Annotated in this window: 54 protein-coding genes (2 of these 54 only partly in view); 21 read left to right on the forward strand and 33 right to left on the reverse strand. The window is 73.5% G+C overall.

Annotated elements, in window-relative coordinates; translation table 11 throughout:
- Positions 1-934 carry the 5' portion of an ROK family transcriptional regulator gene (locus tag FXF68_RS21325; protein WP_148761861.1) on the reverse strand. 293 nt of this gene lie to the left of the window's left edge, so 934 of the gene's 1,227 nt are visible here — the first part of the coding sequence; the start codon lies at positions 932-934; its stop codon lies off the left edge, out of view.
- A gap of 251 nt (positions 935-1,185) precedes the next feature.
- On the opposite strand from FXF68_RS21325, the gene FXF68_RS21330 reads away from it, so the two are divergent.
- The 7 genes from FXF68_RS21330 to FXF68_RS21360 all read left to right on the forward strand — a co-directional run bounded on the left by FXF68_RS21330 (position 1,186) and on the right by FXF68_RS21360 (position 8,427).
- Positions 1,186-2,457: an extracellular solute-binding protein gene (locus tag FXF68_RS21330; protein WP_148761863.1), complete on the forward strand. Its 1,272-nt coding sequence runs from the start codon at positions 1,186-1,188 to the stop codon at positions 2,455-2,457.
- 22 nt (positions 2,458-2,479) lie between these two features.
- Complete coding sequence (locus FXF68_RS21335; RefSeq protein WP_148761864.1) at positions 2,480-3,451, forward strand: carbohydrate ABC transporter permease; 972 nt, start codon at positions 2,480-2,482, stop codon at positions 3,449-3,451.
- Positions 3,448-4,356, forward strand: coding sequence for a carbohydrate ABC transporter permease (locus FXF68_RS21340; protein WP_148761866.1), 909 nt, complete (start codon positions 3,448-3,450; stop codon positions 4,354-4,356). Before FXF68_RS21335 ends, FXF68_RS21340 begins: the two co-directional genes overlap by 4 nt.
- Entirely contained in the window at positions 4,353-5,819 is a 1,467-nt protein-coding gene (locus FXF68_RS21345) for a glycoside hydrolase family 3 protein (protein WP_246178843.1), read from the forward strand. Before FXF68_RS21340 ends, FXF68_RS21345 begins: the two co-directional genes overlap by 4 nt.
- 278 nt (positions 5,820-6,097) lie before the next feature.
- Complete coding sequence (locus FXF68_RS21350; protein ID WP_148352755.1) at positions 6,098-6,562, forward strand: RrF2 family transcriptional regulator; 465 nt, start codon at positions 6,098-6,100, stop codon at positions 6,560-6,562.
- A gap of 6 nt (positions 6,563-6,568) precedes the next feature.
- Positions 6,569-7,360: a DNA-formamidopyrimidine glycosylase family protein gene (locus FXF68_RS21355; RefSeq protein WP_148761871.1), complete on the forward strand. Its 792-nt coding sequence runs from the start codon at positions 6,569-6,571 to the stop codon at positions 7,358-7,360.
- A gap of 182 nt (positions 7,361-7,542) precedes the next feature.
- Positions 7,543-8,427: a LysR family transcriptional regulator gene (locus FXF68_RS21360; protein WP_148761873.1), complete on the forward strand. Its 885-nt coding sequence runs from the start codon at positions 7,543-7,545 to the stop codon at positions 8,425-8,427.
- Positions 8,428-8,519: 92 nt separating this feature from the next.
- Here the strand turns inward: FXF68_RS21360 and FXF68_RS21365 are convergent, their stop codons facing one another.
- The 10 genes from FXF68_RS21365 to FXF68_RS21410 form a co-directional block, all read right to left on the reverse strand.
- Positions 8,520-8,987: a Dps family protein gene (locus tag FXF68_RS21365; RefSeq protein ID WP_148761875.1), complete on the reverse strand. Its 468-nt coding sequence runs from the start codon at positions 8,985-8,987 to the stop codon at positions 8,520-8,522.
- A 180-nt stretch (positions 8,988-9,167) separates the two neighbouring features.
- A complete protein-coding gene (locus tag FXF68_RS21370) occupies positions 9,168-9,521 on the reverse strand; it encodes a helix-turn-helix domain-containing protein (RefSeq protein WP_067884328.1) in 354 nt (117 codons plus the stop codon).
- Positions 9,522-9,632: 111 nt separating this feature from the next.
- Positions 9,633-10,928, reverse strand: coding sequence for a CinA family nicotinamide mononucleotide deamidase-related protein (locus tag FXF68_RS21375; RefSeq protein WP_148761877.1), 1,296 nt, complete (start codon positions 10,926-10,928; stop codon positions 9,633-9,635).
- Positions 10,929-11,397: 469 nt separating this feature from the next.
- Positions 11,398-11,988: a CDP-alcohol phosphatidyltransferase family protein gene (locus tag FXF68_RS21380; protein ID WP_148761879.1), complete on the reverse strand. Its 591-nt coding sequence runs from the start codon at positions 11,986-11,988 to the stop codon at positions 11,398-11,400.
- The gene (rimO, locus tag FXF68_RS21385) at positions 11,985-13,406 is read right to left on the reverse strand and encodes a 30S ribosomal protein S12 methylthiotransferase RimO (RefSeq protein ID WP_148761881.1); all 1,422 of its coding nucleotides are present in this window, start codon (positions 13,404-13,406) and stop codon (positions 11,985-11,987) included. Before rimO ends, FXF68_RS21380 begins: the two co-directional genes overlap by 4 nt.
- A gap of 76 nt (positions 13,407-13,482) precedes the next feature.
- The gene (locus tag FXF68_RS21390) at positions 13,483-14,232 is read right to left on the reverse strand and encodes a helix-turn-helix domain-containing protein (protein ID WP_148761883.1); all 750 of its coding nucleotides are present in this window, start codon (positions 14,230-14,232) and stop codon (positions 13,483-13,485) included.
- A gap of 229 nt (positions 14,233-14,461) precedes the next feature.
- Complete coding sequence (locus FXF68_RS21395) at positions 14,462-17,155, reverse strand: DNA translocase FtsK (protein ID WP_148761885.1); 2,694 nt, start codon at positions 17,153-17,155, stop codon at positions 14,462-14,464.
- Positions 17,156-17,268: 113 nt separating this feature from the next.
- Positions 17,269-18,954: a ribonuclease J gene (locus FXF68_RS21400; RefSeq protein WP_148761887.1), complete on the reverse strand. Its 1,686-nt coding sequence runs from the start codon at positions 18,952-18,954 to the stop codon at positions 17,269-17,271.
- A 73-nt stretch (positions 18,955-19,027) separates the two neighbouring features.
- Positions 19,028-19,966 carry a 4-hydroxy-tetrahydrodipicolinate synthase gene (gene dapA, locus FXF68_RS21405; protein WP_148761889.1) on the reverse strand — a complete coding sequence of 313 codons (939 nt, stop codon included), beginning with the start codon at positions 19,964-19,966 and terminating at the stop codon, positions 19,028-19,030.
- A 230-nt stretch (positions 19,967-20,196) separates the two neighbouring features.
- Positions 20,197-21,240: a glycoside hydrolase family 18 protein gene (locus tag FXF68_RS21410; protein WP_246178844.1), complete on the reverse strand. Its 1,044-nt coding sequence runs from the start codon at positions 21,238-21,240 to the stop codon at positions 20,197-20,199.
- A 284-nt stretch (positions 21,241-21,524) separates the two neighbouring features.
- On the opposite strand from FXF68_RS21410, the gene FXF68_RS21415 reads away from it, so the two are divergent.
- Entirely contained in the window at positions 21,525-21,710 is a 186-nt protein-coding gene (locus tag FXF68_RS21415; RefSeq protein ID WP_148761891.1) for a hypothetical protein, read from the forward strand.
- Positions 21,711-21,718: 8 nt separating this feature from the next.
- Here the strand turns inward: FXF68_RS21415 and FXF68_RS21420 are convergent, their stop codons facing one another.
- On the reverse strand, positions 21,719-22,735 hold the full coding sequence (locus tag FXF68_RS21420; protein ID WP_148761893.1) for a DMT family transporter: 1,017 nt from the start codon (positions 22,733-22,735) through the stop codon (positions 21,719-21,721).
- Here FXF68_RS21420 and FXF68_RS21425 point away from each other — a divergent pair.
- Entirely contained in the window at positions 22,734-24,125 is a 1,392-nt protein-coding gene (locus tag FXF68_RS21425) for an aminotransferase-like domain-containing protein (protein WP_148761895.1), read from the forward strand. The genes FXF68_RS21420 and FXF68_RS21425 overlap by 2 nt on opposite strands.
- Positions 24,126-24,134: 9 nt before the next feature.
- On the opposite strand, the gene FXF68_RS21430 is transcribed toward FXF68_RS21425, so the two are convergent.
- On the reverse strand, positions 24,135-24,497 hold the full coding sequence (locus FXF68_RS21430; RefSeq protein ID WP_148761897.1) for a VOC family protein: 363 nt from the start codon (positions 24,495-24,497) through the stop codon (positions 24,135-24,137).
- 125 nt (positions 24,498-24,622) lie between these two features.
- Between FXF68_RS21430 and FXF68_RS21435 the strand changes: the two genes are divergently transcribed.
- Genes FXF68_RS21435 through FXF68_RS21450 form a run of 4 tightly spaced genes read left to right on the forward strand, consistent with a single transcriptional unit; the run spans position 24,623 to position 28,373 of the window.
- Entirely contained in the window at positions 24,623-25,174 is a 552-nt protein-coding gene (locus tag FXF68_RS21435; RefSeq protein ID WP_148761899.1) for a CGNR zinc finger domain-containing protein, read from the forward strand.
- Between the two features lie 35 nt (positions 25,175-25,209).
- On the forward strand, positions 25,210-25,767 hold the full coding sequence (locus tag FXF68_RS21440; protein ID WP_148761901.1) for a GNAT family N-acetyltransferase: 558 nt from the start codon (positions 25,210-25,212) through the stop codon (positions 25,765-25,767).
- A gap of 49 nt (positions 25,768-25,816) precedes the next feature.
- Positions 25,817-27,472, forward strand: a complete 1,656-nt coding sequence (locus tag FXF68_RS21445; protein ID WP_246178845.1) for an MFS transporter — start codon at positions 25,817-25,819, stop codon at positions 27,470-27,472.
- A gap of 34 nt (positions 27,473-27,506) precedes the next feature.
- Positions 27,507-28,373 carry a 1,4-dihydroxy-2-naphthoate polyprenyltransferase gene (locus FXF68_RS21450; RefSeq protein WP_148761903.1) on the forward strand — a complete coding sequence of 289 codons (867 nt, stop codon included), beginning with the start codon at positions 27,507-27,509 and terminating at the stop codon, positions 28,371-28,373.
- On the opposite strand, the gene FXF68_RS21455 is transcribed toward FXF68_RS21450, so the two are convergent.
- Positions 28,337-29,362, reverse strand: coding sequence for a hypothetical protein (locus FXF68_RS21455; protein ID WP_148761905.1), 1,026 nt, complete (start codon positions 29,360-29,362; stop codon positions 28,337-28,339). The genes FXF68_RS21450 and FXF68_RS21455 overlap by 37 nt on opposite strands.
- Before the next feature lie 133 nt (positions 29,363-29,495).
- A complete protein-coding gene (locus FXF68_RS21460; protein ID WP_148761907.1) occupies positions 29,496-30,188 on the reverse strand; it encodes a uracil-DNA glycosylase in 693 nt (230 codons plus the stop codon).
- 180 nt (positions 30,189-30,368) lie between these two features.
- On the opposite strand from FXF68_RS21460, the gene modA reads away from it, so the two are divergent.
- A complete protein-coding gene (modA, locus tag FXF68_RS21465; RefSeq protein WP_148761909.1) occupies positions 30,369-31,157 on the forward strand; it encodes a molybdate ABC transporter substrate-binding protein in 789 nt (262 codons plus the stop codon).
- 69 nt (positions 31,158-31,226) lie between these two features.
- Complete coding sequence (locus FXF68_RS21470) at positions 31,227-32,102, forward strand: sigma-70 family RNA polymerase sigma factor (RefSeq protein WP_148761911.1); 876 nt, start codon at positions 31,227-31,229, stop codon at positions 32,100-32,102.
- Positions 32,103-32,122: 20 nt separating this feature from the next.
- Here the strand turns inward: FXF68_RS21470 and dapB are convergent, their stop codons facing one another.
- The 15 genes from dapB to rimP form a co-directional block, all read right to left on the reverse strand.
- Positions 32,123-32,863 (reverse strand): 4-hydroxy-tetrahydrodipicolinate reductase, encoded by a 741-nt coding sequence (dapB, locus tag FXF68_RS21475; protein ID WP_148761913.1) that lies wholly within the window; start codon positions 32,861-32,863, stop codon positions 32,123-32,125.
- Positions 32,864-32,902: 39 nt separating this feature from the next.
- Positions 32,903-33,526 (reverse strand): FMN-dependent NADH-azoreductase, encoded by a 624-nt coding sequence (locus tag FXF68_RS21480; protein ID WP_148761915.1) that lies wholly within the window; start codon positions 33,524-33,526, stop codon positions 32,903-32,905.
- An 85-nt stretch (positions 33,527-33,611) separates the two neighbouring features.
- Positions 33,612-34,931, reverse strand: a complete 1,320-nt coding sequence (locus FXF68_RS21485) for a M16 family metallopeptidase (protein WP_148761917.1) — start codon at positions 34,929-34,931, stop codon at positions 33,612-33,614.
- A gap of 80 nt (positions 34,932-35,011) precedes the next feature.
- The gene (locus FXF68_RS21490; RefSeq protein ID WP_148762398.1) at positions 35,012-37,342 is read right to left on the reverse strand and encodes a polyribonucleotide nucleotidyltransferase; all 2,331 of its coding nucleotides are present in this window, start codon (positions 37,340-37,342) and stop codon (positions 35,012-35,014) included.
- A gap of 345 nt (positions 37,343-37,687) precedes the next feature.
- Positions 37,688-37,957 (reverse strand): 30S ribosomal protein S15, encoded by a 270-nt coding sequence (gene rpsO / locus FXF68_RS21495; protein ID WP_067884254.1) that lies wholly within the window; start codon positions 37,955-37,957, stop codon positions 37,688-37,690.
- Positions 37,958-38,238: 281 nt separating this feature from the next.
- Positions 38,239-39,183 (reverse strand): bifunctional riboflavin kinase/FAD synthetase, encoded by a 945-nt coding sequence (locus FXF68_RS21500; RefSeq protein WP_148762400.1) that lies wholly within the window; start codon positions 39,181-39,183, stop codon positions 38,239-38,241.
- 112 nt (positions 39,184-39,295) lie between these two features.
- Complete coding sequence (trhA, locus tag FXF68_RS21505; RefSeq protein WP_148761919.1) at positions 39,296-39,961, reverse strand: PAQR family membrane homeostasis protein TrhA; 666 nt, start codon at positions 39,959-39,961, stop codon at positions 39,296-39,298.
- Positions 39,962-40,089: 128 nt separating this feature from the next.
- Complete coding sequence (gene truB, locus FXF68_RS21510) at positions 40,090-40,959, reverse strand: tRNA pseudouridine(55) synthase TruB (protein ID WP_148761921.1); 870 nt, start codon at positions 40,957-40,959, stop codon at positions 40,090-40,092.
- A 90-nt stretch (positions 40,960-41,049) separates the two neighbouring features.
- Positions 41,050-42,255 (reverse strand): DHH family phosphoesterase, encoded by a 1,206-nt coding sequence (locus FXF68_RS21515; RefSeq protein ID WP_342787155.1) that lies wholly within the window; start codon positions 42,253-42,255, stop codon positions 41,050-41,052.
- The gene (rbfA, locus tag FXF68_RS21520) at positions 42,252-42,791 is read right to left on the reverse strand and encodes a 30S ribosome-binding factor RbfA (RefSeq protein WP_148761923.1); all 540 of its coding nucleotides are present in this window, start codon (positions 42,789-42,791) and stop codon (positions 42,252-42,254) included. Before rbfA ends, FXF68_RS21515 begins: the two co-directional genes overlap by 4 nt.
- A gap of 83 nt (positions 42,792-42,874) precedes the next feature.
- Positions 42,875-43,186 (reverse strand): DUF503 domain-containing protein, encoded by a 312-nt coding sequence (locus tag FXF68_RS21525; protein WP_246178846.1) that lies wholly within the window; start codon positions 43,184-43,186, stop codon positions 42,875-42,877.
- A gap of 281 nt (positions 43,187-43,467) precedes the next feature.
- Positions 43,468-46,533: a translation initiation factor IF-2 gene (gene infB, locus FXF68_RS21530; RefSeq protein ID WP_148761925.1), complete on the reverse strand. Its 3,066-nt coding sequence runs from the start codon at positions 46,531-46,533 to the stop codon at positions 43,468-43,470.
- Positions 46,534-46,642: 109 nt separating this feature from the next.
- On the reverse strand, positions 46,643-46,930 hold the full coding sequence (locus FXF68_RS21535) for a YlxR family protein (protein WP_281292224.1): 288 nt from the start codon (positions 46,928-46,930) through the stop codon (positions 46,643-46,645).
- 42 nt (positions 46,931-46,972) lie between these two features.
- On the reverse strand, positions 46,973-48,022 hold the full coding sequence (gene nusA, locus FXF68_RS21540) for a transcription termination factor NusA (RefSeq protein ID WP_148762408.1): 1,050 nt from the start codon (positions 48,020-48,022) through the stop codon (positions 46,973-46,975).
- A gap of 25 nt (positions 48,023-48,047) precedes the next feature.
- Positions 48,048-48,734 carry a ribosome maturation factor RimP gene (gene rimP, locus FXF68_RS21545; protein ID WP_148761927.1) on the reverse strand — a complete coding sequence of 229 codons (687 nt, stop codon included), beginning with the start codon at positions 48,732-48,734 and terminating at the stop codon, positions 48,048-48,050.
- Positions 48,735-49,081: 347 nt separating this feature from the next.
- On the opposite strand from rimP, the gene FXF68_RS43970 reads away from it, so the two are divergent.
- From FXF68_RS43970 to FXF68_RS21565, 3 genes are all read left to right on the forward strand, one after another.
- The gene (locus tag FXF68_RS43970) at positions 49,082-50,062 is read left to right on the forward strand and encodes a ferritin-like domain-containing protein (protein WP_246178848.1); all 981 of its coding nucleotides are present in this window, start codon (positions 49,082-49,084) and stop codon (positions 50,060-50,062) included.
- A gap of 155 nt (positions 50,063-50,217) precedes the next feature.
- On the forward strand, positions 50,218-50,535 hold the full coding sequence (locus FXF68_RS21560) for a hypothetical protein (RefSeq protein ID WP_148761929.1): 318 nt from the start codon (positions 50,218-50,220) through the stop codon (positions 50,533-50,535).
- Between the two features lie 115 nt (positions 50,536-50,650).
- Positions 50,651-51,712: a TRM11 family SAM-dependent methyltransferase gene (locus FXF68_RS21565; RefSeq protein ID WP_148761931.1), complete on the forward strand. Its 1,062-nt coding sequence runs from the start codon at positions 50,651-50,653 to the stop codon at positions 51,710-51,712.
- A gap of 16 nt (positions 51,713-51,728) precedes the next feature.
- Here FXF68_RS21565 and FXF68_RS21570 read toward each other — a convergent pair whose 3' ends face one another.
- Positions 51,729-52,430: an HAD family hydrolase gene (locus FXF68_RS21570; RefSeq protein ID WP_148761933.1), complete on the reverse strand. Its 702-nt coding sequence runs from the start codon at positions 52,428-52,430 to the stop codon at positions 51,729-51,731.
- Between the two features lie 173 nt (positions 52,431-52,603).
- On the opposite strand from FXF68_RS21570, the gene FXF68_RS21575 reads away from it, so the two are divergent.
- From FXF68_RS21575 to FXF68_RS21585, 3 genes are all read left to right on the forward strand, one after another.
- Complete coding sequence (locus FXF68_RS21575; RefSeq protein ID WP_148761935.1) at positions 52,604-52,873, forward strand: hypothetical protein; 270 nt, start codon at positions 52,604-52,606, stop codon at positions 52,871-52,873.
- 179 nt (positions 52,874-53,052) lie between these two features.
- On the forward strand, positions 53,053-54,435 hold the full coding sequence (locus FXF68_RS21580) for a lysylphosphatidylglycerol synthase transmembrane domain-containing protein (RefSeq protein ID WP_148761937.1): 1,383 nt from the start codon (positions 53,053-53,055) through the stop codon (positions 54,433-54,435).
- Positions 54,436-54,715: 280 nt separating this feature from the next.
- Positions 54,716-55,237 (forward strand): flavin reductase family protein, encoded by a 522-nt coding sequence (locus FXF68_RS21585; RefSeq protein ID WP_148761939.1) that lies wholly within the window; start codon positions 54,716-54,718, stop codon positions 55,235-55,237.
- Here the strand turns inward: FXF68_RS21585 and FXF68_RS21590 are convergent.
- Positions 55,230-56,459: an ROK family transcriptional regulator gene (locus tag FXF68_RS21590; protein WP_148762412.1), complete on the reverse strand. Its 1,230-nt coding sequence runs from the start codon at positions 56,457-56,459 to the stop codon at positions 55,230-55,232. The two genes, FXF68_RS21585 and FXF68_RS21590, sit on opposite strands and share 8 nt — an antisense overlap.
- Positions 56,459-56,576, reverse strand: the 3' portion of a protein-coding gene (locus tag FXF68_RS21595) for an ATP-binding cassette domain-containing protein (protein ID WP_148761941.1). It continues 641 nt past the right edge of the window; only the last 118 of its 759 coding nucleotides appear in the window; the start codon falls outside the window, past its right edge; its stop codon occupies positions 56,459-56,461. The genes FXF68_RS21590 and FXF68_RS21595 overlap by 1 nt, the downstream gene beginning before the upstream one ends.

The raw sequence follows: 56,576 nt of genomic DNA on the forward strand, positions 1-56,576 counted from the left end.
CGGCGGCCGCCGCGCGGACGCACTCCACCGCGGTCGGCTCGGTGACGCCGTGCTCGTGCGCGAGTGAGCGGACGGCGTCCGCGCCGACGAGGGCGCCGTAACCGCCCGCGAGGGTCGGGATCCCCCAGGACGTCGACTCGGTGACGCCCTCGTCCACGGGGGCGCGGCGGGCGGAGCCGATCGGCAGCGGGGCGCCCGGCACGGGCAGGTACCCGATCTCGCCCGCGCCGCCCCACCGGCCGCGGTGCAGCCGTCCGCCGAGCATGACCGAGAGGCCCATGCCCCGGTCCAGCCACATCAGCGCGAAGTCGGGCGTGTCGTGGGCGACCCCGTAGGCCCGCTCGGCGATGGCGGCGAGGTTCACGTCGTTCTCGATCGTCACGGGACGGCGCAGGTCGGTCCGCAGCGCGGCGAGGACGCCCTCGTGCCAGGCGGGCAGGTCGAAGGAGAACTGCACGTCCCCGGAACGCGGGTCGACGACGCCGGGCGTGCCGATCACGAAGGCGCTCAGCCTGGACAGCGCGACCCGAGCGGAGCGGCACGCCTTCACGACGGCGCTGTGCACCATCTTCACCGGCTCGTCGGCGCCGTTCGGATCCACGGTGACCTGGGCGACCATGTGCCCGGTGATGTCGGCGACACCGGCGGTGACGCCGTCCGGCCCGACCTCCAGGCCCGCCACGTAGGCACTGGACGGGACGACCGCGTACAGCGCGGCGTTCGGGCCGCGGCCCCCGGCCTGCGACCCGACGACCGAGACCAGCCCCCGGTCCTCCAGGCGCGACAACAGCTGGGAGGCGGTTACCTTGGAGAGCCCGGTGTGCTCACCGATCTGCGCGCGGGTCAGCGGACCCTGGCGCACGAGCAGGTCCAGGGCCGCGCGATCGTTGAGCTCGCGCAGCAGCCTCGGCGTTCCCGGGCGGTTGGCGACCATGCTGGTACCCCTCGATGTCTCAATCCGCTAACGGCAGGTTTTGTTTAGGAAAGTTTCTTGTTAGTTTACGCCCAAGCGCCGACCGGTCCGGTACCCCGGACCGGGGGCGCGCGCAGAGCGCGGACTGGCGAGCAGGGCGCCCGCGAGCGTTGCGAACGCGAGAGGGGCATGGCTGGACCCTAAAGGGTCGCCATATCCCCTCGCACCGCAGGCCACAAGGCCGCGCGAGGCGATGCCGGAAAGGATCCCCAGTGAAGTACATCAAGGTTGCGGCCGCGGTGGCCGCGATCGCCCTGGCCGCCACGGCCTGCGGCGGCGACGACAAGGACGACAAGGGGAGCGCGGGGGCCAAGGACCCGGCGCAGCTCAAGGTCTGGATGATGGGCGAGGGAACGCCGGAGCAGACGAAGTTCCTGGACACCGTCGAGGCCGACTTCAAGACCAAGCACCCGAACACGGACGTGCAGATCAAGTACGTTCCGTGGCCGCAGGTCGCGACCACGTTCCAGAAGGCGGCGGCCGGCGGCGAGGGCCCGGACGTCACCGAGCTGGGCAACACCGACGTCCAGTCGCACATCGAGCAGGGCAACCTCGCCGAGATCACCGACGAGTTCGGCGACTGGGCGGACGGCAAGACGCTGAACAAGACCGCGCTGGAGAACGACCAGGCGAGCGGCAAGACCTACGCGGTGCCGTGGTACGGCGGCGTCCGGGGCGTCTGGTACCGCACGGACTGGTTCCAGGAGCTGAACATCCAGCAGCCGAAGACCTGGGCCGAGCTCTCCGCCGCGGCGAAGAAGATCCAGGACTCCAAGAAGGTGCCGGGCATCGGCGTCCCGAGCGACCAGACCAACGCCCTCCTCAGCTTCATCTGGGGCAACAACGGCGACGTCGCCACCAAGGACAACGACGCCTGGAAGGGCCAGCTCGACCAGCCCGCCGCCGTCGAGGCGGTCACCTTCTACGCCGGCCTCGTCAACAAGGACAAGGTCGCCCCGGAGAAGTACATCGGCAAGAACGAGCTCGAGGGCCCGCAGCGCGACTTCGCGCTCGGCAAGCTCGGCATGTACTTCGACGGCAGCTGGTCCCTCAAGGAGATGAAGAAGATCTCCACCAAGAACCAGGACAAGTGGGGCGTCTTCCCCATTCCCAGCAAGGCCGGCGGGAACGCTCCCGTGATGGCGGGCGGCTCCGACCTCGCCGTCTGGAAGGACAGCAAGGCCAAGAGCGCGGCGTTCGACTACATCACCGTGCTGAACAACGCCAAGAACGCCAAGGCGTGGGCCGACTACAGCGGCTTCTCGTCCATGCGCTCCGACGTGTCGTTCAGCGACCCCAAGCTGCAGATCTTCACCCAGATCGCGACGAACACCAAGTTCCCGCCGATCAGCGCCGGGTGGGGCGAGTTCGAGCAGGCCAAGAAGGTGCTGCCGAACGCGGTCAAGGCGATCATGCAGGGCAAGCCCGCGGACGCGGAGATGAAGAAGGCCAACGAGCAGGCCAACACCCTGCTCAACCCGTGATACCCGGCTGATCGGAACGTCCATGCTCGACACCGCACCCGCGGTGGGCAAGGCGCCCGGCCGGAGATCTTCCGGCCGGGCGCGCGCCCGCCGCAGGCCCCGATTCGGGCCGTACCTGCTGATCGCGCCGACCGCGATCGTGATCGCCGTCCTGATGTTCTGGCCCATGATCCAGATCGGGATCATGTCGTTCCAGAAGGTCGGCAACCGCCAGTTGCGCGGGGAGCCGGCCGAGCAGGTCGGGACGGAGAACTTCGACAAGATCCTCAACGACCCCTTCTTCTGGCAGACCCTCCGGCACACGGTGCTGTTCGCCGTCGTCGCCGTGGCCCTCACCATGGTCGTCGGCACGCTGGTGGGGCTGCTGCTCAACAAGCTCGGCAAGAAGATGTCGTCCTTCGTCGCGGGCGGCGTCATGGTCGCCTGGGCGACCCCGCCGGTGACGGCGGCGATCATCTTCAGCTGGCTGTTCGGCTCGACCGGCGGCGTCGTCAACTGGTTCCTCGACCTGCTGCCGAACTTCCTCGTCGGCGGCGGCTGGGACGACTACAACTGGTTCGCGACCCCGCTGTCCACCTACACCGTCCTCACCGTGTGCGTCGTCTGGCAGGCGTGCCCGTTCGTCGCGGTGTCGGTGCTCGCGGGGCTGAAGAGCGTCCCCGGCGAACTCTACGAAGCGGCCCGGGTGGACGGCTCGGGCCCGTGGCGGACGTTCTGGAGCCTCACCTACCCGATGCTCAAGCCGATCTTCCTCGTGCTGGTCGTCATGTCGATCATCTGGGACTTCAAGGTCTTCACGCAGCTCTTCATCATGTCCGGGCTGGCCAACCGCGACGCCTTCAACCTGTCGCTGTACGCCTACTCGGAAGCCTTCGGATCGATGAATCCGAAGCTCGGCATGGGCTCGGCGATCGCGCTCGTGCTCACGATCATCCTGCTCATCGTCACCGCTCTCTACGTGCGGGTCATGGTCCGACAGGGGGAGATGAAGTGACGTCCACGACGGCGCGGCGCCCCGGTCCGCGGCCCGCCGCGCACGCGGGCGGCCGCCGCCCCGGCGCCTCGAAGCGCTGGCGCAAGGTCCTGCTCAACGGGACGGGCCTCCTCGTCTTCATCTTCGCGGTCTTCCCGGTGTTCTGGATGGTCTCGACGGCCTTCAAGCCGAACACCGAGATCTTCAGCACGACGCCGAAGCCGTTCCCGTCCCACCCGACGCTCGCGCACTTCGACCTCGTCCTGAACGGCGGCATCGCCGAGGTCTCCTTCTGGGAGTACTTCCGCAACAGCGCGATCCTGGCCCTCGTCACGGTCGTCGTGTCGAGCCTGCTCGCGCTGATGGCCGCCGTCGCGGTGGCGCGGTTCCGCTTCCGGTTCCGCACCACCTTCCTGGTCATGCTGCTGGTGGTCCAGATGGTGCCGCTGGAAGCGCTGGTCATCCCGCTCTTCCTCGACCTCAAGCGACTGGACCTGCTGAACAGCCTGGCCGGTCTCTCGATCGTCTACATCGGTTTCGCCGTGCCGTTCGCGATCTGGATGCTGCGGGGATTCGTCGCCGCGGTGCCGCGCGAACTGGAGGAGGCCGCCGCCATCGACGGCGCCGGCCCGATCCGCACGTTCTTCCGCGTCATGCTCCCGCTCGTCGCGCCCGGACTGGTCGCGACCAGCATCTTCTCGTTCATCACCGCGTGGAACGAGTTCATCTTCGCGTTCACGTTCCTCGACGACCAGAACAAGTACACCCTCCCGATCATGCTGCAGTTCTTCTTCGGCCGCAGCGGAAACGCATGGGGGCCCATCATGGCGGCGTCGACGCTGCTGACCATTCCCGTGATCGCCTTCTTCCTGCTCGTCCAGCGCCGAATGGTGTCCGGACTCACCGCCGGGGCGGTGAAGGGGTGACGACCAACGACATCGCGACCGCGGCCGAGATCGACCGGCTCGCCCGCGGCACGCTCCTCCCCTCCTTCCCCGGTCCGACCGCGCCCCGCTGGGTGCTCGACGAGCTTGAGGCCGGCCTCGGCGGCGTGACGCTGTTCGCGCTGACCGGGAACGTCCCGAGCCCGGAGTCCCTCGCCGCGCTCACCGCGCAGATGCGCAAGGCCGGCGACCCGTTCGTGACCATCGACGAGGAGGGCGGCGACGTCACCCGCCTCGGCGGCCACCGGGCGGGCAGCCCCTACCCGGGCAACGCGGCGCTCGGCGCCGTCGACGACCCGGAGCTGACCCGGCGGATCTACCGCTCGCTCGGCGCCGAGCTCGCCGAGGTCGGCGTCAACTTCAACTTCGCTCCGTCGGTGGACGTCAACACCGCCGACGACAACCCGGTGATCGGCACCCGCTCGTTCGGCGCCGACCCCGAGCTGGTCGCGCGGCACGCCGCCGCGTCCGTCGCGGGGACGCAGGAGGCGGGCGTCGCCGCCTGCGCGAAGCACTTCCCCGGCCACGGCGCGACGGTGGACGACTCGCACCTGTCCATCCCGCTCGTCGACGCCGACCTGGAACTGCTGGACCGGCGCGAACTCGTCCCGTTCCGGGCGGCGATCGAGGCCGGCACCCGCGCGGTGATGACCGGGCACCTCAACCTGCCCGCCATCACCCGCGGGGTGCCGGCGACCCTCTCCCCCGAGGCGATCACCGGGCTGCTCCGCGAGCACCTCGGCTACCAGGGCGTGATCGTCACCGACGCCCTGGACATGGAGGGCGCGAGCGGCGCGATCGGCATCCCCGAGGCGTCCGTGCGGGCCCTCATCGCGGGCGCCGACCTGCTCTGCCTCGGCCCGAACGAGCACGCCGAGACGGTCGCGGCGACGCTCGCCGCGATCGGCGAGGCCGTCCGCACCGGGCGGCTCTCCTCGGAGCGGCTGTGGGACGCCGGGGAGCGCACCCGGCGGCTGAAGGAGTGGCTCGCGGGCCACACCTCCGCCGTCGTCGACCGCGCCGCCGGGCTGGAGGCCGCGCGCCGCGCCGTCCGGGTGTCGGGCTCGCTGCCCGGCTGGGACGCCGCGCCGCTCGTCGTCGAGACCGAGTCGAGCGGCAACATCGCGGTCGGCCCGACCCCGTGGGGCCTCGGTCCGTGGGCGCCGGACGCTGTTCAAGCGGACGGCGCGGACGGAACGGCGGAGAAGGTCTTGGACCGTGCCAAAGACCGCGGTCTGATCATCGTGCTGCGGGACGCGCACCGCCACGCGGGCCAGCGCGCGCTCACCAACGCGCTGCTGACGGCGCGCCCCGACACGGTGGTGGTGGAGATGGGGCTCCCGGTGTGGCGCCCCGGCTCGGCGGTGTACGTGGCCACCTACGGCGCCGCCGCCGCCAACGCCCAGGCCGCCGCCGAGCTGCTCGGCCTGACCACGGTGGCTTGACCACGGTGGCTTGACCACCGTGGCCTGACTCCCGCGGCCTTACCGCCGCCCGACCGCGACCTGTTTGCAAACTGACCGTGAACCGACCGTGAACTGACCGCGAACCGACCGCGTCCGAAACCCCCGGCCGAGCCCGTGCGGCCCGGCCGGGGCCGCCGGAACGCGGCCCGCCGACCCGTGGCACGCCCGCCGGACAAGAGCCCGGTTCCGGCGGACGTGTCACGCTCGCGGCGGCCCCGCCGGTCCGAGCGGTGCGGACGACAAGGGATAATGCGTACATGCGATTGTCCGCCCGGGTCGACTACGCCTTGCGCGCCTCCGCCGAGCTGGCGGTCGCCGGGTCCCGCCCGGTGACCGCGGTGCAGCTCGCCGAGGCGCAGCAGATACCGCCCAAGTTCCTGGAGAACATCCTCGGCCAGCTGCGCCGGTCCGGCCTCATCCGGAGCCAGCGGGGGCCGGAGGGCGGCTACTGGCTGGCACGCCCGGCCGAGGAGATCTCCCTCGCCGACATCATCCGCGCCATCGACGGGCCGCTGCTCGGCGTCCGGGGCGAGCGCCCCGAGCACGTCGGGTACGAGGGGCCCGCGAGCTCCCTCCAGGAGGTGTGGATCGCGCTGCGCGCCAGCGAACGGTCCATCCTTGAGCAGGTCATGCTCTCCCACATCGCGGCCGGCGAGCTGCCGGAGCCCGTCCGCAAGCTCACCGAGGACCCGTCCGCCTGGGAAAGCCCCTCCTTCATCTGAGTCCCCATGCCGGAAGGTGACGTCGTCTGGCTGACCGCCCGCAGGCTGCGCGAGGCGCTCGCCGGGCGGCCGCTCACGCGCTCGGACTTCCGCGTCCCCCGGCTCGCGACCGCCGACCTGCGCGGCCGGACGGTCCTCGCCGCCGAGCCGCGCGGCAAGCACCTGCTCATCCGGGTGGAGGGCGGGCTGACCGTCCACACGCACCTGCTGATGGAGGGGCGCTGGCGGATCGGCCGGGCCGGTCCCGCGCCGCGCGACCACCGCGTCCGGCTCGTGCTGGCCAACGCCGAGTGGCAGGCGGCGGGCTACTCCCTCGGCCTCGTGGAGCTGCTGCGGACCGCCGAGGAGGACAGGGCGGTCGGCCATCTCGGGCCCGACCTGCTCGACCCGTCGTGGGACGAGGGGCTCGCGGCCGAGGCGGTCGCCCGGCTCACCGCGCGGCCCGACCAGGCGATCGGCGAGGCGCTGCTCGACCAGACGCTGCTCGCCGGGATCGGGAACGTCTACAAGGCCGAGATCCTGTTCCTGCGGGGCGTGCATCCGTGGACCCCGGTACGGGACGTCCCCGACCTGCAAGGGCTGGTGGAGCTCGCTCACCGGCTCCTGGACCTCAACAAGGCACGGCACGGCCACATCACGACCGGTGACCTGGGCCGGGGCCGCGAGCACTGGGTGTACGGGCGGGCCGGGCGGCCCTGCCGCCGCTGCGGCGCCCGGATCGAACGCCGCGACCAGGCGTCCCGGGTGGGCGAGCGGGTCACGTTCTGGTGTCCGCGGTGCCAGCCGGCCCCCGCCTAGCGGACACGGCTCGGTAAACACCGGTCGACGCCCGCCCGGCAGCCCCGGGGACGCGCGGGCGGGTCGCCGCCTGTTCTCTCGGGTCGCCGGATCCTGCGCCCGTCCTCCGCATCCTCGATCGGGGATCGTTCCAAGTCAATTCTCGGGTTTCCTTAACGATCCCCCAGCTCTACCTTGGGTAGATGACCCTGGACGATCTCCGCGTGTTCGTGGCCGTCTGCGCGGCGGGCAACCTCAGCGCCGTCGCCCGCGACCTGTCGTGCAGCCAGTCGGCGGTCAGCCAGCACGTCAAGCGGCTCGAACGGGAGACCGGGCTCGCCCTGCTGGAGCGGCGCCCGCGCGGCGTCGTGCCGACCGGGGCGGGGCGCGTCCTGGAGCGGGCCGCCGCGGAGGGCATCGCCGGACTGGACGCGGCGCTGCGCCGCCTGGACGACCTGCGCCGCGGCGTCGGCGGGACGGTCCGCGTCGCGACCGGGGCGACGACCGTCCGGCACTTCATGGCGGCGGGCGTGGCCGCGTTCCGCGAGCGCCACCCCGAGACGGCGCTCCAGTTCGAGACGGCCGGGTCCAGCCGCCGGTGCCTGGAGGCCGTCCGCGCGCACGCCGCCGACCTGGCGTGGGTGACGGTCGGGCCGCCGCTGGACGGCGTCGAGCAGCGCCCGTCCCGCGAGCTGCCCTGGATGCTCGCCGTCCACTCCGGCGACCCGCTGGCGGAGCGGGCGTCCGTCGCGCTGGACGACCTGTCGGGCATCCGGCACATCGAGCTGCCGGAGCACTCGACGTCGCGCGTCCATCTGGAAGCGCACCTCGGGCGGCACGGGGTGCGGCTGACGTCCACGACGAGCGTCGCCGACTGGGACACCGCCCTCCTGCTCGCCGAGCTGGGCCTCGGCCACGCGATCCTGCCCGCGCTGCCCGGCTGGGGACGCGGGCGGGGCGGCGTCCGGCTCGTCCCGATCCCGGACCTGCCGCCGCTCGCCGCCGGCTGGGCCGCCCGCCGCTGGGACGCGCTGAGCCCGCTCGCCGCCGAGTTCGCGGAGACCGTCCTCGCGCACCTGCCGCCCTGACCACCGGCGACATGACGAAGCCCCGGCCCCCGCCGTGACGGCGGCGGGGGCCGGGGCTTCGCCGCGCCCCGGGCGTCCGGGGCGCGGACGTCTCAGACCTGGGCCTGGAACATCCAGTGCTGCTTCTCAAGCTGCGCCGCGATGCTGATCAGCAGGTCCTGGGAGACGGGGTCGGCCTCGTCGGTCGCCGTGATGCGCTCACGGAACCGCGCGATGATCTGCGCGAGGACCTCGGTGAGCGCGGCGACGACCTTGTCGTCGGCGAGGTACCCGGCTTCCAGCTGCGACAGCGACGTGCGGTCGGCGACCGTGCGGGCGCGTCCGTCCGGGTTCACGCCGATCGCGACGGCGCGCTCCGCGACGTCGTCCTGGCCGCTGCGCGCGAGGGCGACGATCTCGTCCAGGTGCTCGTGAACGACCTTGAAGTTGCGCCCTGTGAGGTTCCAGTGCGCCTGCTTGGCGAGGAGCGACAGGTCGATGAGGTCGACGAGAGAGCCCTGGAGGGCGTCCCCGGCGATCTTGAGGGCCTCGTCGTTGAGGGGGCTCTTGACGGCCACCATGATTGGGCTCCTTCCGCGTCGTTACGGTTGTCCGCTACAACACGGGTCCATCCCCGCAAATGCCGCGCTCATACGTGAGGCCGCGCACACCGCGCGGCCTCAGCTCGGGCGGGACGGCACGGGAGGGCGAACCCCCCGCACGTGCCCCGCGGACGAGGAATGTGCGGAAATCGCGGAGCGTCAGGCGGCGACCATGTCGCCGCGGAACTCCCCGGTGATCTCCTCGGGCGTCTCCGGGATGCGCTCGGTGGGAATGCGCTCGTGCTCCGGCGCGCCCGCCATGACCGGCTCGTGCTGCAGCTCGGCGAGGGCGAGTTGGTCCGCCACTTCCCTGAGCACGTGCGACAGCGGGACCCCGAGTGCCTTGCAGATCGAGGAGAGCAATTCCGAAGAAGCCTCCTTCTGCCCCCGTTCGACCTCGGACAGGTAGCCGAGTGACACCCGCGCCGCCGCGGACACCTCACGGAGGGTGCGTCCCTGGCGCAGCCGCAGCTGCCGCAGTACGTCACCGAGCAGCTGGCGAAGCAGGACCATCGTCTCGCTCCCTCCCTCAGTTCGGACCATCTGCCGGTTCCACCGTACCCGCCTTGACGGCGGCCATGGCAGACCGTTGATTTCGTGTTCGCTCGGAACGTAACGCTGTAATCAGCCCGGATCTTCCCGATCTTCCCGAGCCGGGTCGTCCGGATCCGGTTCGGGAAGCCCGACCAGGACACGTCTCAGCAGCTCAAGGGCGTGGACGACGGTCATCCGCCGGATCACCGTCCGGGTCTCGGGCCCGGCGCCGGGCACGGGAAGTCGCGGCGCGGCCACGATGGGCGACTTTCCGGGACCGGCCACGCCGACGTAGACCGTTCCGACCTCGCGGCCGTCCTGCGGCTCGGGTCCGGCGACGCCGGTCACGGCGAGCCCGTACGTCGCGCCGAGCGCGTCCCTGGCGCCCGCCGCCATCGCCGCCGCCACGTCGGGGTGGACGGCCCCGTGCTCTTCGAGGAGGTCCGCGGGGACGCCGAGCATGCTCCGTTTCGCGTCCGTGGCGTATGTCACGAGGCCGCCCGCGAACGTCGCCGACGAACCGGGCATCGCGGTCAGCTCCGCGCCGATGAGGCCGCCGGTGAGCGACTCGGCCGTCGCGACCGTCGCGGACCGCTCGGCGAGCAGCCGGTGGACGACCCGGTCCAGCGACTCGTCCTCGGCCCCGTAGACGGCGTCGCCGAGCAACTCCCGGACGCGCGCCTCGACGTCCGCGAGCCGTCCGGCGGCGTCCGGGCCCGCGACCGTGATCCGGACCTTCACCTCGGCCGGGTCCGGGAGGTAGGCGAGCCGGACGCCGTCCATCGCCTCCACCTCGGCGAGCCGCGACGCGACGACCGACTCCCACATCCGCGCGGTGCGCAGCGTGCGGCGCGCCACCGCGGGCAGCCCGGCGATCTCCTTCAGCTCCGGCAGGACGACCTCGTCGGTGATCGTCCGCATCTCGAACGGGACGCCGGGCAGCGCGTATACGATCCCGCCGGGCAGCTCCACCCGCAGGCCGGGCGCCGACCCGGCCGAGTTGCGCAGGATCCGCGCGCCCTCCGGGACGTCGGCCATGCGCAGCGCCATCGGCCGCAGCTCGCGCCCGGCCCGCGCGACCCGCTCGCGCAGCCGCCGCTCCAGGCCCGCGTCCCGGACGAGCCCGACCCCCGCCGCCCTGGCGAGCGCGTCGCGGGTCAGGTCGTCGTAGGTGGGGCCGAGCCCGCCGGTCGTGATCACCGCGTCGGCGCGGCCGAGCGCGGCCCGCACCGCCTCGACGATGACGTCCAGCTCGTCGCCGACGACCACGCTGCGGGTGACGTCGACGCCGTGGTCGGCGAGCCTGCGGCCGAGCCAGGCGGCGTTGCCGTTGACCGTGTCGCCGAGGAGCAGCTCGTCCCCGACGGTGAGCAGTTCGACCCGCATCGCGTCCTCGTTTCGGCGGTCCAGGTTTCGGCGGTCCAGGGGCTGGGTGCCGGGCGCCCCGAATCTACCGGCGGCCCGGTCGCGGGACGGACCTGCCCACCCGCCGGTTGACGGGAGAAGAAGTCCGAATGCGGACGGCGGCCCCGGCCGAAGATCGAACCGGTCCAACCCGATTTCCCATTTCCGTCGCCGGTGAAAAGGGTCGGCCGCGCATTGTGCTCCGCGCCGCCGTCTCGTCCGCCAGTGCGCGCGACGGGCACGCCGGACGGGACGCGCATCGTCGCCACGGCCCGCCGGGCCCCCGCCCGACCCTTTCGGGAATCGCAGGTCACATTGTGAGTCAGACCTCATTCCCCCGATTCGTCCGCGCGCACGATCGCGGGGATAATCGTGCATCGCGGCGCCGCGATCGGGGCTGCGGGGCCACGACCGGGGTGGGCGTGGTCCCGCAGCCCACCTCGAACCCCGGTCAGGAGGCGGCGGGCCCGCGGCGCAGCCGCCATGCCCGCACGACGTAGTCCGCGCCCGTGACGACGGTGACGACCAGCGCCGCGCCCATCGCGGCCCAGCGCAGCGGGTCGAGCGGGCCGGGCAGGATGTACAGGCCGATCGCGATGACCTGGAGCATCGTCTTCAGCTTGCCGCCCTTGCTCGCCGGGATCACGCCGCGCCGGATCACGATGAACCGCAGCACCGTGATCCCGATCTCGCGGACCATGATCACGACGGTGACCCACCACCACAGCTCCCCCATCAGCGACAGGCTGACGAGCGCCGCGCCGGTGAGCGCCTTGTCGGCGATCGGGTCGGCGATCTTGCCGAAGTCGGTGACCAGGCCGCGGGCCCGGGCCAGATCGCCGTCGATCTTGTCGGTGATCGAGGCGGCCGCGAACACGGCGAACGCGGCGAGCCGCCAGCCGTCGCCGTCCAGGAACAGGAACCAGACGAACACCGGCACCAGCGCGATGCGCACGAGGGTCAGCGCGTTCGCGACGTTCCAGACACCGGCGGGCGGCGGGCCCGGCGAGCCCGCGACCGGGTCCGGGGCGCCCGCGATCACGACACGTCCGCGGTCAGGTCCACGCCGTCGCTGCCGGTCACCCGGGCCGCGACGATCTCGCCGAGGGCGAGCCCGGCGCCGCGGACGCGGACCGTCCCGTCCACCTCCGGCGCCTGGTGCTCGGCGCGGCCCTCGACGAGGCCGTCCTCCGCCTTGTCCTCCAGCAGGACGCTGACGGCCGTGCCGACGCGGTCCTCGGCGCGCTGCGCGGTCAGCTCGTCGGCGAGGCTCGACAGCTCCTCGACGCGGGCGGCGACCTCCGCGGCGTCGAGCTTGCCGTCGAGGCCGGCGGCCTCGGTGCCGTCCTCGTCGGAGTAGCCGAACACGCCGATCGCGTCGAGCCGGGCAGCGGACAGGAACTCGGCCAGCTCGTCGACGTCGTCCTCGGTCTCGCCGGGGAACCCGACGATGAAGTTCGACCGGACGCCCGCCTCCGGGGCCAGCTCGCGGATCCGGTCGAGCAGGCCGAGGAACCGCTCCCGGTCGCCGAACCGCCGCATCGACCGCAGCACCGGGCCGCTCGCGTGCTGGAACGACAGGTCGAAGTAGGGCGCGACGCCGGGCGTCCCGCAGATCGCCTCGATCAGCCCCGGCCGCGTCTCGGCGGGCTGCAGGTAGCTCACCCGGACGCGCTCGATCCCGTCGACGGCGGCGAGCCCGGGCAGCAGCTTCTCCAGCGCCCGCAGGTCGCCGAGGTCCTTGCCGTAGGAGGTCGAGTTCTCGCTGACGAGGAACAGCTCGCGCACACCGTGCCCGGCGAGCCACCGCGCCTCCGCCAGCACCTCCGCGGGCGGACGCGACACGTACGCGCCGCGGAACGCCGGGATCGCGCAGAACGTGCACCGCCGGTCGCAGCCGGACGCGAGCTTCAGCGGCGCGACCGGGCCGCCGCCGAGCCGCCGCCGCAGCACCCGCGGACCGGACGCGGGCGCCACCCCGTCCGGGAGGTCCTCGGGCCCGCCGTGCCCCGGGACCGCCACCGCCGCCGACCCGCGCTCCACCGGGCTGATCGGCAGCAGGACGCGCCGGTCGCGCGGCGTGTGCGCGTCCCTTCTGCGCCCGGCGAGGACGTCGTCGAGCCGGTCGCCGATGTCGGCGTAGTCGTCGAAGCCGAGCACGGCGTCGGCCTCGGGCAGCGCCTCGGCCAGCTCGCGCCCGTACCGCTCCGCCATGCAGCCCGCCGCGACGACCTTCGCGCCCGAGTCGTGCGCGGCGAGGAGCGTGTCGATGGAGTCCTTCTTCGCGGCCTCGATGAAGCCGCAGGTGTTGACGACCACGACGTCGGCGCCGTCCGTGCCGTCGGCGCCGTCCGCCAGGTCCCAGCCCGCGTCCTCGATGCGCGCGGCGAGCTCCTCGGAGTCGACCTCGTTGCGGGCGCAGCCGAGGGTGATGAGCGAGACCTTGCGGCGAGTTGACATGCCCCTAAGGTAATGCGCCCGGACCCCGGGGAAGACCAGCAACCCGGCCGATCCGGGCCGCGGCGGGCCGGGGGGCTCAGGCGCGCCCGGGGTCGTTCCGGTCGAAGCTCACCCGCTGGACGCCCTGGCCCTTGCCGGGCGCGCCGAGGTCCTTGCCGTTGACGGTGAGTCCGACGCTGCCGCCGACGCCGATGACCAGGCTCACCTTCTTCTTGGCGGTGAACTCCTTCCGGTCGTCCTTGCGCAGCATGCCGCTGAACAGCGTCTTGCCGCGGTCGTCGCGGACGTTCAGCCACGTCGTCCGCTTGGCCACGACGCGAACCTCCACCTTGGTGCGCGGCGCGGTCGCGACCGGGCCGTCGTGCTTCGGCGGGGCGGGCGGCGCGGTGGTCGGCGGGGCGGGCGTCCCGGCGACCTGCCGCGCGGTGCGGTGCTCGCTCTCGCCGCCGTTCCCGACCACCTGGACGACCCCGTAGATGACCACGAGGGCGAGCGCGAGCGCCATCGCGGCGCTCCAGTTCGGCGAGCGGCGCTCGCGGAACGCGACGGGCTGCTCCGGCTCGAACGCCGACACCGCCGAGACGGGCTGCGGCGCGCCGCCGTGCGTCGCGTCGAACTCGGCGACGAGCGGCTCCGGGTCGATGCCGATGACCCGCGAGATGCTGCGGATGTGGCCGCGCGCGTAGAAGTTGCCGCCGCACGCCGAGAAGTCGTCGGCCTCCATGCCGCGGATCACGGTCTCGCGTATGCGGGTCTGGAGGCTCACCTGTGTCACCGAGAGACCGGCCCGCTCGCGCTCCTCCGCCAAGGTCTCACCGATGCTCACGCCGGGCCTCCTTTGAGGGCGCTCGTGGCCGATCTTCTGGAAACCAGTCTAGGAACGGCAATGCCCATTGGGCGACAGCCAACACGTTCGAAAGTGGGCAAGATTTCGCATCATTCCGCAATGCCCCGCGCCCCGACGCCCGCTCGTGGCCTCCGCGCCGCCTCCCCGCCGCCCCGCCGTCACCTGGCCGCCGCCCCGCCCGCCGCCGCGCCGCCGCCGGGCCTTTCGGTCAGGCGCCGCCGCGCAGTTCCGCGAGGACGCCGGGGAGGTCGTCCGGCTTGGTCAGGACGTCGCGCGCCTTCGAGCCCTCGCTCGGCCCGACGATGTCGCGGCTCTCCATCAGGTCCATCAGGCGGCCCGCCTTGGCGAACCCGACGCGGAGCTTGCGCTGCAGCATCGACGTCGACCCGAACTGGGTGGACACGACCAGCTCGATGGCCTGGACGAGCAGGTCCATGTCGTCGCCGATCTCCTCGTCGATCTCCTTCTTCGGCGCGGACGACTCGGCGACGTCCTCCCGGTAGTTCGCCTCCATCTGCCCCTTGCAGTGGTCGACGATCCCGTGGATCTCCTTCTCGGCCACGTAGGCGTTCTGGATGCGCATCGGCTTGCTCGCGCCCATCGGCAGGAACAGCGCGTCGCCCTGCCCGACGAGCTTCTCCGCGCCGGGCTGGTCGAGGATGACGCGGCTGTCCGACAGCGACGACGTCGCGAACGCCAGCCGGGACGGGACGTTCGCCTTGATGAGCCCCGTGACGACGTCGACCGAGGGGCGCTGCGTCGCGAGGACGAGGTGGATCCCGGCGGCGCGGGCGAGCTGCGTGATGCGGACGACCGAGTCCTCCACATCGCGCGGCGCGACCATCATGAGGTCGGCCAGCTCGTCCACGATGACGAGCATGTACGGGTAGGGGGTGTAGACGCGCTCGCTGCCGGGCGGCGCGGTGAGCTTGCCCGCCTTGACCGCCTTGTTGAAGTCGTCGATGTGCCGGAAGCCGGACGCGGCGAGGTCGTCGTAGCGGCGGTCCATCTCGCCGACGACCCATTCGAGGGCCTCGGCGGCCTTCTTCGGGTTGGTGATGATCGGCGTGATCAGGTGCGGGATGCCCTGGTACATCGTCAGCTCGACCCGCTTCGGGTCGACGAGGATCATCCGCACCTCGTCCGGCGTGGCGCGCATCAGGACCGAGGTGATGAGCCCGTTGATGCACGTCGACTTGCCCGCGCCGGTCGCGCCCGCGATGAGGATGTGCGGCATCTTCGCGAGGTTGGCGACGACGGTGCGCCCCTCGACGTCCTTGCCGAGGCCGACGACCATCGGGTGGTGCTCGTTCGTCGCGGCGGGCGAGCGGAGGACGTCGCCGAGGCTGACGATGTCCTTGTCGGTGTTCGGGATCTCCACGCCGATCGCCGACTTGCCGGGGATCGGGGAGATGATGCGCACGTCCGCGCTCTTCACCGCGTACGCGATGTTCTTCGTCAGCGCGGTGACCTTCTCGACCTTCACCGCCGGGCCGAGCTCGATCTCGTAGCGGGTGATCGTCGGGCCCCGGGTGAAGCCGGTGACCTGCGCGTCGATGTCGAACTGCTCCAGCACGCCGGTCAGCGCGTTCACGACCGTGTCGTTGGCCTTCGTGCGCGGCTTGGAGACGCTGCCCGGACGCAGGGCCGACGGGTCGGGCAGCACGTAGATCTCGCCGGACGACGACAGCGGGAGCTGCTCGGACCGGCGCGGCGCGGGCGTCGGGTCGCGGACGTCCGACCGGGGCGCCGCCTCGCGCTCACCGGACAGCTGCCGGCCCGCGACGTGCTCGTCGCCGTCCTCCGGCGGGGGCGGGACGTCGTCGGCGGGCGGGGCGGGCGGCGGGACGTCCGCCTGGAACGGGTCGGGCTCGAACAGCTCGTCGGCGAGGTCGCGGCGCGGGCGCGCGGGCTTCTCCTTCGGCTCGTCCTCCAGGAGCGGCGTGTCGTACGGGCGGGAGTGCTCGCCGACCTCCAGCTCGTCCGGTTCCTCGCCCGACTTCTTCTTGCGGCGGCGCTTCTTCGGCGCGTCCCCGCCTTCCTCCCCGCCCTCTTCCTCGGCCCCGTCGCCGGACTCGCGCTGCGGACGGCCCTGGAGCGTCGCCACGGCCCACAGGTCGGACATCCGCTCGGGGACGCGGTTGATCGGCGTCGCCGTGACGACCAGCAGCCCGAAGCCGGACAGCAGGAGCAGCAGCGGCACCGCCACCCAGCCGCTGAGCGCGGCGTCCAGGGGCGCGGACACGAGCCACCCGACGACGCCGCCCGCCCCGCGCACGCCGCGCATGTCCTCGGCCGGGGACGGGACGCCCGCCGCGATGTGCAGGATGCCGAGCACGCCGACGCCGAGCGCGGTCACGCCGATGACGACGCGCCCGGTGTCCTCGTGCTGCTCGGGGTGGCGCAGCGTCCGCCACGCGAGCAGGGCCAGCAGGACGGGCAGCGCCATCGCGAGGATGCCGAGCCCGCCGCGTACGACCTTCTCCAGCGCGATGGTGACGACGCCGTCCGGCCGGAACCAGGTGACGGAGGCCAGCACGATGGACGAGCCCAGCAGCGCGAGGCCGAGGCCGTCGCGGCGGTGCTCGGCGTCGAGGTTGCGGGCGCCGTTCCCGTACGCGCGGAAGATCGAGCCGACCGCGACGGCGGCGAGCAGGTACAGCTTGAACAGCAGCTTGAAGAAGCCGAGCACCGCCTGGGAGATCGGGTCGGGCTTCTGCTGGGCGCGTGACCTGCCGGAGCCGCGGCCGCCCTTGGCGGCCGTGCTCGGCCGCTTGCGGGCGGACGTCCCGGCGGACTTGCGGGCCGTGCCCGCCGTCCGCCCCCCCGTCCGCGAGGAGGTCTGCGTCCCATGGCTACGCCCAGCCGTCCCCTTGGTACCCCCAGACGCACGTGTGGCCATGATTATGAGAGTAACCAAGGACCCAAGAGGTTCCCGGGATGGCGGGCGGGCGTGTTGACACGCGCCCGCCCGCCTCCCTCACATCTCGGCGGCGCTCAGACCTCGACGACGCCTCAGACCTCGACGACCACGGGGACGATCATCGGGCGGCGGCGGTAGTTGTCGCTCACCCACTTGCCGACCGTCCGCCTGATGAGCTGGCTCAACTGGTGGAGGTCGTTGACCCCGTCCCCGGCGGCGTCGCGCAGGACGCCCTCGATGCGGGCGATGACGTCGTCGAAGTCCTCGTTGGTGATGCCCGCGCCGCGCGCGTGCACCTCGGGACCGGCGACGAGCTTGCCCGACGTCGAGTCGATCCCGACGACGATGGAGACGAACCCCTCCTCGCCGAGGATGCGCCGGTCCTTCAGCGACGTCTCGGTGACCTCGCCCACGGACAGGCCGTCGACGTACACGTAGCCCGCCGGGACCGCGCCGACGATGGCGGCGCGCCCGTCCACGAGGTCGACGACGACGCCGTCCTCGGCGATGACGATGCCGTCCTCGGGGACGCCGGTGAGCGCCGCGAGCTTGGCGTGCGCGCGCAGGTGCCGCCACTCGCCGTGGATCGGCATGAAGTTGCCCGGCTTCGTCACGTTGAGGACGTACAGCAGCTCGCCCGCAGACGCGTGCCCGGACACGTGCACCAAGGCGTTGCCCTTGTGCACGACGCGCGCGCCCCAGCGGGTGAGCCCGTTGATGACGCGGTTGACCGCGTTCTCGTTGCCCGGGATGAGCGAGGACGCGAGCATCACGGTGTCGCGGTCGGTGATGCGGATCGAGTGGTCGCGGTTCGCCATCCGCGACAGCGCGGACATCGGCTCGCCCTGCGACCCGGTGCAGACCAGGACCAGCCGGTCGCCCGGGATGTCGTCGAGCTCCTTCTGCTCGACCATGATGTCGTCGGGCACGTTGAGGTAGCCGAGCTCGCGCGCGACGCCCATGTTGCGGACCATCGAGCGTCCGACGAAGCACACCTTGCGCCCGTTGGCGACGGCCGCGTCCAGGACCTGCTGGACGCGGTGGATGTGCGACGCGAAGCAGGCGACGATGAGCCGCTCCCGCGCGGTGCGGAACACCTCGTCGACGACCGGGCCGATGTTGCGCTCGCTCGTGACGAACCCGGGCACCTCGGCGTTGGTCGAGTCGGACATCAGCAGGTCGATGCCCTCCCCGCCGAGCCGCGCGAAGCCGGGCAGGTCGGTGAGCCGGCCGTCCAGCGGGAGCTGGTCCATCTTGAAGTCGCCGGTGTGCAGGACGAGCCCCGCGGGCGTGCGGATCGCGACGGCGAGCGCGTCCGGGATCGAGTGGTTGACGGCGAGGAACTCGCAGTCGAACTGCCCGAGGACGCACCGCTCGCCCTCCGCGACCACCTTCGTCACGGGTTTGATGCGGTGCTCGGCGAGCTTGGCCTCCAGCAGCGCGAGCGTGAGCCTGGAGCCGACGAGCGGGATGTCGCGCCGCTCACGCAGTAGATACGGGACGGCGCCGATGTGGTCCTCGTGGCCGTGCGTGAGGATGACGGCCTCGATGTCGTCCAGGCGCTCCCTGATGTATTCGAAGTCGGGCAGTATCAGGTCGACGCCGGGCTGCTCGGTCTCGGGGAAGAGGACGCCGCAGTCGACGACGAGTAGGCGTCCGCCGTACTCGAACACCGTCATGTTGCGGCCGATCTCCCCGAGCCCGCCGAGCGCGACGATGCGCAGCCCGCCCTTGGGCGCGGCGGGCGGGTCCGACAGCTCCGGGTGCGGATGACTCACCGGCCCCCGCCTCTCTGACGGGCGCCCCCTAGATCTCCGGGCCGGTCACCCGACGATCCTCGTTTCGCTGCGGTCATCGGCTGACCTCCGGGATGACAACCTCCGGCACTTTCACTCCCCCAATCGTCAGGTCTTCACGCAGGCTCGCCGCGAACTCCGGCGGGGCCTCCACGAGCGGCGCGCGGAGCGGGCCGCCGCCGGGCAGGCCGAGCAGGTTCAGCGCTGCCTTGACGGCGATGGCGCCCTGCGTACGGGTCATGATGGCGGCGACCACGGGCAGCAGCCGCCGGTGGATCTCCAGGGCGCGGGCGTTGTCGCCGGCGCGGTGCGCGTCGATCATCTCATGCAACTCGGCGCCGACGACGTGGCCGATCACGCTGACGAACCCGGCGGCGCCGACCGACAGCCACGGCAGGTTGAGGTTGTCGTCGCCGGAGTACCAGACGAGGTCGGTCTCGGCCATCACGCGGGACGCGCCGAACAGGTCGCCCTTGGCGTCCTTGACGGCGATGATCCGCGGGTGCTCGGCGAGCCGCATCAGCGTCGCGTTCTCGATCGGCACCCCGGCGCGGCCGGGGATGTCGTAGAGCATGGCGGGCAGGCCGGTGGCGTCGGCCACCGCCGTGAAGTGGCGGACCAGCCCCTCCTGCGGGGGCTTGTTGTAGTAGGGCGTCACCACGAGCAGGGCGTGCGCGCCGGCGGCCTCGGCCTCCCGCGCGAGTTTCAGCGTGTGCTCAGTGTGGTTGGTCCCGGCACCGGCGACGATCACGGCGCGGTCGCCGACCGCGTCGATCACCGCGCGCAGAAGCTGCTGTTTCTCGTCGTCGCTCGTCGTCGGCGACTCGCCCGTCGTCCCGTTGACGACCAGGCCGTCGTGGCGCCGCTCGTCGACCAGGTGGGTCGCGAGGCGCGCGGCGCCGTCGTAGTCGACGCCGCCGTCGGGCAGGAACGGGGTGACCATCGCGGTCAGCATCCGCCCGAACGGAGCGTCAGGTGTTGTGCTGGGTGCCATGCATCGAACGGTACCGTTCCGGCCGTACCAGGTGGACCCGCAGGTCCAAGCTGACATCGGACGGGCCCGGACGGGAGGGAACGGAGGAAGCCGCCGCCACACGCTCGGGGGTACGCGTGGCGACGGCTCCCAGAACACATCGTGGCACGCAAATGCGGCGTTACGGGGTCAGTCCGGCCACTTCCCGGACTCGATCGCATAACGTGACCCAGCGGTCATCTCAGGTCAAGTCAGCCGCTCAACGCGGAGGCCGCCGGGGAGGGCCAGAGGGCGCGATAACGGGCCCATTCGTCGGGACGGGTCGTCCAATCCGCGTACACGCCGACGCCGTACGGGCGTTTCGGCGGGCGCTCCAGGTCGTCGACACCGCGCCGGACGCCACGGAGCGCGACGTCCAGGGTCTCCGACCACTCCGCGCGCGGGCGGTAGGTGGGGACGCCCATGAACACAGTCGTCCGGTCGCCGATCAGCTCCAGCGTGGTCCGGGTGTGCCGGGCGAAGTGCCAGCCCGCGAGGGCGCCGGTCGGCAGCGACACGTCGTAGGTCATGATCGCGACCTGGTCGGCGCGGTCGGCGACGGCGCGCAGGAAGTCCGCGGTCGGGCGCGGCGGGTAGTGGACGGCCCCGGTGCGCGGGATCAGCGCCTTGTAGACGGGCTGGAGGGCGTCCACGAGCGCGGGCTGTTCGAGCGCGACGGACAGGAGCCGTCCCCGAGGCCGGGTCAGCTCGCGGGTGGCGTCCATGAGCTTGAGGAAGGCGTGGTCGTCGGGGTAGATGGGCTCGAAGTCGTAGTGGATGCCGTCGAAGCCGAGGTCGAGGAAGAGCGCGTCGGTCTTGACGACCTGTTCGCGCACCTTGGGGTCGTCCAGGTCGATGACGCCTGAGCCGTCCACCTTTCGCACCTGCCCCAGGTACGCCTGGGCGCGGACGCCGGGCGCGTACTCGCGGACGGCCTCGATGAGCTGCCACGCGTAGCGGTACTTGGCGGGCGGGACGGTCCCGTCCGCCTCGACCGGGCCCGCGTGGAAGTAGACGTCGCTGATGCGGTTCTGCTTGAGCAGCGTCCCGAGCGCCCGGTACTCGGCGTCGGTGTGCGGCTCGCCGACCCACTGGTGCCGGGCCCACAGCGCGTTCGTGTCGGTGCCGGGCGCGGACGGGTCCGGCTGCCACCACGTCCAGGCGCCCGCGACCGCGAGCGCCGCCAGGCCGAGGACGTACGCCGCCGTCCAGCCGAGCCACCGCAGGCCCCGGCGAGCCCATCCGCGTCGCGCCATCCGGCAATGATCCCGGATGTTCCGGGCGGACCGGGCGCCGAGCCCCCGGTTCCCCCTCGGCGCGTCCAGCATCCGGTCACGCGCCGTCCAAGATCTGGACGGGATCGCGCGCCGCGCGCGGCGGGCCGTTGACAGCGGGTCCACGCTGTGACGACGCGGCGGCTCCAGGTCGGCCCGCTGGACTCGCGCCCGCTGGACTCGCGCCCTGTGGACCCGCGCCCGCCGGACCCGACGGGGATCCGCCGCGGACCCAACCCGTCCAAGGGGATGGAGGTCGAACCGACATGCGAACCGACATGCGACGACCGAACCAGGCCGAACCGAAGCCTCTGATCAGCACGCGCGCCCTCGTGATCGTCCTCGTGGCGGTCGGGGCCGCCGCGCTCACCTTCGCCGCCCCGGGGCTCGCGCTCCCGATCGGGGTCGGCGTCGGCGTGGTCACCCTTCTCGCCCAGATCGTCAAGGACTGAGGAGGAGGTCACCGCGGCGTGACGCTCTCCCGCTCGCCGCGCGACCGGTCCGGTCTCGCCTGGGGGGACGACCCCCAGGACCGGCCCGGCAGGCCCCGCGCGGCGAGCGGGGACCGGCGGACGCGGGCGCGCTGGGTGAGCGCCACGCAGACCAGGACGGCGACGGCGGCGAGCGCCGTGGTCGCGTCGACCCGCTCGTCCAGCAGGACCGCCGACCACGCGAGGGTCAGCACCGGCTGGGCGAGCTGGAGCTGGCTCGCGCGGGCGATCCCCGCCCGCGCGAGGCCCTCGTACCAGGCGAAGAACCCCAGGTAGGCGGAGAAGGCGGCGACGTAGCCGAAGCCGAGGACGGCGCGTCCCGTCCAGTGCGGCCCGGTCGTCGCGAGCAGCCACCCGGTCACCGGGACGGTGATCGGCGCGGCCAGCACGGTCGCCCAGGAGATCACCCGCCAGCCGGGCATGTCGCGGGACAGCCGCGCGCCCTCGGTATACCCGGCCGCCGCGGCGAGCAGCGCGCCGAACAGCAGCAGGTCGGCGGCCGTGACCCGGCCCGCGCCGCGGACCAGCGCGAAGCCGGTGACGCACGCCGCGCCCGCCGCGCCCGCCAGCCAGAACGCCCGCGACGGCCGCTCCCCGGCGCGCAGCGCGCCGAGCACGGCGGTGGCGGCGGGCAGCAGCCCGACCACGACGGCCGAGTGGGCGGACGACGCGCCGTGGTCGAGCGCGAGCGTGCTGAGCACCGGGAATCCGAAGACCACTCCGGCGACGACCACCGCGAACGCGGCGAGCTGGTCGCGGCGGGGCGGGCGGGCGCGCACCGCGAGCAGGGCCCCGGCGGCGAGGACGGACGCGGCGGCGGAGCGGCCGACGCCGATGAGGTAGGGGTCGAGGTCGCCCAGGACGGCGGCCGTGCTGGGGAGGGTGAACGAGTAGATCAGGACGCCGATCGCGGCGAGCCCGAGGCCGAGCCCCGGCCGGTCGTCCGCTATCGGCGCGGGAACAGTAGCGCTATCCTTGGCCTTCATGAAAAAGGATAGCAGTGTGGCGGCGCTGGCCGACGCGCTGCGCGGCGACGTCCGCCGGATGGGGCCGGGCGAGCGCCTCCCGTCGAGCCGCGCGCTGGTCGAGCGGCACCGCGTCAGCCCGGTGACGGTGTCGCGGGCGCTCGGGCTGCTCGCCGCCGAGGGGCTCATCGTGACGCGACCGGGTAGCGGCGCGTTCGCGGCGGAGCGTCCGAACGCCGCGCCGGAACCGGCCGACTACGGCTGGCAGGCGGTCACGCTCGGCGACCGCGCGGTCGATCCGTCCGGTGTGTCGTGGCTGCTCACCCCCGCCCCGGACGGCGTCGTCGCGCTCAGCGGCGGCTACCTGCACCCCTCGCTCCAGCCCGTGCGGGCGCTCGCGACGGCGGCGGCGCGGGCCGCCCGGCGGCCGGACGCCTGGGACATGCCCGCGCTCGGCGGCCTGCCCGAGCTGCGCGCCTGGTTCGCCCGGACGGTCGGCGGCGCCGTCTCCCCCGCCGACGTGGTGATCACGAGCGGCGGGCAGCAGTCGCTCACGACCGTGCTGCGGGCGCTGCTGCCGCCGGGCGCGCCGCTGCTGGTCGAGTCGCCGACCTACCTCGGCGCGCTCGCCGTGGCGCGGGCGAGCGGGCTGCATCCGGTGCCCGTCCCGGTGGACGCGGACGGCGTCCGTCCCGACCTGCTCGCGGAGGCGTTCGCGCTGAGCGGGGCCCGCGCCCTCTACACCCAGCCCACCTTCCACAACCCGACCGGCGCGGTGCTGAGCGAGGAGCGCCGCGCCCAGGTGCTGGACGTGGCCCGCGCGGCGGGCGCGTTCGTGATCGAGGACGACTTCGCCCGCCACCTCGGCGTCGCCGCTCCCCCGCCGCCGCTCGTCGCGCGGGACGGCGAGGGCCGCGTCGTGCACATCGCGTCGCTGACCAAGGCGACCGCGCCCAGCCTGCGCGTCGCCGCGGTGATCGCCCGCGGCCCGGCCGCCGCGCGGATCCGCGCGACCCAGCTCGTCGAGGAGTTCTTCCCGGCCCGGCCGCTGCAGGAGACGCTGCTCGAACTCGTCAGCTCGCCCGGCTGGGCCCGGCACCTGCGGGCCGTCCGGGCGGCGCTGCGGGACCGCCGCGACGCGGCCCTCGCCGCGTTCGCCCGCGACCTGCCGGGGCTGCGGGCGAGCCGTCCGGGCGGCGGGCTCCACCTGTGGGTCCGGCTGCCGGACGGCGTCGACGACACCGCCGTCGCCGAGGCCGCGCTGCGCGGCGGCGTCCTGGTCAGCGCGGGGCGGCCGTTCTTCCCCGCCGAGGCCCCCGCCCCACACCTGCGGATCAGCTACGGGACGGCCGCCACTGCGGCGGAGCTGGCCGAGGGCGTGCGGCGGCTCGCCGCCGTCCTCCCGGCCTGAGCGTCCGCGTCAGCGGGCGGTGCAGAAGCAGAACTCGTTGCCCTCGGGGTCGTGCCACACCTGGAAGGGCGTGCGCGGGTTGCCCCTCGGCTCGCCCGCGGGCGTCGCGCCGAGCCGCCGGGCCCGCTCGCCCGCCGCGTGGATGTCGGGGACGTCCAGGTCAAGGTGCAGCCGGTTCTTGGCCGTCTTTCCCTCGGGGACGCGCTGGAACGCCAGCACCGGGCCGTTCCCGGCGAGGGGTTCCAGGTCGAGCCAGTCCTCCTCGCGGCCGGTCGGCTTCATGCCGAGCAGCCCTCCCCAGAAGGCGGCCATGACGTCGAGGTCGGCGCAGTCGATCACGAGCGTGGTGACCCGCGGGGTGATGTCGGTCATCGCGTCCCTCCCTTGGTTGACACCGGCCAAAGATTAACGGTGGTGTCGTAGCCGATGCAACCAGTGAAAACCGAAAGGCGGTGTCGCAGGTTGGTAGACTCCCCGGCGGACAGGCAGGAGGCGCGATGACCGGCGCTCAGCACGACCCCGCGCTGCTGCTGGCGGACTTCGTCAACACGCTCAACGTCGAGGACGGCGACGACCGGCTGGCGACGCCCGCCGACGTCGGCGGGTGGCTCGCCGAGCGCGGGCTCGTCCCGGCCGCTGCCACCGCCACGACGGCCGACCTCCGCGTGGCGATCGCGCTGCGGGAGGGGCTGCGCGAGGCCATGTCCGCGCACCACGGCCCGCGCGAGGCCGACCTCCCCGAGGAGCTGGACGACGCGTTCGCCGCCCTCCACCTGCGGATCACGCTCGCGGGGGCGCGGCCCGCGCTCGTCCCGCTCGACCCGCCGGGGACGGCCGCCGCCGGGCTCGCCCGGCTCGCCGCCGCGATCACGGACTCGGTCGCCGCCGGGACGTGGTCCCGCCTCAAGGTCTGCCAGGAGGACACCTGCCGCTGGGCGTTCCTCGACACGTCCAAGAACCGGTCGCGCTCCTGGTGCTCGATGCGCGTCTGCGGGAACCGCACCAAGACGCGGGCCTACCGGGCACGCCGCCGTCCCGCCGCTCGCTAGGGTGAGCCCGAGATCACCTAAGAGAGGACGGGGTCATGGCCGACGTGGGCGTCCGGCCCGCCAGGCGGGCCGACGCGGCCGCCGTCGCCGACATCCAGGTGCGGGCGTGGCGGCACGGCTACCGCGACCTGCTGCCCGCGGCCGTCCTCGCCGAGGTGACCGGGCCGGAAGCCGTGGAGGTGTGGCGGGACCGGTGGGCCGAGGCCGCGACCGCGCCGCCGTCGCCGCGGCACCGGCTGCTCGTCGCGGTCGCGTCCGACCTCGTCGTCGGGTTCGCCGCGCACGGGCCCGCCGAGGACGCCGACCTCGACCCCGGCTCCGCCGCCGAGCTGATCACGCTGCTGGTCGACCCGGCGCACACCCGTGCCGGGCACGGCAGCAGGCTGCTCGCCGCGACCGCCGACCTGCTCCGCGAGGACGGCTTCGCCGTCCTGACGAGCTGGGTCTTCGAGGCCGACGACGTGACCCGCACGTTCCTCGGCTCGGCCGGCTGGGCCCCGGACGGGACGGCCCGCACCCTCGACATGGGCGAGCCGGTCCGGCAGATCCGCCTCCACACCGACATCAGCGCCGACGCCGACGCCGGGGACTGAGCCGGGGGCAGGTGCCGACCCTGCCCGGACCGGCCATATCTTTGAATCCGTGCCCGAGTCCACCTCCCTGACGCCGCCGCCCCCCGCCGTGGCGGAACCGCCCGCCGGGCGCCGCCGCTGGCTCGCCATGGTGGTGATCAGCCTCGGCGTCTCGCTGATCGTCGTGGACGCGACGATCGTCGGCGTCCTCACCCCGCGGATCGTCGCCGACCTCGGCCTCACGACCACGGACGCGGAATGGGTCACCTCGGTGTACGCGCTGGTCTTCGCCGCGCTGCTGATCCCGTTCGGCCGCGCGGGCGACCTGTTCGGGCGGCGCCGGATGTTCGTCCTCGGCGTCGCGGTGTTCGCGGCGGCGAGCGTCGCCGCCGCGCTCGCCGGGAGCGGCGCGGCGCTGATCGCGGCCCGGGCCGGGCAGGGCGTCGGCGGCGCCATGATCATGCCGGCCACGCTGTCCACGCTGAACGCCGTGTTCACCGGGCGGGACCGCGCCGTCGCGTTCGGGATCTGGGGCTCGATGATCAGCGGCATGGCGGCGCTCGGGCCGCTCGCGGGCGGCGCGCTCGCCACCGGCGGCGGCTGGCGCTGGGCGTTCGGGGTCAACCTGCCGCTCGGCGCGCTGCTGGTCGCGGGGGCGCTGCGGTTCATGCCGGAGACCCGGCGGGCGCGGGCGGGCGGCTCCGCGCGGCACGAGATCGACTGGCCGGGCGGCGCGCTGTCCGCGCTCGGGCTCGGCGCGCTGGTGGCCGGGATCATCGAGGGCCAGACGTACGGCTGGTGGGCGGCGACGCGCCCGTTCTCGATCGCCGGGTTCGACTGGCCCGCGTCCGGGCTCTCGCCGGTGCCGGTCGTCCTCGCGCTCGGCGCGGTGCTGCTCGCGGCGCTGGTCGTCGTCGAGCGGTCGCGGGCGGCGGCCGGACGCCCGGTGATGCTCGACCTCGACCTGTGGCGCGTCCCGAACTTCCGGCGCGGCAACCTCGCGTCCGCGCTGATCAGCGTGGGCGAGCTGGGGCTGCTGTTCGTCCTGCCGCTGTTCCTGCTCGGCGTCCACGGGACGAACCCGCTGCAGATCAGCCTCGCGATCCTGCCGCTCGCGCTCGGCTCGTTCCTGTCCGGCGGGTACGCGGGGCGGCTCGCGAACCGGCGCGGCCCGCACCGGGTCGTGCGGATCGGGATGGCGCTGGAGGTCGCCGCCGTCGCCGGGCTGGCGGCGACCGTGTCGGCGTCCACCGGCGGGCTCGGGCTCGCGCCGTGGATGCTGCTCTACGGGCTCGGCCTCGGGCTGACGTCCGCGCAGCTCACCAACGTGTCGCTGGCGGACGTCCCGGCGGAGCGGGCCGGGCAGGCGGCCGGGACCCAGTCCACCGCCCGGCAGGTCGGCGCCGCGCTCGGCATCGCCGCCGTCGGGACGGTCTTCGCCACGAGCCTCGGGCACGCGATGGCCGACCGGCTGTCCGGGTCCGCGCTGCCGCCGGAGCGGCGCGCCGCCGTCGCGCACGAGCTGCGCGAGAGCGCCGGGACCTACGGCCGCGAGCTGCACGCGACCCCCGCGCTCGCCGCCGAGGCCAGCGCCGCGGACGCGAGCCTCGCCGCCGCGACCAGGAACGCCGCCCTGACCACCGCCGCGATCCTCGCGCTCGGCCTCGCGATGTCGCTGCGGCTGCGTCCGAGCGGTGATCGTCATCCGGAAGAATCGAAGGGTTAGTCCCCCTGTCGCCCCACGAGAACGAGCGGTAACTGTGGCCACGCTGTCCCAATGGGTCGCCGGATCCCGGCCCCGCACCCTGCCCACGTCCCTCGTCCCCGTCGTCGTCGGAACCGGCGTCGCCGCGGGCGAGGGCGGCGCCGTCTGGTGGCGCGCCCTGCTCGCCGCGGCCGTGGCGCTCGTCCTGCAGATCGGGGTGAACTTCTCCAACGACTACAGCGACGGCGTCCGCGGCACCGACGAGGAGCGCGTCGGCCCCCTGCGGCTCGTCGGGTCGAGGGCGGCGCCGCCGCGCCAGGTGCTCGCCGCCGCGCTCGGCTGCTTCCTCGCCGCCGCCGTCGCCGGGCTCGTCCTCGCCGCCGTGACGACCTGGTGGCTGCTGCTCGTCGGCGCGTGCGCGATCCTCGCCGCCTGGTTCTACACGGGCGGGAGGACGCCGTACGGGTACCGCGCGCTCGGCGAGGTGTCGGTGTTCGTGTTCTTCGGCCTCGTCGCCGTCGTCGGAACGGTCTACGTGCAGGTCGAGGGCCTGCCGTGGGAGGCGTGGGCGGCGGCCGTCCCGATCGGGATGCTGGCCTGCGGGCTGCTCGTCGCGAACAACCTGCGCGACATCCCCACCGACCGGGAGGCGAACAAGCGGACGCTCGCCGTCGTCCTCGGCGACCGCTGGACCCGGATCCTGTACGCCGCGTGCACCGCGCTGCCGTTCATGGTCGTGCTGGTGCTGGCGGCCCCGCACCCGTGGGCGCTGATCGCGCTGCTCGCCGCGCCGCTGTCGCTGCCGCCGACGCAGAAGGTGCTGAACGGCGCGACCGGCCCCGCCCTGATCCCCGTGCTGGGCGAGACCGGCCGGCTCCAGATCGCCTACGGCGTGCTGCTCGCCGCCGGACTGGCGATCTGAACGTCCCGCTCGGCGAGTTCCACGAGCAGGACGGCCCCCGTCACGCCCATCAGCAGCCCGGCGAGGAGTCCGCACAGCAGCGTCAGGTTGACCGCCGCCGTCGAGTGCGTGCCGAGGCGGCCCGGCTGGGCGATCGTCACGATGAGCAGGTAGAGCGACCAGGAGAACGTGGCGGCCGTCCCGACCCACGCCCCCGCGAGCGGGACGGCGAACCGGCGCGGGCGGCGCGCCCGGCCGACGCTCGCCAGCAGCGCCGCCGCGGCGACGAGGGCGAGGAGGCCCATCACGCCGTCGACGGTCTGCCTGGCCGGGCCCCGGCTCAGGTACTCCTCCGCGATGAGACCGGCCGTCCCGCCGCACGCCCAGAACAGGTGCACGGCCGCGAACAGGACCGCGAACACGGCCGCCGTCCGGGCCAGGAGGACCTGGAGCCGATGCGTCGCGCCCCTGGGAATGTCCTCGGTGCGGACGGTGAACACGTGCGTCCACCGGTCGCGGGCGTACAGGACGAACGCCGTGACCAACCCGATGCCCTGCAGGGTGAAGCCCGTGTACACGACGCCGTACACCCACCCCTGGAGCGCCCCGCCGGGATCGACCACCGGCTGCGAGGAGAACGCCACCTGCAGCACGGTGCCGAGCGGCACGGCCAGCGCGATCGGCGCGAGCAGCCCGGCGGCGATCCACATCGGGGCCAGCACCGTCCACGCCGGGACGCGCCGCCCCCACGGGAACGTGAACGCGAGCGCGACCAGCACGGCCGTCGCGTCCATGGCGAGGCTGATCGCGTTGCCCACGTAGAGGGCCGACTCCCGGGCGGCGTCGGCGTCGTTCCACCCGACCGTGCTGCCGGACAGCCACGCGGTCTTGATGGCCAGGTACGGGACGCACGCCGCGACGGTCGCCGCGCACACGGCCAGCCGGAGACGTCCGGGAGAGCCGGGCGCGGCGGACGCCCGCCGGAGGGGCGACGAAGCTGAAACGGTCATGCCCCGACGATGGCGCAGACCCGGCGGGCGCCTCTTCCCGCCGCGTGGGGAAACCGGCGCGGCCCCTCCCCCGCGCGGGCTAGCCCGTCAGGCCGCGCGGTGTGCGCCGTCAGGCCGCGCGCGGCGTGCGCGGTCAGTCCGTGCGCGCCGCCGCGCCCCAGTCGATCTCCGGGAGCCCGGCGTCGACGAGGGCCTTGTTCACGGCGCTGAACGGGCGCGTCCCGAAGAACTTCTTGGCGCTGAGCGGGCTCGGATGCGCCGACTCGATCACGGTGTGCTGCGGGCCCGTGATCAGCCGGGCCTTCTTGCGGGCGTACGCGCCCCACAGCACGAACACCACCCGCTCGGCCTTGTCGTTCAGCGCGCGGATCGCGGCGTCGGTGAAGTCCTCCCAGCCCTTGCCCGCGTGCGAGCCCGCGTCGCCCGCGCGGACGGTCAGCACCGCGTTCAGCAGCAGGACGCCCTGGTCGGCCCAGCGGGTGAGGTCGCCGGACTTCGCGGCCGGGACCTCCAGGTCGGTCGCGAGCTCCTTGTAGATGTTGCGCAGCGACGGCGGCAGGCGCACGCCGTCCCGGACGCTGAAGCTGAGCCCGTGCGCCTGCCCCGGCCCGTGGTACGGGTCCTGGCCGAGGATGAGGACGCGGGCCCGGTCGTACGGGCAGTGCCGGAACGCGCTGAACAGGTCGTCCCGCGGCGGGTAGACGGTCTGCTCCGCGTACTCCCCTTCGACGAACGCGGCCAGCGCGGCGGTGCCGAGCGGGTCGAGCAGGGGGTCGAGCCGCTCCCGCCAGTCGGCGGGCAGCAGTTCCATCAGGTCGAGCGACATCGTCGGGCCTCCGGGACGGGATCTCCACTTGCCGGAAACCCTAGCCGCGCCCACTGACCATTTTCGGTGCTCCCGCAGACCCGCGCGAAACGGCCTCCCCGCAAGGGCCGCGGACCGGTCGGCTGACACACCGGCCGGAATCCCGGGAGCGGACCGCCCCCGACTCTAGGATGACGTCATATGCCCGATTCCCCCCGACGGCGGCGGCTCCGGCCCTCCGTGCCGCTCGCCGTGCTGGCCCTGCCGCTGCTCGGCGCGGGCTGCGGCGGGACGTCCGGGCCGGTGACCCTCACCGTCCTCGCGAACACGTCGCTCACCGAGGTGTTCGGCGAGATCGGGACGGCCTACGCGCAGGAGCGCCCCGGCGTCCGGCTGCGGTTCGAGTTCGGCGCGGCGCCCGAGCTGGCGAGCCGGCTGTCCCGCCACGAGCCCGGCGACGTCCTCGTGACGACGGACCTCGCGAGCCTGGACGAGGAGAGCCGCTACCTAGGCCCGCAGCGGCGGATCGTCGCGCTCAGCTCGATGACCATCGCCGTCGCGCCCGGCGACCCGCTCGGCATCCGCGACCTGCGCGACCTCGCGCGGCCCGGCCTGCGGGTGGCGGTCGGCGCCGAGTCCGTCCCGGTGGGCCGCTACACGCGGCAGGTGTTCGCGCAGGCGGGCGTGGCCGTCCGGGGGAGCTCGCAGGAGATCAGCGCGCGGGCCGTCCTGGACCGGGTGCGCTCCGGCGAGGCGGACGCGGGCCTCGTCTACGTCACCGACCTCGCCTCCGCGGGGGTGGCGGCGAGCAGCGTCCCGATCCCGGCGCGGCTGAACGTCACCGCCGCCTTCCCCGCCACGTCGATCAAGGACGGCGACCACGCGGCGGAGACGGACGAGTTCCTCTCCTGGCTGGTCACCCCGGACGCGCGGAGGCTGTTCAACAAGTACGGCTTCGCCACCCCCGCCGCCCGGTCCGCGGGCGGCTGACCGGCGGGATGTCACATCGGCCCCGGCCGCTCCGTCAAGGCTGGAGAGGGAGCCGACGAGGGGGAACCGATGGACGAGCGCGACTACCTGGCGGACCGGTTCGAGCGGCACCGCGGCCACCTGCGGGCCGTGGCGTACCGGATGCTCGGCTCGCTCGCCGAGGCCGACGACGCCGTCCAGGAGGCGTGGCTGCGGCTCGCGAAGTCCGACCCGTCCGGCATCGACAACCTCGGCGGCTGGCTGACCACCGTCGTCGGGCGCGTCTGCCTGGACATGCTGCGCTCGCGCACGTCCCGCCGCGAGGACCCCCTGGACGAGCCGCTGCCGGACCCGATCCTCGACCCCGCGTCCGGCGTCGACCCCGAGCACGAGGCGCTCATGGCCGACTCGGTCGGCCTCGCGCTGCAGGTGGTGCTCCAGTCGCTCAGCCCCGCCGAGCGGCTCGCGTTCGTCCTGCACGACACGTTCGCCGTCCCGTTCGACGACATCGCCGCGATCATCGGGCGCTCCCCCGCCGCCGCCCGGCAGCTCGCCAGCCGCGCCCGCCGCCGGGTGCGCGGCGCGGCGCCCGTCCCGGAGCCGGACCCGGTGCGCCAGCGCGAGGTCGTGGACGCCTTCCTCGCCGCCGCCCGCGGCGGCGACTTCGACGCGCTCGTCGCCGTCCTCGCCCCGGACGTGGTGCTCCGCGCCGACCCCGGCCCCGCCGTCGGACGCATCGAGCTCCGCGGCGCGGAGGCCGTCGCCGGGCAGGCCCTCCTCTTCCGCAGCGCGGGCGGCGACGCGCGCCCGGCCCTGGTCAACGGCGCCGCCGGCGTGGTCGGCATCGTGCACGGCCGCGCCAGGTCGGTGCTGTCCTTCACGGTGGTGGGCGGCCGCGTCGCCGCCATCGACATCCTCGCCGACCCCGACCGCCTGGCCGCCCTGGACCTGACCGTACTCGACTGACCGCGCGGGGCGCGGGCCGGTTACAGGCCGAGGAGGGTCTCGATGCCGATCGTCAGGCGGTCGAGCTCGGGGACGCGGCGGACGGCGAGGAGGACGCCCGGCATGAAGGACGTGCGGTCCATCGAGTCGTGCCGGACGGTGAGCAGCTCGCCGTGCCCGCCGAGGACGACCTCCTGGTGCGCGACCGCGCCGGACATGCGGACGGCGTGCACGCGGACGCCGTCCACGTCCGCGCCGCGGGCGCCGTCGAGCCCGGACGTCGTGGCGTCCGGGGACGGCGCGCGGCCCGCCTCGGCGCGCGCCGCGGCGACCAGCTCGGCGGTGCGGCGGGCGGTGCCGGACGGCGCGTCCGCCTTCTTCGGGTGGTGCGTCTCGACGATCTCGACGGAGTCGAAGAACGGCGCGGCCTTCTGCGCGAAGTGCATCATGAGCACCGCGCCGATGCCGAAGTTCGGCGCGATGATCACGTTGCCGGACGCGCCGTCCGCCGCCAGCCAGGACCGCACGGCGTCGAGCCGGGGCGCGTCGAACCCGGTGGTGCCGACGACGGCGTGCAGGCCGTGCCCGACGCACCATTCGAGGTTGCCCATGACGGCGTCGGGGTGGGTGAAGTCGACGACGACCTCGGCCCCGGTGAGCGGGTCGCGGGCGTCGTCCTGGTCGACGGCGGCGACCAGTTCCATGTCGTCCGCGTCCCGCACGGCACGGCAGACCTCGGCGCCCATCCGGCCCCGCGCGCCCAGCACCCCGACCTTGATCACGTGTTCCTCCCCTACGGCGTTCCGCCGCAGAGCCTATCGTCAGAAGCGCTTGCCCAGCTCCCGCGCCTCGGCGTGCGCGGCGCGGCGGCCGGACTCGGCGTCGGCGGTGGCGAGGTCCGGGCGGAACTCGACGGCCTCGACGTCGGTGATCCCCGTCCAGCGCAGCCAGCCTTCGAGGAACGGCCGCTGGTTGTCGGTCCCGAACGCGGGCGGGCGTCCGTCGCCGTACACGGCGCTGGTGTAGACGACGGCCGCCTTCTTGCCGCGCAGCAGGCCGCTGTAGCCCGCCTCCGGGTCGAAGGAGAACACCCAGCCGGGCTGCGACACGACGTCCACGAACTGCTTGAGGATGTACGGGACGCTGGAGTTCCACATCGGGACGCTGAACAGGTACCGGTCGTAGGAGTCGTAGCGCTCGAACACGCGGCGCGCGGCCGCCCACGCGGCGGCCTGGTCGCCGGACGGCGTCTCGCCCGCGAAGACGGTCATCTTGGCGCCGGCCGCGGCCGGGCCGAACTCGGGGAGCGTGCCGTCCCACAGGTCGTGGTGGTCGACCACGTCGCCGTGGGTCTCCCGGTAGGCGTCGAGGAAGGTCTCGGCGATCGCCAGCGACTCGGACGCGGCGCCCCGGGGCGAGGCGGAGATGTGCAGCAGACGGGACATGAGGGGTCCTCCCAAGAAATGCGGACCAAGGTCCGGTTACTCCTCGAGAGATTAACGGACCCTGGTCCGCTTATCAAGTCCGCCGCTAGGCCGTGAAGTCGCGGTCCCCCACCGGGCCGATCACCGTCAGCGCCTGAGGGGCCGTCAGCACCTCGCGGGCGATCGCGCGCACGTCGTCGAGCGTGACGGCCTCGATGCGGGCGAGCACCTCGTCCACCGGCAGCAGCGACTCGTACACCAGCTCGCTCTTGCCGATGCGGCTCATCCGGGACCCGGTGTCCTCCAGGCCGAGGACCATGGCGCCGCGGAGCTGCCCCTTCCCGCGCTCCAGCTCCTCGTCGGTGAGGCTCTCGGCCGCCGCCTTGCCGAGCTCGTCCCGGCAGATCGACAGCACCTCCTCCGCCTTGGCGGGCTGGCAGCCCGCGTAGACGCCGAAGACGCCGGAGTCGGCGTACTGCGCGGTGTAGCTGTACACCGAGTAGGCGAGGCCGCGCTTCTCCCGGATCTCCTGGAACAGGCGGGACGACATCCCGCCGCCGAGCGCCGCGTTCAGCACGCCGAGCGCGAACCGCCGGTCGTCGGTGCGGGACACCCCCGCGCCGCCGAGGATGATGTGCGCCTGCTCGGTGTCCTTGTCGATCACCACGCTGCGCGGGTCGACCGGCGCGGCCGCGCCGTCCAGCCGGGGCGGGGCGGGCTCGGCGTCGCCGGTCAGGTAGCCCGCGAACGCGCCGGACACGAGCCGCACGACCTCGTCGTGGTCGATGTTGCCCGCCACCGACACCACCAGGTTGGACGGGACGTAGTGCTCCCGGTAGTACCCGTGGATGCGGTCCCGCGAGAGCGCGTTGATCGACTCCTCGGTGCCGAGGATCGGACGGCCGAGCGGCGTGTCGCCGTACAGCGCGGTCGCGAACTCGTCGTGGATCAGGTCGCCGGGGTCGTCGTCGCGCATGTGGATCTCTTCGAGGATCACGCCGCGCTCGGCCTCGACGTCCTCCGGGCGGTTCACCGACCCGGCGACCATGTCGGACACCACGTCCACCGCGAGCGGCAGGTCGGAGTCGAGCACCCGCGCGTAGTAGCAGGTGTACTCCTTCGCCGTGAACGCGTTGAGATCGCCGCCGACCGCGTCGACCGCCGCGGAGATCTCCAGCGCCGTCCGCCGGGCGGTGCCCTTGAACAGCACGTGCTCCAAGTAGTGGCTGGCGCCCGCGTCGGCGGGCGCCTCGTCCCGGGAGCCGACCGCCGACCAGATGCCGAACGCGGCGGACCGCACCGTCGGCATCGTCTCGGTGATGATCCGCAGCCCGCCGGGCAGGACGGTGCGCCGCACCGCGCCGGCGCCCTCCGTGTGGATCGTGGTGGTGGTGCCGGGCTCCTGCGCCCTCGCCGGCAGGGTCACGTGTCGCTCACATTCCGTTGTTGGAAAGCGCCGACCGACCGCCCCCGCGCGGGGACGGCCGGCCGGTCATCGCCGAGGGGTCAGGAGTTGCGGTTCTCGTCGTCCCCGCCGCGCCGGGTGCGGCGGCGGCGCGGCCGCCGCTCGCCGTCGTCGCGGCCCTCCTTGCGCTCGCCGGACTCGCCGTCGGCGGACGCGCCGCCCGCCGGGGCCCCGCCGTCGCCCGCGTCGCCCGCGGACGACTCGCGCTCGATCACCTCGACCGGGACCAGCGACAGCTTGCCGCGCTGGTCGATCTCGGTGACCTCGACCTGGATCTTCTCGCCGACGCTCATCACGTCCTCGACGTTCTCGATCCGGGCGCCGCCGTGCAGCTTGCGGATCTGCGAGACGTGCAGCAGGCCGTCCTTGCCGGGCAGCAGCGACACGAACGCGCCGAACGTCGTCGTCTTCACGACGGTGCCGAGGTAGCGCTCGCCGATCTCCGGCATGTGCGGGTTCGCGATCGAGTTGATCGCCTGCCGCGCGGCCTCCGCGGACGGCCCGTCGGTGGCGCCGACGTAGATGGTGCCGTCGTCCTCGATCGTGATGTCGGCGCCGGTGTCGTCCTGGATCGAGTTGATCATCTTGCCCTTGGGGCCGATGACCTCGCCGATCTTGTCGACCGGGACCTTGATGGTGATGATCCGCGGCGCGTTCGGGCTCATCTCGGCCGGGGCCTCGATCGCCTCCTGCATCACGTCGAGGATCGCGAGGCGGGCGCCCTTGGCCTGCCGCAGCGCGGCGGCCAGCACCGACGCGGGAATGCCGTCGAGCTTGGTGTCGAGCTGCAGCGCGGTGATGAGGTCACGGGTGCCGGCGACCTTGAAGTCCATGTCGCCGAAGGCGTCCTCGGCGCCGAGGATGTCGGTCAGCGTGACGTACTCGTCGCCCTCGTTGATCAGGCCCATCGCGATGCCCGCCACCATCTGCTTGAGCGGGACGCCCGCGTCCAGCAGCGACATGGTGGACGCGCACACCGAGCCCATCGAGGTGGACCCGTTCGACCCGAGCGCCTCCGACACCTGGCGGATCGCGTACGGGAACTCCTCGCGGCTCGGCAGCACCGGGATCAGCGCCCGCTCGGCGAGCGCGCCGTGCCCGATCTCGCGGCGCTTCGGCGACCCGACCCGGCCGGTCTCACCGGTCGAGTACGGCGGGAAGTTGTAGTTGTGCATGTAGCGCTTGGTGCGCTCCGGGTTCAGCGTGTCGATCATCTGCTCCATGCGGAGCATGTTCAGCGTCGTCACGCCGAGGATCTGCGTCTCGCCGCGCTCGAACAGCGCCGACCCGTGCACCCGCGGGATGACGTGCGCCTCCGCGGTGAGCTGGCGGATGTCCTTCGGGCCGCGGCCGTCCATGCGGACCGAGTCGCGGATGATCCGCTCCCGGACGAGCTTCTTGGTCACGGCGCGGTAGGCGGCGGAGATCTCCTTCTCGCGCCCCTCGAACTGCTCGGCGAGCTTCTCCGCGACGCCGGCCTTCAGCTCGTCCAGCCGGGACTCGCGCTCCTGCTTGCCGGCGATCGTGAGGGCCTGCGCGAGGTCCTCGCTGACCGACTCGGTGACGGCGGCGAGCACGTCGTCCTGGTAGTCGAGGAAGATCGGGTACTCGGCGGTCTCCTTCGCGGCGACGGCCGCGAGGTCGCTCTGCGCCTTGCACAGCGCCTTGATGAACGGCTTGGCCGCCTCCAGGCCCTGCGCGACGGTCTCCTCGGTCGGCGCGGTCGCGCCGTCGCCGACGAGCTTCAGGGTGTCGCGGGTGGACTCCGCCTCGACCATCATGATCGCGACGTCGCCGTCCTCCAGGACGCGCCCGGCGACGACCATGTCGAAGGTCGCGTTCTCCAGCTCGGGGTGGGTCGGGAAGCCGATCCACTGGCCCTCGATCAGCGCGACGCGGACGCCGCCGATCGGGCCGGAGAACGGCAGGCCGGCGAGCTGCGTCGACATCGAGGCCGCGTTGATCGCGACGACGTCGTACAGGTGGTCGGGGTGCAGCGCCATGATCGTCTCGACGACCTGGATCTCGTTGCGCAGCCCCTTGGTGAACGACGGGCGCAGCGGCCGGTCGATCAGGCGGCAGGTGAGGATCGCGTCCTCGGACGGCCGGCCCTCGCGGCGGAAGAACGAGCCGGGGATGCGCCCGGCCGCGTACATCCGCTCCTCGACGTCGACCGTCAGCGGGAAGAAGTCGAGGTTGTCCTTCGGCTTCTTGGACGCGGTCGTCGCCGACAGCACCATCGTGTCGTCGTCGAGGTAGGCGACGGCCGAGCCGGCCGCCTGGCGGGCCAGCCGGCCCGTCTCGAAGCGGATGGTGCGGGTGCCGAACGTGCCGTTGTCGATCACGGCCTCGGTGCTGTGCGCGCCGTCGATGCGAACGGCTTCTGTCACGGGAAACCTCCTCAGGGTTCCATGTCGGTCCTCGCGGCCGTTTCCCGTGGTTTGTCACGCTGCCGGTCTTCGATCGAAGCGCCCGGATCGAGATCCGGAAGCCACTACCGAGGACCGGCCCGCACCAGCGGTGTCCGCGAGGCTTGTCTCCAGTTTTACTGGCCCTCCCGCGCCCCTCGTACGGGGCGCCGGGCGGCCGGGCGCGCCGGAAGGCCGAACCGTGTCGGCCGGGCCTCCGGCGCGCCGGTCGGGGCGCGCCGTGCTCCGGCGCCTCCCCGTCCGGCCAAAAAGGAAGGGAGTGGCCCCGGGGGCCACTCCCGCACCTTGCTAGCGGCGCAGTCCGAGTCGCTCGATGAGCTGCCGATAGCGGTTGATGTCCTTGTTGGACAGGTACTTGAGGAGCCGGCGACGACGGCCGACCAGCAGCAGGAGGCCGCGGCGGCTGTGGTGGTCGTGCTTGTGCTCCTTGAGGTGCTCGGTCAGATCGTTGATCCGACGTGTGAGCAGCGCGACCTGGACCTCCGGGGAACCGGTGTCACCCTCAGTGGTCGCGTACTCGGAGATGATCTTGTTTTTCGTGGCGGTGTCGAGCGACACGTGGCTCCTTCGATGGATCGACACCCGCAGATCCGGGCCCGGTGGGCGCTCGGGTCCGCATGGTGCGTACTAAGAGATTGGCGGGCCGCATGAGGGTGCAGCCAGCCGCGCCGGGGCCCTTCCCGGCGACTATTCACCGTACCATGCCGGAAAGCCCCCCGGTCACGTTGCGGAAAGCGGCGTTGTCGCAGGGTATGCGCCGCTCGCGGAGGCAGCCGCCGCCAGAGCCCGCGGCAGCCGCCGCCAGAGCCGGTGGCAGCCGCCGCCGGGTCGCGCGCGGGTCACCCGGAGGTGATCTCCCGGGCGCGGTCGACGTCCCGGTGCATCTCCTCGATCAGCGCCCCGACCGACTCGAACTTGAGCGTGTCGCGGATGCGGGCGACGAAGTCGACGGCCATGTGCTCGCCGTAGAGGTCGAGGTCGTCGCGGTCCAGCGCGTACGCCTCGACGGTCCGCTCCCCGGCGCCCTCGAAGGTCGGGTTCGTGCCGATGGAGATCGCGGCGGGCCAGCGGAAGCCCGGGTAGCGGTCGGAGTCGCAGACGAGCCAGCCCGCGTACACGCCGTCCGCCGGGATCGCGGTGTGCGGCTGCGTCTCCAGGTTCGCGGTGGGGAACCCGAGCGCGCGGCCCCGCTGGTGCCCGCGCACGACGACGCCCTCGACCCGGTGCGGGCGGCCGAGCGCCCGCGCCGCCTCGGCCACCTCGCCCGCGTCGAGCCGCCCGCGGATGTAGGTGGACGTGATCGTGTCGCCGTTCGCCACCAGCGGCATCCCCTCGGCGGTGAAGTCGTACTTCTCGCCGAGGTCGCGCAGCAGCGCCACGTCGCCCTTGGCCTTGTGCCCGAACCGGAAGTCCTCGCCGACGATCACGTGCGCCGCGTGCAGCCGGTCGGCCAGCACGGACTGGACGAACTCGTCCGGCGCCATCTTCGACAGCTCCAGCGTGAACGGCACGACCACGACGGCGTCGGTGCCGAGCCCTTCGAGCAGCTCGACGCGGCGCCGGGTGGTGGCGAGCAGCGGCGGGTGGGTGCCCGGCCGGACGACCTCGTCCGGGTGCGGGTCGAAGGTGATCACCACGGACCGCAGCCCGCGGCGGCGCGCCTCGTCCGCGGCGGCGCCGACGATCCGCTGATGGCCGCGGTGAACGCCGTCGAACACCCCGATGGTGACCACCGAGCGGCCCCAGTCAGCGGGGACCTCGCCGAGGCCATTCCAGCGCCGCACCATGCTCTCCCTGCGTAGGACGTGCCTGCCCGGACTTTCCTGCCGTCCCTAAGAGTGCCATGCGCGGGCGGACGGGGTGGCACCCGGGTTCAGGCGGAACGGCGGGCCGGGCTCAGGCGGAACGGTAGACGACCAGCGAGACGGCGATGTACTGCAGGACGTACGCGGCGAGCGTGCAGGCGTGGAAGACCTCGTGGAACCCGAACCAGCGCGGCGACGGGTTTGGGCGCCGCAGCCCGTACACCACTCCCCCGACGCTGTAGCAGATGCCGCCGAGCGCGACCATGAGGCAGGCAAGGAGCCCGGCTCCGGACACGAACTGCGGCAGGAAGAACACCGCCACCCAGCCGAGGACGATGTAGAGCGTGACGTAGAGAGCGCGCGGGGCGCCGATCCAGGTCGTCCGGAAGACGACGCCCGCGATGGCGCCCGTCCAGACGATGGCGAGGACGGCGACGCGGACGCCTCCGTCCAGCGCGAGGACGGCGAACGGCGTGTACGTCCCCGCGATGATCAGGTAGATGTTGGCGTGGTCGAACCGGCGCAGCGCCTCCAGCAGCCGCACCGAGGTCTGCCGGTGGTACGTCCCCGAGATGCCGAACAGCATCGCGGACGTCGCCACGTACAGCGCGGACGCGAGCCGCGCCTGCGTCGACGGGCCGAGCGCCACCAGCACGAGCCCGGCGACCAGCACCGCCGGGAACGCCCCGACGTGCAGCCAGCCGCGCAGCATCGGGCGGGTCGGGGACGCCGCCTGGGCCTCGTCCACCGAGATCATGGACACCTCCTCGGGCAACTGACCTACCGAATCGTAGGTTACGCGACCGTAGGTTGGGAGCGCACCGGTTTCCCCGGTGATGATCGCCACGTGCCGGGCGTCCCGTCCATCCCGTCCCTTCCCAGGAGTTATGGGACGAAGACTGCCAGGGGTTTCGCGACCTCGCCCCGCTCCTCGACGAGCGCGAGGAGCGAGCCGTCCGGCGCGAAGACCCCGACGGGACCGGGACCGAGGCCCGCCGCCGGGAGCCGTCCGCCGTGCGCGACCTTGCGGGCGTCGTCGTCGGACACGTCCCGGCGCGGGAACACGGCGGCCACCGCGTCCTCCATCGGGATGATCTCCAGGTCCTCGGCGAGGCGGTCGAGCGTCCGCGCCATGGACAGGTCGTACGGGCCGACGCGGGTGCGGCGCAGCGCGGTGAGGTGCCCGCCGCAGCCGAGCGACGCGCCGAGGTCGCGGGCCAGCGCGCGGATGTAGGTGCCGGACGAGCAGACGACGGTCGCGTCCACGTCGATCAGCTCGCCGTGCCGCCGGACGTCGGTGACCGTGAAGCCGTGCACGGTGACGGGGCGGGCGGCGAGATCGACCTCCTCGCCCTTGCGCGCCATCCTGTAGGCCCGCTCCCCGTTCACCTTGATCGCGCTGACCTGCGGCGGGACCTGCCGGATCGGCCCGGTCAGCGCGGCGATCCCGGCGCGCAGCTCCGCGTCGGTGACGCCGTCGGCCGGCGAGGTCGCCGTGGTCTCGCCCTCGGCGTCGTCGGTGTTGGTCGACTCGCCCAGCCGGATCGTGCCGTCGTACGCCTTCTCCGTCAGCGCCAGGTGCCCGAGGAGGCGCGTCGCCTTCCCGACGCCGAGGACGAGGACGCCCGTCGCCATCGGGTCCAGGGTGCCCGCGTGCCCGACCCGCCGGGTCTTCGCGAGCCGCCGCATCCGGCCGACGACGTCGTGGGACGTCCAGCCCGCCGGCTTGTCCACGATGACAAGCCCCGATTCCATGGCTCTAGCTTCACCTCGACCTAGGCGGACAGCGGAAGACGCCGATTCTAACGGCCTCCGGACCCCGGGCCGCGCGGCCGGTCGGCGCCGTCAGGCGTCGGCGGGGAGCAGTGCGCGGAGGCGGTCGAGCGCCTCGTCCACGGTGCCGGACCAGAGGAAGCCCGCCATCTCGCGGTGGCCGCCGCCGTTCAGCGCCGCGCACACCACGCTCAGGTCGATGTTGCCCTTGGACCGGACGGAGAAGTACCAGCGCCCGTCGTCGGTCTCCTTGCAGACGACGGCGACCTCGGCCTCGTCCGTCCGGCGGAGCTGGTCGATTATCCCTTCGAGCTGGTCGTAGGGGACGGAGCGGCGGTCGGACCGGGCGATCGTCGTCCAGACGAGGCCGCGGCCGCCCGCGGCGTCGCGCTCCAGCCGGGCCCGCGACAGCGCGCCCGCGAGGACCTGGAGGTAGCCGAACGGCGCCCGGTCCCACAGCTCGCGGCTGACGGCCTCCGGCCGGACGCCGGCGGTGAGCAGCCGTCCCGCCAGGTCGTGGACCTCCGGGGTCGTGCACGGGTACTTGAACGAGCCGGTGTCGCTGGCGAGGCCCGCGTACAGGCCCTGCGCGATGTCCTGGTCGAGCGGGACGCCGAGCCTGCGGATCAGCTCCTCGACGAGCACCGCCGTCGCGGCCGCGTCCGGGTCGACGAGCCGCACGCCGCCGAACCCCGTGTTGGACGCGTGGTGGTCCACCACGATCAGCGAACCGGCCCGGTCGGCCGCGTCGGCGAGGGCGCCGAGGCGGGCCCGCCCGGCCGCGTCCAGGGAGATCATCAGCTCCGGCGCGGGCGGCATCGCGGCGGGCTCGACCAGCAGCTCCTGGCCGGGCAGGAACCGCAGGATGGCCGGGACGGCGAACGGCTCGCCGAAGGACGCGAAACAACGCTTGCCGAGCGAGCGGAGCGCCTGCGCGAGCGCCAGCATCGAGCCGAGCGCGTCGCCGTCCGGGGCCACGTGGCAGGCGAGGGACACCTCCCCGGCCGCGTGGATCAGCTCGACGGCGCGGTCCCACTCCAGCTCCGCGGGCGGCGCCTCCACCGGTCCGGTGGGGACGGGCGACGCGGGGAGGGCGGTCACGGCGGTGGGCTGAGTGGGCGCGGTGGGCGCGAAGGCGGGGTCGGTGACGCGGCGGCCCGCGCCGTTGCGCGAGACGACGTCGTGCCCGGTGACGGAATGCCCGCCCGCGTCGTGCGGCGGCCATTCCCCGGAACTTCCGGGGCCGGGCGCCTCCGCGCGCCCCTCGTCCCCGATCACGACGGCGGGCGGCCCGGCCGGCCGACCGCGCCGTCCGCCGCTCCGGGCGGCCCGGCGGAGCCGTCGTCGGTGTCCGCGTCCTCGGCCGTGTCGCCGTCCGCGTCGGCGTCCTCGTCTTCATCGGCGACGCGGTAGGGGTTCGGGTCGCCCGCCGGGGACGCGCCCTGCGCCGTCTTCGCCACCTCGGCGTCCTTCGCCCTGGCCTTGGCCAGCAGGTCGTCGATGTGCGCCGCGTTCTCCATGAGGGAGTCCATGACGAACGTGATGCTGGGCGTGTGCCGGACCCCGGTCTTCCGGCCCACCTCCGACCGGATGACGCCCTTGGCGCTCTCCAGCGCGGCGGCCGTCTCGGCGCGCTCGCCGTCCGACCCGTACACCGTGTAGTACACGGTCGCGTCGCGCAGGTCGTTGGTGATGCGGGTGTCCGTCACGGTCACGAAGCCGAGCCGCGGGTCCTTGATCCGCCGCTCCAGCATCTCGGCCACGATCTGCTGGATGCGGTCGGCGAGCTTGCGCGCCCGGGCTGCGTCCACCATGATCGCACTCCCTTTCTGTGGTCTGCGGACCCCTCTATGGTCCAACGACGCCCGTCCGCCTCCCCCACTCCGGGGGGACACACTCACTCGTCGTCGTCGTTGAAAAGCCGCTGCCTCGCGGACAGCAGTTCTATCTCCGGCCTCCCGGCCACGAGCCGTTCGCACCTGTCGAGCACCTGGGTGCAGTTCGCGGCGGTGCCCGAGACCACCGCCACCCCGATCTCCGCCCTGCGGTACAGGTCGTTGTCGCCGGTCTCGGCGACGGCCACCCCCGGGAAGTGCTTCTGCACCTCCGCGATGAGAGGCCGCAGGACGGACCGCTTCTGCTTCAGCGAGCGGACGTCCCCCAGCAGCAGGTCGAGCGTCAGCGCACCCACGTACACCTGGCCGATCACCTCGGGATCTACAGAAGACTGAACGACGGTGCCTGCCCGCCGTGTTCCCGGCCCGCCCCGGGACGGGGACGGGCCGGACATGACAGACGCCAGGCTAGAAGATCCGCCTGGCGTCGTGTCACCGGATTAAACGATCACGTCGCGATCGCGCCGCGATCATGTCGGCGTTTGACGATCACGTCGGCGCGCCCGCGGGAACGCCCGGCCGGACGCCGCGCGGCACCGGCCGGACGGGTGTCCGGCCGGTGCCGCGCGGACGTGCGCGGCCTGGTCGCGCGACCTCAGTCGCGCGGCTTCTCCCGCATCTCGAAGCACTCGATGACGTCGCCGAGCTTGATGTCGTTGTAGCCCACGCCGATACCGCACTCGAAGCCCTCGCGGACCTCGGTCGCGTCGTCCTTGAAGCGGCGCAGCGACGACACCGTGAGGTTGTCGGCGACGACGACGCCGTCGCGGACGAGCCTGGCCTTGGCGTTGCGCTGGATGATCCCCGAAGTGACCATCGAACCCGCGACGCTGCCGATCCGCGGCACCTTGAAGATCTCGCGGATCTCGGCCTGGCCGAGCTGGACCTCCTCGAACTCCGGCTTGAGCATGCCCTTGAGGGCCGCCTCGATCTCCTCGATCGCCTGGTAGATGATCGAGTAGTACCGGATGTCGACGCCCTCGCGGTCGGCCAGCTCCTGCGCGTTCCGCTCGGGACGCACGTTGAATCCGATGATGACCGCGCCCTCGGACGCCAGCGACAGGTTGACGTCGTCCTGCGTGATCGCGCCGACGCCGCGGCGGATGATCCGCAGGTTGACCTCCTCGCCCACGTCGATCTTGAGCAGGGAGTCCTCCAGCGCCTCCACGGAGCCGGACACGTCGCCCTTGAGGATGAGCAGCAGCTCCTGCCGCTCGCCGCGCTCCAGGTCCTTGAACAGCTCTTCGAGGGAGCTGCTCTTGCGGCTCTTGAGCAGTTCGGCGTTGCGCTTGCGCGCGACCCGCTTGTCGGCGATCTGCCGGGCGATCCGGTCGTCCTCGACGACGAGGAAGTTGTCACCGGCGCCGGGCACGGCCGCGAGGCCGAGCACCTCCACCGGGCGGGACGGACCCGCCTCCGTGATGTTCTCCAGGTTCTCGTCGAGCATCGCCCGGACGCGGCCGTGCGCCACGCCGCAGACGATCGAGTCGCCGACCCGCAGCGTGCCGCGCTGCACCAGCACGGTCGCCACGGCGCCCCGGCCCTTGTCGAGATGGGCCTCGATCGCGGAGCCCTGGGCGGGCATGTCGGGGTTGGCCTTCAGGTCGAGTTCGGCGTCGGCGGTCAGGACGATCGCCTCCAGCAGCCCGTCGATGTTGATCCGCTCCCTGGCGGACACGTCGACGAACTGCGTCTGACCACCGAACTCCTCGGCGACCAGGCCGTACTCGGTGAGCTGCGCCCGCACCCGGTTCGGGTCGGCGCCCTCGACGTCGATCTTGTTGACCGCGACGACGATCGGCACCCCGGCCGCGGTGGCGTGGTCGATCGCCTCCGTGGTCTGCGGCTTGACGCCGTCGTCGGCGGCGACCACCAGCACCACCAGGTCGGTGGTGTCGGCGCCGCGGGCGCGCATGGCGGTGAACGCCTCGTGGCCCGGGGTGTCGATGAAGGTGATGGCGCGCTTCTCGCCGTCGACCTCCGTCTCCACCTGGTAGGCGCCGATGTGCTGGGTGATGCCGCCGGCCTCGCCCGCCTGCACGTTGGCGTGGCGGACGGCGTCCAGCAGCTTGGTCTTTCCGTGGTCGACGTGGCCCATGACGGTGACGACCGGCGGACGGGACTGGAGGTGCTCCTCGCCGCCCTCGTCCTCGCCGTACTCGATGTCGAACGACTCGAGGAGCGCGCGGTCCTCGTCCTCGGGGCTGACGACCTGGACGTCGAAGTCCAGTTCGAGCCCGAGCGCCATCAGGTCGTCGGGGTCGACGGACTGGGTCGCGGTGACCATCTTGCCGAGGTGCATCATGATCGCGACGAGCGACGCCGGGTTGGCGCCGATCTTCTCGGCGAAGTCGGTCAGGGACGCGCCCTGCGGCAGCCGGATCGTCTTGCCGCCGCCGCGCGGAGCCGAGACGCCGCCGACCGCGGGGGCCTGCATGTTCTCGAACTCCTGACGACGCGCCCGCTTCGACTTGCGACCGCGCGCGGGACGTCCGCCCGGACGGCCGAACGCGCCCTGCGTGCCGCCGCGTCCGCGACCGCCGCCACCGGGGCGGGGCCCGAAGCCGGGACGACCGCCGCCGCCACCGCCGCCGCCCGCGCGGGGCGCGCCGAAGCCGCCGCCGCCGCCGGGACGACCGCCGCCGCCCGGACCGCGGCCACCGCCGCCGGGACCGCGACCGCCGCCGCCTGGGCCGCGACCGCCGCCACCGCCGCCGGGACCGCCGCGCCCGGGGGCGCCGGACGGCCGCGAGGACGGCATGTTCATCGGGCTCGGACGCGGACCGCCCGGCCGGGGCGGCATGCCGCCCGGGTTCGGACGGGGACCGCCGGCGCCCGGAGCGCCGCCGGGCCGCGGCCCGGGACGGGCACCGCGGTCGCCGCGCTCGCCGCCGCCGGGACGGTCACCGGCGCCCTGGCGCGGGCCGGGACGCGGACCGGGCTTGGGCGCCTGGCCCATGCCGGTGTTGGTCGAGCTGAACGGGTTGTTGCCCGGACGCGGCCCACCGGGGCCACGGCCGCCGCGCTCGCCGCCCTGCCGGGGGCCGGGACGCGGGCCGGGCTTCGGACCGCGGGGGCCCGGCTTCGGGCCGCCACCGCCGCCCGGCGCGCGGGTACCGGCGCCGCCGGAACCGCCCTGACCGCCGGCCTGACCGCCGGGAGCGGCCGCGGGCGGCGCGCTCGGCGCCTGCGCCGCGGGCGCGTTCACCGGCGTGCTCGGCGCGGGCGGGACCGGCCGGGGCGGACCCGGACGCGGGCCGCCGCCCGGAGCGCCCTGGCCGCCGGGGCCGCCCTGGCCGCCGGGGCTCGGAACGCCGGGCCCGGGGCCCGGGGCGCCGGGGCCCGGCTTCGGCGCGGGCGGGCGCGGCGCGGCAGGCCGCGGGGCCTGCTGGCGCGAACCCTGGGAATCGCCGCCGCCGGGCGGACCCGGACGCGGCGCGGCGGGCCGCGGCGCCGAAGGGCGCTTCGGCGCGGCCCGCCTGTCCCCCTGCTTGGAGGAAGAAGAATTTGAGAAGGCTTCTGTGAGCCTGCGGACGACCGGCGCCTCGATCGTGGAGGACGCCGACCTTACGAACTCGCCCATCTCCTGGAGCTTGGCCATGACGACCTTGCTCTCTACACCGAACTCTTTGGCGAGTTCGTACACCCGGACCTTCGCCACTGCACTCCCTAACTCGGTCCGGGGGTGCGGCCTCCGGACCGTCGCTACCTTGCCGTACTCATCGCGGCGTGCTCATCGAGCGCTCATAGCAATCTCGACCTGCTTCCGACTAGACGTCGCTTTCCATTCGGCCATCCTGCTGCCGCGCGGCGCGGGCCGCAAGCCACGCCCGCAGCGCCGCGCTGTCGAGCGGCCCCGGCAGGCGGAAGGCCCGCGGGAACGCCCGACGCCGCTCTGCGAGCTCAAGGCACTCCGGATCGGGGTGCAGATGCGCGCCCCGCCCCGGCAGCCGCCCACGCGGGTCGGGGACGATGACGTCCTCGACCACAACAAGGCGCAGCAAGTCGGACTTGACCGTGCGAACCCGGCAACCCACACACGTGCGAACTGAGTTCACCGCCCGAACCTGTATCGGGCCGCCCGGCCACGTTTCATGAGTCTACCGCGCCGACGCGTCGGCGGGGCCGGTCGCATGGGCCCCTGGCGTAGAAGATCCCGTTTCGTCGGATTCGGCGACCTTCGAAGGCGTCTGCTCGGGTTCGGTGTCGGACCTGATGTCGATCCGCCAGCCGGTGAGCCGCGCGGCGAGCCGCGCGTTCTGCCCCTCCTTGCCGATGGCCAGGGACAACTGGTAGTCGGGGACGACGACCCGGGCGACCCTGGCGTCGGCGTCCACGACCTCCACATGGGAAACCCGCGCGGGCGACAGCGCATTCCCGACGAACTCGGCCGGGTCGTCCGACCAGTCGACGATGTCGATCTTCTCGCCGTGCAGCTCGGCCATCACGTTGCGGACGCGGCTGCCGAGCGGGCCGATGCAGGCGCCCTTGGCGTTCACCCCGGTCTTGCGCGAGCGCACCGCGATCTTGGTGCGGTGGCCCGCCTCGCGGGCGATCGCCGCGATCTCGACGGTGCCGTCCGCGATCTCCGGGACCTCCAGCGCGAACAGCTTGCGGACGAGGTTCGGGTGCGTCCGGGAGAGCTGCACCGACGGGCCGCGGTGCCCCTTGCGGACCTGCACCACGTACGCGCGCAGCCGCTCGCCGTGCTCGTAGCGCTCGCCGGGCACCTGCTCCTGCGGCGGCAGCACGGCCTCGATCTTGCCGAGGTCGACGAGCACGTTCCGCGGGTCCTTGCCCTGCTGGATGATGCCGCTGACGATGTCGCCCTCGCGGCCCGCGTACTCGCCGAAGGTCAGCTCGTCCTCGGCGTCGCGCAGGCGCTGGAGGATGACCTGCTTGGCGGTGGTCGCGGCGATCCGCCCGAACCCGGACGGGGTGTCGTCGTACTCCCCGACGGCGTTGTCCTCGTCGTCGGTCTCGGTCGCCCACACGGTGACGTGCCCGCTCTGCCGGTCGAGCTCGACGCGCGCGCGGGGCGCGGCGCCCTCCGTCCGGTGGTAGGCGATCAGCAGCGCGTCTTCGATGGCCTTGACGGCCACGTCGAGCGAGATGTCCTTCTCGCTCTCCAGGGACCGCAGGGCGGTCATGTCGATGTCCACGAGGTTCCCCCCTCTAGTCCGGCTCAGCCGGAGAACGCGTTCCCTCGGCCGTGCGCGGCGGGCTGAACTCCACCTGCACGCGGCCGCGCCCCAGCTCGCCCAGGCCGAACCGGCGGCGCACGGTCCCGGCGGGCTTCCCGGGGGACTTGGCGGCCTGCCGCCCGGCGGACCCGGCGCCGCCCGCGCCGGCTCCCTTGCCCCTGCGCTTCTGGACGACGTCGATCTCCACGGCCGTGTCGTCGGCCGCGACCACCCGGCCCTCGATCTGGCCGCCCTCGGTCAGCGGGGCGACGACCAGCCGCCCGACGGCGCGGCGCCAGTGCCGCGGTTCGGTGAGGGGGCGGTCGACGCCCGGGGAGGACACCTCCAGCACGTATGGCGTGGTCCCCATGGCGTCGGCGGCGTCGAGCAGCGCGGAGGCGCGCTCGCTGATCGCGGCGATGTCGTCGAGGCCGACGCCGTCGTCGCCGTCCACGACGACGCGGACCAGCCGGCGCCGCCCGGCGGGGCGCACCTCGACCTCCTCCAGGTCGAAGCCCGCCGCGGCCACGGCGGGCGCGAGCAGCGCGGTCAGCTCGGCGACGGCGGCGGCCCGGCCGGGACGCGCGGGCGCGTCCGTCCGGGCGGGTTCGCGACCGGCGGCGCGGCCTGCCTCGCCGCGCCTCCCCTGAGCGCGGCCACCGCGGGACTCGACGCTCATGGGACCTCCTCCTGTTGTGCCGCCCGTGATGGGCGGATGTCGCCGCTCGTCCGTTGACACCTCAAGACTATCGACAGCCGGAGACCGCAGCGGTTTTTCGGACGGCTCACCGGCGCGGCGGATATGGAATGCTTGAGCTGGCCTGATGGGCGCCCCCGCTCCCGGGGCCGCGCCAGGCCGCCGCCACCACGTCACCGGGTGAGGAGACCCCCTTGCCAGAGGCCGGGACGCGCACGCCGGGACCCCCGCGGGGCACCCGGCCGGTACCTCAGCCGCGCCTGCCCGAAATGCTGTCGCCCGAATCCCCGTCCCCCGAACGCCCGTCCCCCGGAACCCTGTCACCCGGAATGCTGTCACCCGGAATGCTGTCGCGCCGGGCGCTGCTCGGCCGGGGCGCGGCGCTGGCGGGCGGCGCGCTCGCCCTGCCGTGGCTGGCGGGGTGCGCCGCGGAGGCCGCCCCGCGGACGGACGTGTCGACGCTCGCGGCGGCGATCGCGTCCGAGCAGGACCTCGTCGCCACCTACGAGGCGGCGTACGCGGCGGCCAGGTCGGCGGAGTCGTGGCTGGTGAAGCGGCTGGCGCCGGTCCTCGCCCACCATCGCGCGCACCTCGCCGCCCTGCGGCGGCACTACGTGCCGGGCTCGGGCGACCGGGCCGACGAGGGCGGCGCGATCCCGGCCCCGCGCGCGGTGCCGGTGCCGATCGGCGGCGGCGCCCTCGCCCAGTTGCGCGACCTGGAGGAACGCGCGGCGCTTGCGCGGACGGCGGACGCCGCGAAGGCCACCCCCGCGCTGGCCCAACTGCTGGCGAGCATCGGCGCGTGCGAGGCGGGCCACGCCATGACGGTGAAGGGGCGGCCCCCGGCGGTCGGGACGCGGTCGGACGCCGAGGCCGTCCAGCGGGCGCTGGCCGCCGAGCACGCGGCGGTCTACGGGTACGGGGTGCTCGGCGCCCGGCTCGCCGGGACGCTGCGCGAGATCGCGAAGGCCGTCTGGGAGCAGCACCGCGACCAGCGCGACCGGCTGATCGCCGTCGTGTCCGGGACGCCCGTCGCGGCCGCGCCCGCCTACCGGCTGCCCGTCCGGCCGACGTCCGCGCGCGCCGCCGCGCAGCTCGCGGCGGCGCTGGAGGACGGGCTCGTCCCCGCCTATGTCGGGCTCGCCGGGGTCTCGTCCCCCGGCCTGCGCGCCCTCGCCGCCGACGGGGCGCGGCGGGCGGTGGCGCGGTCGGCCGCCTGGCGCACCAGGGCGGGCGTGGCGATGCCCGCGGACGCCTTCCCCGGGCTGCCGGACGCGGCGGTGGATCCGCGTCCCGAACCCGGCGGGTGAGCCGCGGTCCGGCCCTCCTCCGGCCCGCGGCCGGTCTGTTCCGATTCCGTCTCGATCAGGGCGAGTGATCTGCCGCACGGCGGGAACGAAACGCCTGTTTGATCGCGTTAGTCCCTTTCAAAGGGATGATCTCGGGGGAGGGAGTCCAGACCGGCATGTCCACCACTCCGCAGCGCAGCGCCCTGGACGAACTGCGGGCCGCCTACCACGAGCAGCTCACCCGGCTCGCCGCCGAGCGGGACGCCGCGCACCGCCAGGCGCGGCGGGCCCAGGCGCAGGCCGACGTGGCGCGGGCCGACCTCGCCAGCCTGAAGAGCAGCGTGCAGGAACTGCTGGCCGCCGCCGCGCGTCACCTTCCCGACCTGGAGCCGGGCGGGCCGCCGGAGCTTCCGGCCGCCGCCCGGCGGGCCCTGCCCGCGGCCTCCCCGTCCGGCGAGTCCGGTGACGGGGAGCGTCCGGCGCGGGCCGCCTGAACCGGGAGGGAACGGCCCGTCCGAGGATCGCGCGCAGGCCGCCGGGAGCACCGCTCCCGGCGGCCTCCGCCGTCTGCGGCTGGCCGGGCTTCAGCGAGCCGGTAGGGTCGGGCGAATGACCGCGTACGGCCTCCTCGTCTCCCCCTCGCACAACCGGGTCTACGCACAGGCCGCCGCCGGGCTCGTGAAGGCGGAGCTGGCGGTGTTCAGCGAACGGGCCCTGGACGGGCGCGTCCGCGACATCCGCGAGACGTCCATCGGCGGCGTCCCGTACGTGACGTTCACTGCGGACGAGCTGTCGGAGCAGGACGTCCGCCTCCTGTCGAACCTGTCGTCGCTCTACGCGCTGTTCCGGATCGAGGACGGCGAGCTGCTGCGTCCCGTCATGTTGCAGCCGCTCGACCTGTTCGGCAGTGACCTGCTCACCATCCAGAAGTACTCCGGCAAGACGAACGAGTACTTCACCAAGCTGCTGCTGAACGTCACCGCGATGGCGTCCGGCTCCCCCATGGACCTGGTGACGGGACGCCCGCGCGTCCTCGACCCGATGTGCGGCCGGGGCACGACCCTCAACCAGGCCATGATGTACGGCCTGGACGCAGCCGGGATCGACATCGACGCCAAGGACTTCGACGCCTACGCCGCCTTCATCAAGACCTGGCTGAAGAACAACAGGGTGAAGCACCAGGCGGAGATCGCCAACATCCGCCGCGAGAAGGCCGTGCTCGGACGCCGCCTCCACGTGACGCTCGGCGCGTCCAAGGAGCGGTACAAGAGCGGCGAGACGATGGAGATCACCGTCGTGAACGCCGACTCCCTCGCCGCCGGGAGGTTCTTCCGTCCCGCCTCGTTCGACCTGATCGTGACGGACGCGCCGTACGGGGTGCAGCACGGGAGCCGTCCGAAGGGCGGGCAGCCGGGCCGCCGGGGGAAGCCGCAGCTCTCGCGCAGCCCCGTCGAGCTGCTGGCGGCGGCCGTCCCCGAATGGGCCGCGCTGCTGCGGCCGGGCGGCGCCGTCGGCATCTCCTGGAACACCTACGTCGGACGCCGCGAGGACCTCGCCGACATCCTCGCCTCCAGCGGGCTGGAGGTGCGGGACTCCGAGGCGTACCGCGGTTTCCGCCACCGGGTCGACCAGGCCATCACCCGCGACCTGATCACCGCCCGCAAGCCCTGATCCGGCGGCCTCGCGGTCAGACGGCGTGCCAGCGCTCCACGTGCGGGAGCAGTTCGCCGAGGTCGTGGATGAGGGCGTCGGGCGGGGCGAGGCCGGGACGGTCGAAGGCGTGGGTCGTCTGGTGCCAGATCTGCACGGCGCGCAGCCCGGCTGACTTGGCGCCGTGGATGTCGTCGTAGGGGCGGTCGCCGACGAACACGCAGGACGACGGGTCGGCCGCGCCCACGGCGTCCATGGCGGCGCGGAACGCCTCCGCGTGCGGCTTCGTCCAGGGGATCTCGCTGGAGTAGACGGCGCCGTCGAGCAGGTGCAGGACGTCGTCCCGGGCGAAGATGCGCTCGTGCAGGTCGCGCGACCATATCGTGTTGGACAGGACGCCGACCTTGATCCCCCGCTCGCGGAGGGCGTTGAAGAGTTCGGGGACGGCGGGATCGGTGTGGGTGTGCGGCGTCCAGACCTCGAAGTGGGTCGCGAGCATCTCGCCGGTCGGCCGGACGCCCGCGAGGTCGAAGAGCTCGTCCAGGGTGCCGCTGCGGTGCTCCTCCTCGCTGCGCTTCCACAGGTCGAGCTCGGCGCGGGCCAGCTCGGTCGCGGCCTTCTCGACGTCGTCCGGGGGGAGGTGGGCGGAGCAGATCGCGCGCCACATGTCGGCCAGTTCGAGGTCGTGCCACGGGGTCAGCGTGCCGCCCCAGTCGAAGATCACAGCTTCTACGCCCATGACCGGATCGTAACCATCCGGGTACGACAGACCACCCCTGATTTCGGCATGGACCGCGCGCCGCCGTGCGCCGCCCGCGAATAGCGCGCCCGACACCGGGGATAACGGTCCAACACCAAAACCTGGTGCAAACGGAACGAACCAGGTGAAACCCATCTAACCGGGGAGGAGCCATGAGGGCGCGCGAACCCGGCGAGTCCCGCGACTTCCGCGCGGACATCGACGACATGGGCGACAACACGCAGGACGAGCAGATCGCCCTGACGGAGGAGTACGTCACCGACCCGCCCGAGGGGCTGAGGATCGAGGAGCCGGAGGAGAGCGAGGACGGCCTCGGCATCTCCGAGTACGAGCGGGAGGCCGCCCGGCCGGGCGAGGACGAGCGTCCGCGACCGGACGTCGCCGCCGAGACCGACGCCGTCAACCCGACCCGGCGACCCTGACCGAAGGCGGCCGGGGCCGTCCCGGCCGGGCCGCCGGAAGTCCTGATCAACCCGTGGAACGCGGCCCGGGTAACGGGTGTGGCGAGAGTTTCTCCGCGGTTCGGCCTCATGCCGCGGGGAATGTCATAGGCACGGCATAGGTTGCGCAAAGCGGGGCTAGCTTGCGAGGTGACCGGGACATGCACGACACAGTCACGGCACCGGTCCGCCCTCCGACCGACGCCGCCCCCAAAGACGGTACGGACGCGATCCCGCACGTCGGCACCCCCGCCGGCACGCACGTCGACACCGCGAACAGCAGAGACGCCAGCGCCGCCGACAGCTCAACCGCCAGCACCCCGACCAGCACAGGTATCGGCACTGCGGACAGCTCGGGCGTCGGCACCGCCGACAGCACTGACGGCGACAGCATCGTTTTCAGCGCGGACACTGCCGCATCGGAGGGCGCGCGGGCGCGGCCTCGGTGGCGGCGGGCCGGGGTGCTCGCGCAGTGGGCGCTGCTCGTCGGCGTGCTCGCCGCGTTCCCGCTGTACCAGGACCAGCTCCCCGACCTCGGCCTCATGTGGACGTCGGCGTCGCACGCCGACGCGGGCTGGCTCACGGTGGTCGTCCTCGCCGTGGCGGGGTCGATGGGCGCGTTCGCCCGGCTCCAGCGCAGGCTGCTGCGCATCGGCGGGCTGCGGATGTCGCTGCGCCGCGCGTGCGCGATCACCTACGCGAGCAACGCGCTGTCCACGACGCTGCCCGCCGGGCCCGCGGTGAGCGTCGTCTACACGTTCCGGCAGTTCCGCCGCAACGGGGCGTCGGCGCAGCTCGCCACGGCTGTGATCCTCGCCGGCGGGGTGATCACCACGTCGGCGTACTCGCTGATCGGGCTGGCCGCGCTGCTCGTCGCGCCGGGGTCGCGCGGCCCGGCGCTGGTGGCGCTGTCCGTCCCGCTCGCCGGGGCGGCGCTGGCCGCCGCCGCGCTCGCGTGGCGGCCGACGCGCGCCCTCGTCACCGCGCCGCTCCGGCGGCTGCACCGCGCGGCGGTCGCCCATCCCCGGATCGCGCCGCACGCGGAGCGGCTGGCGGGCGTCCCGGCGGTGCTGCGCCCGACCCGGCGCGACTGGGCGGCGCTGATCGCGCTGTCCGTGCTGAACTGGGTGTTCGACATCCTGGCGCTGATGGCGGCCGCGCACGCGGTCGGCGTCGCCGTCGACCTGGACGGCGTCGCCCTCACCTACTTCGCCGCGCAGGCGGCGGGCAGCATCCTGCCGCTGCTGCCCGGCGGCCTCGGCGCGATCGAGGGCAGCATGGCCGCGTCGCTGGTCGCGCTGGGCGCGACGCTGTCCCCCGCCGTCGCGGCCGTGGGCCTCTACCGGCTCGTGTCCTACTGGGCTGTGGTCACGGTCGGCTGGATCGCGTGGCTCGCGCTGCACGAGGGGCCCCGCGTCCCGGCCCGCGTCAAGGCGCGGCTGGCCGGGGCCGTGTGCGTGTTCCTGGAGGGCACGACCAGGGTCGCCCTCACCCCTTACGCCGCGATCATCATGAACACCCCCGCCGAACCCCGCCGCCCGTAACCGCCCTCTCGGTAACCGGTTCGCCCGTAACCAGCCTGTCGGTAACCGGTTCGCCCGTAACCGGCCTCCGCAATCGCCCGGCTGTGACCGGCCGTCCCCGACGAGCCGCGCGGAAACCGGCCGTCCTCAACGAGCCGCGCGGAAAGGGACGGCGTGGTTCGGTCGTTGGGCTGAGGTCGGGGCGGGACCTTCGGCCGAGATCGCGGGTCCGGGGAATCAGAAGGGCGCACGAGGGGCTTTAGTGGGCAGCGACCCAGCCCCGGCCATGAAACGGACTGCCATGTACGGATCGCCCAACGGCCCGTCCTCCGGTCGACCGCTGACCGCCGTCGACCCGGCCGCCTTCCGCTCGGTGCTGGCCCGGTTCGCGACCGGCGTGGTCGCGGTCGCCGCCGCCGAGCCGGGCACGGGACGCCCCGCGGGCCTGGTCGCGAACTCGTTCACGTCCGTCTCCCTCGACCCGCCGCTCATCGCGTTCTGCGTGGCGCACACCAGCACGACCTGGCCGCGGCTGCGCGGCGCGGACCTGCTGTGCGTCAGCATCCTGGGCGAGGCGCAGCTGGAGGTGTCCGAGCGGCTGGCGCTGCGGGGCGGCGACAAGTTCGCCGGGATCGGCTGGACGGCGTCCCCCGGCGGCGCCCCGATGATCGACGACGCGATCGCCTGGATCGAGTGCGCGGTGGAGCAGGAGCACGTCGCGGGCGACCACGTGATCGTCGTCGCCCGCGTCCTCGACCTGGCCGAGCACCACGACGGCGCGCCGCTCGTCTTCTACCGCAGCTCCTACGGCACGTTCAGCTGACGGTCGAGCCCTCGGGGGCGCGCAGCCGCGCCAGCACCTGGAGCGGATCGGCGAGGACCTCGGCGAAGGCGAACTCCGCCGCGCCGACCAGGGTCGTGTCGTCCCCGAGCGCGGCGGTGCGGAGCCTGACCTTCTCGCGGGGCGCGGCGAGCGCCCCGGTCGCGAGGACGCTGCGGATCTGCGCCGCCGACCCGAGGTAGATGTCGCGGAGCGTCCCGCCGAAGACGACCATGCCGGGGTTGAACACGTTGACGAGGTTGGCGACGCCGAGCCCGAGCCACTCGCCGACCCGCTGGAGCGCCTCCCGCGCGGCGATGTCGCCCGCGTCGGCGGCGGCGACGACGTCGCGCACCGCGTCCCGCCCGGCCCGGCCGGGGACCTCCTCGCGGCCCGCGAGGCACAGCAGCGTCCGCTCCCCCACCTCGGCCTCCAGGCAGCCGTTCGAACCGCACGCGCAGGGCCGTCCGCCCGGGTTGACGATCATGTGGCCGATCTCGCCGCCGTAGCCCTCGTCCCCGCCGAGCAGCCGCCCGTGCGCGATGATGCCGCCGCCGACGCCGACGTCCCCGTGCAGGTAGATCAGGTTGTCGCAGCCGACCCCGGCGCCGCGCTCGTGCTCGGCGAGCGCGCCGAGGTTGGCGTCGTTGCAGACCGACACCGGGATGCCGAGCCCGAGGCGGCGGGACAGCGCGTCGCCGAGCCGGAGGTCGCCGACGTCCAGGTTGGGCCCGAACATGATCATGTCGTCGGACCGGCGGACGGTGCCCGGGAACCCGACCGTCGCGCCGACGCAGACCGCGTCCCGCTCCGCCTTGCGGACGAGCGCCCGCGCCCCCGCGACGAGCACGCCGAGCAGGCCGGCCGGGTCGGAGTCGCGGGCGCGGACGCCCTCGCGCCGGTCCAGGACGACGCCGCCGAGCCCCACCCGGGCGACGACGAGCCGGTCGACGCCGACCTCGAACGCCAGCACGTACACGCGGGTCGACTCGGGCCGGACGACCAGGGACGGCCGCCCGGCCCGCCGTCCAGGACCGCGCGGCAGCTCCTCCCGGACGAGCCCCGCCGCCGTGAGGTCGGCCGTCAGCGCCATGATCGTGCTCCGGTTGAGCCCGAGCGACTCGGCGAGCACGGCCCGCGACGCCGGGCCGCGCAGGTGCACGAACCGCAGCAGCGTGCCGAGGTTGTGGCGCCGGATGTCCTCCTGGGACGGTCCGCCCTTCATCATCGACGCGGCCCGAAGTCCCCGGCGGCGCCCGAGGTGATCAGCTCGACGATCTGCCGGTGGGTGACGTCGGCGGTCTTGACCTGGGCGACCATCCGGCCGAGGTAGAGGGCGGCG

The sequence above is a fragment of the Actinomadura decatromicini genome, from assembly GCF_008121305.1.
GTDB classification, from domain to species: domain Bacteria; phylum Actinomycetota; class Actinomycetes; order Streptosporangiales; family Streptosporangiaceae; genus Spirillospora; species Spirillospora syzygii.

Bases quoted from the DNA above. Each gene is read 5' to 3' on its own strand.
- FXF68_RS21335 (WP_148761864.1), top strand. From the start codon at position 2,480: ATGCTCGACACCGCACCCGCGGTGGGCAAGGCGCCCGGCCGGAGATCT.
- FXF68_RS21350 (WP_148352755.1), top strand. From the start codon at position 6,098: ATGCGATTGTCCGCCCGGGTCGACTACGCCTTGCGCGCCTCCGCCGAG.
- FXF68_RS21355 (WP_148761871.1), top strand. From the start codon at position 6,569: ATGCCGGAAGGTGACGTCGTCTGGCTGACCGCCCGCAGGCTGCGCGAG.
- FXF68_RS21360 (WP_148761873.1), top strand. From the start codon at position 7,543: ATGACCCTGGACGATCTCCGCGTGTTCGTGGCCGTCTGCGCGGCGGGC.
- FXF68_RS21365 (WP_148761875.1), bottom strand. From the start codon at position 8,987: ATGGTGGCCGTCAAGAGCCCCCTCAACGACGAGGCCCTCAAGATCGCC.
- FXF68_RS21370 (WP_067884328.1), bottom strand. From the start codon at position 9,521: ATGGTCCTGCTTCGCCAGCTGCTCGGTGACGTACTGCGGCAGCTGCGG.
- FXF68_RS21375 (WP_148761877.1), bottom strand. From the start codon at position 10,928: ATGCGGGTCGAACTGCTCACCGTCGGGGACGAGCTGCTCCTCGGCGAC.
- rimO (WP_148761881.1), bottom strand. From the start codon at position 13,406: ATGTCAACTCGCCGCAAGGTCTCGCTCATCACCCTCGGCTGCGCCCGC.
- FXF68_RS21395 (WP_148761885.1), bottom strand. From the start codon at position 17,155: ATGGCCACACGTGCGTCTGGGGGTACCAAGGGGACGGCTGGGCGTAGC.
- dapA (WP_148761889.1), bottom strand. From the start codon at position 19,966: ATGGCACCCAGCACAACACCTGACGCTCCGTTCGGGCGGATGCTGACC.
- FXF68_RS21410 (WP_246178844.1), bottom strand. From the start codon at position 21,240: ATGGCGCGACGCGGATGGGCTCGCCGGGGCCTGCGGTGGCTCGGCTGG.
- FXF68_RS21415 (WP_148761891.1), top strand. From the start codon at position 21,525: ATGCGAACCGACATGCGACGACCGAACCAGGCCGAACCGAAGCCTCTG.
- FXF68_RS21425 (WP_148761895.1), top strand. From the start codon at position 22,734: ATGAAAAAGGATAGCAGTGTGGCGGCGCTGGCCGACGCGCTGCGCGGC.
- FXF68_RS21420 (WP_148761893.1), bottom strand. From the start codon at position 22,735: ATGAAGGCCAAGGATAGCGCTACTGTTCCCGCGCCGATAGCGGACGAC.
- FXF68_RS21430 (WP_148761897.1), bottom strand. From the start codon at position 24,497: ATGACCGACATCACCCCGCGGGTCACCACGCTCGTGATCGACTGCGCC.
- FXF68_RS21435 (WP_148761899.1), top strand. From the start codon at position 24,623: ATGACCGGCGCTCAGCACGACCCCGCGCTGCTGCTGGCGGACTTCGTC.
- FXF68_RS21440 (WP_148761901.1), top strand. From the start codon at position 25,210: ATGGCCGACGTGGGCGTCCGGCCCGCCAGGCGGGCCGACGCGGCCGCC.
- FXF68_RS21455 (WP_148761905.1), bottom strand. From the start codon at position 29,362: ATGACCGTTTCAGCTTCGTCGCCCCTCCGGCGGGCGTCCGCCGCGCCC.
- FXF68_RS21460 (WP_148761907.1), bottom strand. From the start codon at position 30,188: ATGTCGCTCGACCTGATGGAACTGCTGCCCGCCGACTGGCGGGAGCGG.
- modA (WP_148761909.1), top strand. From the start codon at position 30,369: ATGCCCGATTCCCCCCGACGGCGGCGGCTCCGGCCCTCCGTGCCGCTC.
- FXF68_RS21470 (WP_148761911.1), top strand. From the start codon at position 31,227: ATGGACGAGCGCGACTACCTGGCGGACCGGTTCGAGCGGCACCGCGGC.
- FXF68_RS21480 (WP_148761915.1), bottom strand. From the start codon at position 33,526: ATGTCCCGTCTGCTGCACATCTCCGCCTCGCCCCGGGGCGCCGCGTCC.
- trhA (WP_148761919.1), bottom strand. From the start codon at position 39,961: ATGATCTCGGTGGACGAGGCCCAGGCGGCGTCCCCGACCCGCCCGATG.
- truB (WP_148761921.1), bottom strand. From the start codon at position 40,959: ATGGAATCGGGGCTTGTCATCGTGGACAAGCCGGCGGGCTGGACGTCC.
- rbfA (WP_148761923.1), bottom strand. From the start codon at position 42,791: ATGGTGGACGCAGCCCGGGCGCGCAAGCTCGCCGACCGCATCCAGCAG.
- nusA (WP_148762408.1), bottom strand. From the start codon at position 48,022: ATGACCGCCCTGCGGTCCCTGGAGAGCGAGAAGGACATCTCGCTCGAC.
- rimP (WP_148761927.1), bottom strand. From the start codon at position 48,734: ATGAGCGTCGAGTCCCGCGGTGGCCGCGCTCAGGGGAGGCGCGGCGAG.
- FXF68_RS43970 (WP_246178848.1), top strand. From the start codon at position 49,082: ATGCTGTCACCCGGAATGCTGTCGCGCCGGGCGCTGCTCGGCCGGGGC.
- FXF68_RS21560 (WP_148761929.1), top strand. From the start codon at position 50,218: ATGTCCACCACTCCGCAGCGCAGCGCCCTGGACGAACTGCGGGCCGCC.
- FXF68_RS21565 (WP_148761931.1), top strand. From the start codon at position 50,651: ATGACCGCGTACGGCCTCCTCGTCTCCCCCTCGCACAACCGGGTCTAC.
- FXF68_RS21570 (WP_148761933.1), bottom strand. From the start codon at position 52,430: ATGGGCGTAGAAGCTGTGATCTTCGACTGGGGCGGCACGCTGACCCCG.
- FXF68_RS21575 (WP_148761935.1), top strand. From the start codon at position 52,604: ATGAGGGCGCGCGAACCCGGCGAGTCCCGCGACTTCCGCGCGGACATC.
- FXF68_RS21580 (WP_148761937.1), top strand. From the start codon at position 53,053: ATGCACGACACAGTCACGGCACCGGTCCGCCCTCCGACCGACGCCGCC.
- FXF68_RS21585 (WP_148761939.1), top strand. From the start codon at position 54,716: ATGTACGGATCGCCCAACGGCCCGTCCTCCGGTCGACCGCTGACCGCC.
- FXF68_RS21590 (WP_148762412.1), bottom strand. From the start codon at position 56,459: ATGAAGGGCGGACCGTCCCAGGAGGACATCCGGCGCCACAACCTCGGC.